Genomic DNA, 57671 nt, shown 5'->3' with positions numbered 1-57671 from the left:
GAGCCTTACGGGATGGAACGGGGTAACATCCCCTGAGATGACTGAGTCGATCCTATAGTGGGGTGATTCCGGGCATAGTGCCCGGCGGCTTGGCTTAGTCCTATGTGATCACTTCCTCCTGCGGGATGCCGATCAGTAGGCTGTAGTGATGACTCGTCGGTGCTCGTGCCTCTGGTGCCTTGCCCCTGCTGTGGCGGAGCGGATGTATGCGCCAGGCGAGGTCGTGCTGTCGTTAAGTGAGTCAGGGGGTGTGCGGTGAACGGCGCGACTCTGCCGTCGCGTATCGGTCCGTACCTCGTCGAGCGGCAGCTCGGCGCGGGTGGGATGGGGGAGGTATACCTCGCGTACTCCGTCGCGGGTGAGCCGGTCGCTGTGAAGGTGATCCGGCCTGACCGTACGGATCCGCACACGCGCGCCCGGTTCGAACGCGAGGCGACGATCGCGCGCACGATCTCGGGTACGGGCCGTGTGGCCCGTTTCATTGAGGCGGACCCCTTCGCCGAGCAGCCCTGGCTGGCCATGGACTACGTCCCCGGCCGGCCGCTCTCCGATGTCGTGCAGGACCAAGGTCCGCTGTCCACGCCACTCGTGGCGAGCCTTGGCGCGCTGCTGGCCGAAGGGCTTGCTGCGGTGCACGCCGCGGGTCTGGTACACCGCGACCTGAAGGCGCAGAACGTCATCCTCGGCGACTTCGGCCCGGTAATCATCGACTTCGGCCTCGGCGCTTTCGTCGGGGCATCCAAGGGGTCACTCACACAGGCTGGCTCCGTCATCGGCACGGTGCGCTGCATGCCGCCCGAGCAGGCCTTGGGCCAGGTGGACGTGACACAGGCCGCTGACGTGTACGGCCTGGGCACCATACTTTTGTACACGGCGACTGGGCACTACCCGTACGACGGCGTCCGATGGGAGGCGGTAGCCGCGCAGGTGGTCAACCCCGAGATCGGCCCCGATCTGTCCGGGCTGCCTGATGAACTGGCCCCTGTTGTGACGGCCATGCTGGCGCACAAGGCGGACGACCGCCCCTCCTTGGAGGAGGTGACCCGGCAATGTGCCGATCTCATGCGTCTGCTGGGTACGAGTCCGGCTCGTGCACGGCGCGCTCTGATTCAGGAGACGACGGCGAAGGATCATCCCACGATGGTGCAGCCGCAGCCTGATGCGCCGATGCTGGACCGGCTCGACTCACTTGAGAGGCTGCTGCGCAAAGAGTCGGCGTCCCCGGTGGAGAACATCCCTGTCCCGTCACCCGGCGGTGAATCCGGTCCGGGAACTCCAGTCGAGAGCGATGTCGCGAGCTCACTCCCGCCCGTGCTCGTGCCCGCGCCGGAGCCCGGGCCCAGGAGCGAAAGCCCAGCTGAGCCCGTACCGCAAAGGGGCCGTCCTCCCGCTTCCCGGCGGGTCGCGGAGGACTTGCGCGAGCGTTACGCGGTGAGGCTGGCGCTCGCCTGGTCGAAGCGCTGAATCGCTCTTCCACCCATGCGTCGGCGAGGCCGGTCCGGGGCGGTACAAAGGATCAGGGTCACCGACCCCGTATTCGTCGGCACCCGCCTCACCGGTCGGCCGCCTCGGACCCCGCACGAGCACACTGCACATCACGAGCACACAGCCCACAGAGGAGCACCACGTGACCACGGCGATGCAGCCCGAGGTTCCTGAGGGGCGCGACGCGGATGCGGCGCAATCGGAGTTCCCGGCCGGTGCCAAGCCGGTCTTCGCCCCCGGCGCCCAGGTGCGCATCCGCCACGAGCAGTGGCTCGTGAAGTCGGTCGCGGAGTCCCGTGACGGGCTCATGGTCGAGGTCAGCGGGGTTTCCTCGTTCGTCCGTGGCACGGACGCGGTGTTCTACTCCGGGCTGGACCAGATCGACGTACTCGACCCGCGCAAGACCCGGCTCGTGCCCGACGACACCTCCAAGCACGCCAAGGCCCGCCTCTACCTGGAGGCGGTCATCCGCAAGACCGCGCTGCCGCAGACCGAGCACGGCATCGCACTCGCCGATGCCTTCCTCATGGACCGGCAGGAGTATCAGTTGCGCCCCGCCGAGCTGGCGCTGTCCATGCGCAACCCGCAGCCCCGGCTGCTGATCGCCGACGTGGTCGGTCTGGGCAAGACGTTGGAAATCGGCATCACGCTCTCGGAGCTGATCCGGCGGGGGCGCGGCGAGCGCATCCTCGTGGTCACGCCCGCCCACGTGCTGGAGCAGTTCCAGCGCGAGCTGTGGACCCGCTTCTCCCTGCCACTGGTGCGCCTGGACTCCACCGGCATCCAGCGCATTCAGCAGGAAATCCCGGCAGGCCGGAACCCGTTCGCCCACTTCAAGCGTGTCATCGTCTCCGTCGACACTCTCAGGTCGGCGACGTACGCCCACCACTTGAAGAACATCAACTGGGACGCGGTGGTCATCGACGAGTCGCACAACCTCGTGAACAAGGGCACCCGTAACAACCGTCTCGCCCTCCGCCTCGCTGAGCAGACCGACGCGCTGATCCTGGCCTCCGCCACTCCGCACAACGGCAACGCCGAATCCTTCGCCGAGCTGATCAAAATGCTCGATCCGGCGGCGATCGCCGACGCTAAGGACTACAAGGTCGCCGACCTCGACCACCTCTATATCAGGCGTACCAAGACTGACCGAGAGGTGCGTGACGGTCTCAAGGACAAGCCCTGGGCCGAACGCGGTCCTTCCCTGCCGGTGCCGGTTCCGGCGACACGGAAGGAGGTCGCCGTCCTGGAGAAGCTCGCGAGCGACTGGACCCCGGGGGACCCCGACCGTTCGTCGGTATGTGCCGATCCGCTGGTCGGCTACAACTTCCTGAAGGCGTTCCTCTCCTCCCACGTCGCCCTGCGCAATTCCCTGGCCAACCGACGCACCTACCTGGACAACCCGAAGAGCGTCACGGCGAAGGGCAAGGCCAAGACCGCGCCGGACACCCCCGAGCGGCGCGCCGCTCTCGTCGCCGAGAGCAAGGCACTCGCGGAGCTGGAGGCGCTGGTCGCGGACTTCACCGACCAGGACTCCGCCAAGCTCGACGCACTCGTCCGCACGCTGAAGGACGACCTCGACGTCGGCCCGCACTCCGAGCGCCGCGTAGTGGTCTTCTCCGAGCGGGTCCACACCCTGGACTGGCTGGCCCAGGAGATCCCGGCCCGGCTCGGCTTCACGATGAAGAAGCTGGCCAAGCCCGACAAGACGCGTCCCTGGAAGGCGTACGACGGCGCCGTCGAGGTCATGCACGGCGACACCACCAACGAGCAGCAACAGCGGGAGATCGTCGACCGCTTCGGCCGGCGCGAGGAGCCGGTACGGCTGCTGTTCACCGGTGACATCGCCTCCGAGGGCGTCAATCTGCACCACCAGTGCCACGACCTCATCCACTACGACCTGCCCTGGTCCCTCATCCGCATCGAGCAGCGCAACGGACGCATTGACCGCTACGGGCAGGCCATCAGTCCCGAGTTCCGCGCGCTCACCCTCACCGCCGACGTGCCCTGGCGGCGCGACGAGGAGAGCGGCGAGATGCTCACGCTCGACGACCGGCTCGTCGGCACCCGTCTGCTGCGCCGCGAGGCTCGGGCACACGAGATCGAGACCGGCGAGGGCAGCGCCGATGCCGTCACCGGTCTCTACAACGACAAGAAGGAAGAGGACCGCCTCACCTACGACCTCATCAAGGGCGGCACCGTCGAGCGTTCCATCAAGCAGTCCCAACAGGAGTCCGGCGGGGTCCTCGCGGGGCTCCTCGCCGGCGCCAACGCCCGGCTCGCCGATCCGACGGCCGCTCCGGCTACCCTCGGCACGGCCCCGGTGCCCGAGGCCGACGTACCCCACGTGTTCGCCGACACCAAGGCGTACTTCCACGCCGCGGTGGACCTCATCTACCCGCAGGCCGAACGCGAGGCCCTCGACTGGCGGCCCGAGACGGCGGGTGGCCGTATCGAGTTCACTCCGCCCGACGACCTGCAGTACCGCTTCCGGGAGCTGCCGAAGTCGTACCTGGAGCAGGAGAAGATCCTCACTACACCCAAGTACGACGGCACGCTGCGCATCACGTTCGACAAGCAGTACGCCGCCGACCGCCTGGAAGCCGCCCGCAACGCCAAACAGGGCAAGACCGACCAGCCCACCTCCCAGTGGCCCAACGTCTCCTACGTCTCCGACATCCACCCCGTGCTCGACTGGGTGACGGACAAGGTCCTCGCCAAGCTCAAGTACGACGAGGCGTTCGTCCTCGCCTACCGACCAGACGCCGACAAGGCCAAACGGATCGACGCCGACCTGCCCGCGGCCCTCACCGGCCCGGTTTACCTCCTCCAAGGCGTCTACTCCAACGCGGCGGGCAAGCCGACGGTCGTGGAGTGGATGGCCGTCACCGGCCTCGCCGAGGCCGCTCCTCGCGTATGGCGCATGGACTCGGTGTTCCTCGCCGCCTGCGGCGTGGGCCCCGACATGCCCGGCCGCGCTCAGCCGGTCGAGCCCGATCTCCTCCAGGCACTCGTCCCCGCGGCCGTGGACGCGGCCGAGACCCACCTGCGCGAGCGCCGCGCCGATTACGACAAGCAGGTCGACTCGTACCTGGCCCCGTACGAGAACCGGGTGCAGGTCTGGGAGCAGGGCGCCCTGATCGCCGTCGGCAACCAGCAGCAGCGCCGCAAGGAGGTGTACGACACCGCCGCCCGCCGCCGCGCCCTCGTACGCCGCCTGCGGACCGACGGCGACCCGATGCTGCGGGTCCTCTGCGTCCTCGAACCCCTCCACCCCACCAGCGTGTCCGCCGCGCACACCGAGGAGTCCGCACGATGAGCTACACCTATGACTCCTTCGCCAACCGCGGCGAATACCTCTCCGGCCACTACTTCAGCGAGGAGCTGGAGAACACTCTCAAGAAGAGCAAGGCGGGCGACGAGGGCCTGTTCACCTTGTGGACCAGCCGCGAGACCGACCCCCACGACCCGCAGCCCACCCCGCGTGAACTCCTGCCCCGGCTCCGCGGTGAGTACATGGCCGTCGTGCGCCCCTTCCTGGCCTCCCCTGGGCAGCAGGAAGAACTCGGCAGCGCCTACGGCGACCTGACAGGCGAGTGGGCCAAGCGCATCACCGCCTGGCACACCGCCGTCCTCAAAGCCCTCGGCTACGGTGAGTGGTCCGATCCGATCACCGTGCACAACGCGGGCAAGGAGTACGAACTCCAGGTCGCTTGGCACGGAGACGGCATCCTCGCCATCGACTGCGGCTGGACCGCCAAACTGGACGACGCCCTCGACCCCGAGAAGGCCGGGCAGCTCCTCCACCCCCTCAAGACCGCCGACGGCCTCCTCGAAGTCGGCGAGAAGCTGGCAGGCTGGCTCTTCCAGAGCGAACTGCACGAGCCCGGCGGCGACGCGCCCCGCTTCGTCCTGCTGCTGTGCGGCGGCGTGCTCGTCCTCGCCGACAGCAACGCCTGGGCCGAAGGCCGCTACCTCGCCGCCAACCTGGACGCGGCCCTCGCCCGCAACGACACGGCGAAGGCCGGCGAACTCGCCCTTCTGGCCGCCCTCTTCTCCCACGACATGCTCGCACCCCGCCCGGACGGCAAGGGGCGACGCATCGACGACCTGCTGAAGGCGTCCCGTGACAACGCCGTCGGCGTCAACTCCGAGCTGCGCAAGGGGCTCCAGCACTCGGTCGAGATCATCGCCAACGAGGTACTCGCCCGCCTGCGCAAGGCGGAGGTCGAACCGCGGGAGATCGAGGACCTCAAGAAGGGCCCGTTCGCCAAGCAGCTCACCCGCGAATCGCTGCGCTACCTCTACCGCATCCTCTTCCTCCTGTACGCGGAAGCCCGACCCGAGCTGGGAATTCTGCCCGCCGACGACTCCACGTACGAGGCCGGCTACTCGATCGCCCGGCTGCGCGAGCTGGTGGCGCGCGAGCGAAAGCTGGTCGACGAGGACAGCCGAGGGGGCTTCCATCTCTACGCCTCCCTCGACGTCCTCTTCAACAAGGTCAACTACGGCCACCGCCCGCACGGCACCGAAGCAGACGACGACAAGCCCGCCGACGAGCGCAGCGAGCAGCGCGGCCTGCGCTTCGAGCCTCTCCGTAGCGAGCTGTTCGACCCGAAGGCGATCACCCTCATCGGTAGTCGCGTCCTGGACCCTCGATGGGACGAGGACGGGGACGAGCCTCCGCGGTGGCTGGACCTGCGGCTGCGCAACGAGGCGTTGCACCAGGTGCTGCGCCTGCTCACCATGAAGGAGGCTGGCCAGAAGGGCCGACAGGGCGGCTTCATTTCCTACCGCAACCTCGGCATCAACCAGCTCGGCGCCGTCTACGAGGGCCTCATGTCCTACAGCGGCCGCATCGACGAGGAGGAGGAGCTGGCCGAGGTCGCCAAGCCCGGCGCGAAGAAGGGCGGCAAGCAGTACGGCGACCCAGAGAAGGGCTCGTGGCTCATCCCTGCGGACCGGTTGAAGCACTACCGGGAGAACACGCACGTCGTGTACTCCGCCCAGGACGCCGAGCAGTACGGCCTGCGCGGCCCGAAGAAATACGCCCCGGGCACGTTCGTCTACCGCCTGGCCGGCCGCGACCGCGAGACATCCGCCTCGTACTACACCCCTGAGTCCCTCACCAAGGTCACCGTCGAGCTGGCGCTCAAGCATCGCCTCGACCAGGAGAAGGACGAGGACGGCAACACGGTACGGACCCGCGCGAGCGAGCTTCTGCGCTACACGATCTGCGAACCGGCCCTCGGCTCCGGCGCGTTCCTCAACGAGGCGATCAACCAGGTCGCCGAGGAGTATCTCAAGCGACGCCAGGAGGAGCTGGGCGTCAGCCTGAATACATCGAAGGCGCTCGATGCCAAGCAGAAGGTGAAGGCGTACATCGCCCTCCACAATGCGTACGGGATCGACCTGAACGAGACGGGTGTGGAGCTTGCGGAGGTATCGCTTTGGCTCAACACCATGCACCCCGGCATGCGTGCGCCGTGGTTCGGCCTGCACCTGCGGCGTGGCAACTCCCTTATCGGCGCGCGGCGTTGGGTGTATCAAGCCGACCGCATCAAGAAGGAGCGGACCATCGGCGCGCAGACGCCGACCAAGCTGCCGTTCCGGGCGACCGACGACGGCGCGGAGCAGCCGTTGCCGGAGGGGGCCGTGCACCAGTTCCTCCTGCCCACGCCCGGCTGGGGTGCGGTCGCGGGCGCGAACGGCGACGCGAAGAAGCTGGTCGATGACCTCGCCGGGCCGCAGGTGAAGCAGCTGAAGGCGTGGAAGAAGGGCGTTCAGACCAAGCCCAAGGCGACCGGCGGAAAGGGCAGCCAGCTCGCGCGGCTGCAGGCTGCGGCACGTCGGGTCGAGTTTCTGTGGAAGCTGGCCGCCAAGCGCATGGAACTGAGCGAGCGAGAGATCGCCCGCACCATCGCCGTGTGGGGGGCCGATCGCGAGGAGGACACTGAGGAGTACGCCTTCCTCCGCCGCGACAAGCAGAACCCGGACCAGGGCCTGCCAATGACCAAGGAACAGGTCTTCAATGACCTCTTCGAGGCGGAGGGCTCCCCGTACTGGCGACTCAAGCAGGTCATGGACGCGTGGTGCGCGCTGTGGTTCTGGCCGCTGGACAAGGTGGGGCTGCTGGACGGTACGGATGCGGAGTACGCGACGGCTCCGGTGGTGACCGCGCAGGCGGGTGCCGACCTGGACGCGCTGTTGTCGTCGGTGGCCGGGCGGGCTGTCGAGGTCGAAACGCCTGCGCCCGATCCCACGCCTTCGCCTCAACTCGTCGAGAACCGACTGCTGTTCGCCATGGACGGTGACCAGATGTCCCTGGGCGAGGCCGGGGACGACGGCGAGCTCGTGGAGAAGAAGCGGGTCAAGAAGAATCGCACCTCCTCCCCGTCCAAGAAGGCAGGTGGGCCGGTACGCCGCCGCGACATCATCCCGCTTGCGGACATGGACGACTGGATCGCCTTCCTGGAATCCATGGTGGGCACGGGATCGGTCCCGGAGAACACCCTTGCCACGACCGTCGACTCCCTCCAGCAGCTGAAGGCTCTCGAAGGCCTGATCCAGGCCGAGATGGGCATGGACGACGCCCGCAAGGCGGTCGAGACCCGTTACCCGTGGATGCGGGTCGTGCGCGATATTGCCGAGGAGCAGGGCTTCCTGCACTGGGAGCTGGACTTCGCCGGTGTCTTCACCGGTGAGGCGGGCTGCTTCGACCTACAGGTGGGTAACCCGCCGTGGGTACGGCCGGAGTGGAAGGAGAACCCGGTCCTCGCGGAGTACGAGCCGTGGTTCATGCTTACGGAGAAGCCGAAGGCGGAAGACAAAAAGGAACGCCGGGAGATTGAACTCGCGCGCGAGGAGGTGCAGCAGTACCTGCTGGGCGAGGTGACGAATACGGTGACGATGGCGAGCTACCTCTCGGCCTCGCCTGTCTACCCGCTGATCTCGGGAAGCCAGCCTGATCTGTACCGGGCGTTCATGTGCGAGGTGTGGGACCACGCCGGGCGCGGCGGGACGGCCGGGATGGTGCACCCCGACACCCACTTCGCGGGGGACAAGGAAGCCACGCTGCGGGCCGCGGCGTACCGGCGGTTGCGCGTGCACGGTGATTTTGTCAATGCGGGCAACCGCTTCTTCCCGCCGCCGGTGGGGCGATCCAGCCACTTCGGCGTGCACATCTATGGGGCCGAAGGGGAGATCTCTTTCGACTCGTTGTCGTGGCTCTTCACTGTCGACGCGCTTCGCTTGTCCGCCTCCGCCGAGAACTCAGGCGCCGATCCCGGCGTCAAGTACGACGGCGACTGGGACGAACGCCCCCACCCGAAGCGCGTCGTCCGCGTGACTCCCGACACCCTCAAGCGGTGGCGTCGGCTGGCAGGTGATGAAGGACCTCTGGAGCACACGCGTCTGGTCACGCCGGTAAGTACGGCGGAGGATCCGGCGATCGACGCACTGGGCACCTACGCCTTGCGTCTCGGCTCGCTGCATCCGGATATCTCCCCTGGATACCACGAAAGTGCATCCAAGAAGGTGCAGTTCGGCCCGGACAAGGATCAGCGGCTCATCGACTACAACACCGGGATCGACGGCCAGGAGGACTACCACGCACAGGCCTGGAGTGACGTCATCCTCAAAGGGCCGCAGATCGGCGTTGCCAACCCGATGTTCAAGCAGCCCAGCCAGGGCGGTGGCGAGGTACGCGGCCTCGACCCGAGGGCGCTCGCGGACGACGCTGTACCGGAGTCGGAGTACCGGTGCGTGGCTCCGCGTGATGTGTACTTGAGCGAGCAGGACAGGTGGCCCGACTGGGAGAGGTACGAGGCGCTGCTCGCGTCGCAGGCGGAGCGGGCGCAGGCCCGGACTCGGATCGCGGAGAAGCGCAAGGTGCAGCCGGAAGAGGTCGAGGACGAGCAGGTCGAGAAGTTCCTGATCGCCAAGGCGAGTTATCCGTACAGCGAGGACTATCGGGTTGCGTGGCGTGAGATGGTTGCGCCTGACACCGAGCGCGCGCTCTATGGAGCATTGATTCCACCTGGGACAACGCACATCCACGCAGTGCGTTCCGCACGACTTGCGGGCCCGCGCCTCACGGCTCTTGCCGCGGGTTACCTGGCCGCACTGCCGGTCGACTACCTGCTTCGGACCGCAGGCGTCGGGCACCTCGACGTGGCCCAGGCCAAGCGACTTCCGGCCCCTCAGGACGACCACCCCCTGGCCCCCGCCCTCCTCCTCCGCACCCTCCGCCTCAATACCCTGACCACCGCCTACGCTGCCCTCTGGGCAGAGCTCTACGACCCCAAGTGGCCCGGCTACGAGGCCTGGGCGATCAAGTGGCCCAATCTCAAGACCGAGCTGCACGACGTCACCCCCACCTGGCAGCGCGACACCCCACTCCGTACGGAGTACGCCCGCCGTGCCGCCCTCGTCGAGATCGACGCGCTCGTCGCCGTCTGGCTCGGTATCGACGCGGACACGCTCGTCGCCATGTACCGGGCCCGTTTCCCGATCATGCAGGACTTCGACCGGGTGACCTGGTTCGACGCCAACGAGCGGAAGATCGCCGGGGACCGGTACACCTACGGCTTCGACCAGACCAAGGACCACTGGACCCAGTTCGAGGCCTATCAGGAGGCCTGCCAGAAAGACCCGGAGACCGCCCCCGTCCCCGACGGCTATACCGCCCCCTTCTACAAGGCCGGCCGCGTGCGCGAAATGCGTGAAGCCCACGCCTACTTCCAGAAGCGCCTCGACGAGGCCGTAGTGAAGGGTCTGTGGGACCCGGAGAAGATGGAGGTCCCGACCTCGTGAGGCCGACCCTCGAAGCACAGGGACTCAAGGAGAGCCTGCTCCAGTACCTGTCCACGACGTACGGCCTTGCGGACGAGGGCGCCCGCAAGGCGCTGCACTCCTTCCTCGGGAACGAGACGACGGGCATGTTCCGCGGACCGTACCTGCGGCTGCGCACGCCTTTCACCCCGGCCGCCGACGGCTGGCAGCAGCACCTTGAATGGGTGCGTACCGACGACTGGACGCCGTACGCCCACCAGGCCCGCGCCTTCGCCCGGCTCACCTCGAAGGATGGCCACCCACCTCAGCCCACCCTCGTCACCACGGGCACGGGGTCCGGCAAGACGGAATCGTTCCTTTACCCCGTACTCGATCACTGCGCCCGCGAGCGCGCGGCCGGGAACAACGGGGTCAAGGCGGTCTTCCTCTACCCGATGAACGCCCTGGCCACCGACCAGGCGGCCCGCATCAACGGACTGCTCGCCGATTACGACGAGCTGAGCGGTGTACGGGCCGGTCTGTACATCGGGGACAAGGCGGCGACGCACTACGACCGGGTCTACACGCGCCGCCAGGACATGCAGCTGACTTCGCCGGACATCTTGATCACCAACTACAAGATGCTCGACCTGCTCCTGCAGCGGGCCGCCGACGCACCGCTGTGGGACGGCAGCGACATCCGGTACGTGGTCGTTGACGAGTTCCACACGTACGACGGCGCGCAGGGCACGGATGTCGCCATGCTGCTGCGTCGCCTCGCCATCGCCGTCGGTGCTGACCGGCCCGGCAAACCGCTCGGCACGATCACTCCCGTCGCCACTTCCGCGACCCTCGCCTCCGGCACGGACGCCGAGGGAGTGCGCCAACTTCTCTCCGTGGCCACCAATGTCTTCGGTGCCGAGTTCACCGAGGACTCTATCGTCGGCGAGGACCGGCTGACGGTCGACGAGTTCATGCTCGACGAGTCGATCCCGGACGCGACGTTCCTTCCCGGCCAGGCCACGCCCCCCGAGACGCTGACCGCTTTGCCGGACCCGGCCTCCGGTCCCGAAGCGCTCGCGGACCTCGCCGAGGCCGTCACCGGAAGCCGTACCACCGATCCGGTCGCCCTCGGTGCCGTGCTCAAGCGCAACCGTCTGACGTATGCGGTCCTGAACGCCTTCGACGGCACCGTGCGCACCTACGACGAGGTGCTCGACGTGATGCGCCGCAGCGGGGCGAAGAGCTGGGACGAGGCGATCACGACGCGGCCACAGATCGCCGCTCTGGCACTCGCCCGCTTCGTCGCCCTGCTGTCCGTGGCGCGCGACCCGGAGGCGCCGGCCGCGATCAGTCGCCCCCTCGTCCAGGTCGAGGTGCACCAGTGGGCGCGGTCCGTCACGCGCATGCTGCGTGGTGTGCTGCCCTGGCCGAAGGCCGAGTTCGCCTGGGACACGGCCGGGGCGCAGAGCCGGCTGCATACGACGCCGAACACGACCACCTCCCGCGACGCCAAGGTCTTTCTGCCCGCGGTGTACTGCCGCGAGTGCGGGCGCTCCGGCTGGTCGGTCCTCGCCCCCGAGTCGGACTCGGAGGAGCTGAACTTCGAGGCCCACAAGATCCGCCGGGCCACTGTCACCGCCAACAAGGCCAAGGTGCGGACTCTGGTGGCGGCCACTGACAACGAGGCGCGCGAGGGCAACGGCCGTACCGCGATGGACCCGGCCGCGCAGAAGTCGCTGACCACCGGTGGCGCGGGCGTGCTGATGGTGCTCGACGGTCTCTCCCGTCACCTGCGCCTGCCCGACCCCCAGGGTGACTACGACGACGAGGGCAACCCGCAGCCTTCCGGCCCCGATTCGGTTTTCGTCCTCGTCCAGCTCGGCGACACCGCGGAACGCGCCGCCAGGGACGACTGGTGCCCGGCCTGCGGTACCCACAACGCGATCCGCTTCCTCGGTACGGGCGCCGCCGCGCTCGCCGCCGCGTCCGTCACTCAGCTGTTCACCGGCGGGGAGATGGACAAGAAGCAGCGTGAGACGAAGACGCTGATGTTCAACGGCTCGGTGCAGGACGCCGCGCACCGGGCCGGTTTCGTCGCCTCCCGCTCGTACACCTTCTCTCTGAGGGCCCTGTTCACCAAGCACCTGAGCGAGCAGCGGCCCAGCGCCCTCAATGACCTCGTCGCCGACGTCGTCGCGGCCACGACCGACCGTGAGACCCTCGCCGCAGTCGTACCGCCGGATCTGCACGACGACACGGGTGTGGCGCGTCTGCTGTCGGGCGCGGGGCGGGGTGGGGACAGGAAGACCTGGGACCTGATCGGCGAACGGTTCGCGTTCGAGGCCGTCATGGAGTTCGGTCACCGCTCCCGCAACGGCCGTACCGTCGAACTGACCCGAACCGCGGCCGCCTGGGTGGACATCCCCGACGAGCGGGAGGCCGTGGCGCTCGTACGTGCCGCCCATGAGGAGGCCGCTCACCGCGGACTGACGCTCACCGAGCACGACGACGCCCGTTATCTGGCGTTCCTGCGCGGCCTGTTGGACCGGCTTCGTTCGCGAGGGGCGGTCGGGCACCGATGGCTGGAGAAGTTCCTCGACGAGGCGGGCACCAGCCGCTACTTCATCTGGGGCGGCCGCCCGCGCGGCATGAAGGCCTTCCCCAAGGGGGTCTCCGCACCGACCTTCCTACTCGCGCGGCCCAAGCAGGGCAGCGAGTTCGACTTCGCCGCCGGGCGCCTGTCCTGGTACCAGATCTGGGCGCAGCGCTGCCTCGACGTGACCCGCGAGCAGGCCGATGAGTTCTGGGTGCGGCTGCTGCCTCGGCTCACAGACGCCGGGCTGCTCTCAGCGCGCACCCCGCGCGACACGGCCGCCCGACTCTACGGTCTTCAACCGGGTGCCGTCCGCCTGCAGCTGGTTCCCGACGCTCAGGTCAACGAGTCGTATGTGCGCTGTCCGAAGTGCTTCTGGGAGCAGACCGTCCACCCCTCGCTGCTGGCGCAATATCACGGGCAGCCGTGCCAGGCTTACCGTTGCACGTCCGGACGGCTGGTCGCAGGTGACCGGTGGCTGGAGACCGTCGATCGGCACGACCGGGACCGCGACTACCGCGACGACTACTACCGCAGCCTGTACCGGCGAGCCGGCACTTATCAGGTCATCACCGCCGAGCACACCGGTCTGCTCTCCCGCGGCAAGCGGGAACGCGTCGAGGATGCCTTTCGCAACGGCAAGGGGTTCAACGATCCCAACGTGCTGTCCTGCACGCCTACCCTGGAGATGGGCATCGACATCGGCGACCTGTCCGCCGTCGTCCTCGGTGCCCTGCCGCGCCGGCCGGCCAACTACGCCCAGCAGGCGGGCCGGGCCGGGCGTCGGACGGGGAATGCCTTCCTGCTGACCATCCCCGATCGCTCCCGTCGTGACCTGTACTTCCTCGACCGGCCACGCGACATGATCGACGGGCGGATCGTGCCGCCGGGCTCGTATCTGTCGGCCATCGAGATCCTGCGCCGCCAGTACACCGCCCACCTCCTCGACCTCGCGGCGCGCGGTCGGCTGCTGCGCGAGGACGGCAAGCCGCTGGCTGCACTGTCCCGCCGGGTCGACGAACTCTTCGGCCCCTCCGGCTACCTCGCCGACTTCACCGAGGCTGCCCTGGCCCATGGCGAGGAGCTCGTCGCGGGTTTCCTCGCGCTCTTCCCGACCGGGGTGAGCGACACCGCCCAGGAGGAGCTGAAGAAGTACGCGGCACGCGGCATCCGCAGCGCGATCGAGAGGGCCGAACGGGAGTGGGAGCGCGAGAACCAGAAGCTGCGGACCCGTATCCGTACGATCCGCTCTGCGATCGACGAACTCAAGGAAGGCGACGACGAACAGGCGCGTACGAAGGCGGAGCTGGAGGCCGAGCTGGGCGCCATCTCCAAGCAGGGCGCCGCGCGTCAGCGCCAACCCGCCCAGACCGTGCTGTGCGACCTCGGCCTGCTGCCCAACTACGCCCTCATCGACGCCACGACCACTCTCGACGCCACCGTCTTCTGGCCGGAGGGCACCATGGACGAGGGACGCGTCCGCTACAAATCGAAGTCGTTCTCCTATGGGCGGCCTCGCGGCTTCGCCCTGTCCGAACTCGCCCCCGGCAACACCTTCTACGCCGAGGGCTACAAGCACCGGATCACCGGCATCGACATCGTCACCGGCCGGGACCGGGACTGGCGCCACTGGCGCTTCTGCCCTTCGTGCGGCTACGTCCGCACCGAGAACGCCCAGAACGACATCACGCCCTGCCCGCGCTGCGGGGAGGCGGGCATCGCCGACTCCGGCAGCCTGTGGCAGATCGTCCAGCCCAGTGTCGTTACGGCTCGCGACAAACGCGAGGACGCCAGAATCGGCGACGAAAGCGACGACCGCGATCGCCGCTTCTACACCGTCGTCGACATGGTCGACATCAACCCCGATCACTTCGCCAAGGGCAAGTCCTGGCGGCACACCAAAGAGATCTTCGGCGTCGACTACACCCGCCGGGCCGTCATCCGCCATATCAACGCCGGACCGCTCAGCATCGGTGCCCAGGAGAATGACCAGCTCGCCGGGCGGCCTGTGCGCATAGCCCCCTTCCATGTGTGCACCGCCTGCGGGGCCGCGAGCGCTGACGGCCGACCGGTCTTCGACGACGACCGCGACGCCGTCGACAACTCCGCCAACCGCCAGCGCGAACTCAAGCACCACACCCCCTGGTGCCCGCTGCGGCGAGGCAAGAAGGGCGTATCCCAGGAACCCGTCCTGCTCGCCCACGAGCTGGAGACCGAAGCGCTGCGCATCCTGCTGCCCGCCGCGACCGTCCTCGTCGAGGAGAAGGTCCACTCCTTCCAGGCGGCCCTGCGCCTGGGCGTGGACGACGCCTTCGGCGGCGACCCGCAGCACCTCGACACCACCCTCGCTACCATGCCGGACCGCGACACCGCGGAGAAGCGGCACTTCTTGGTCCTGTACGACCGGCTCCCGCACGGCACCGGCTACCTCGACCGGCTCACCGACCCCGCGGCCTTCCGGCAGGTGCTCGACGGCGCGCGCCGGCTGCTCGTGGAGTGCCCCTGCAACGGAGAGGGCGGGCAGGCCTGCGACCGCTGTCTGTACCGTTACGCCGACGAACAGAACATGGAGCGTGTCTCCCGCCAGGCGGCCCTGGAGATCCTCGACGAACTCCTGGGCACCGACACCGACGCCTGGGACACGAAGTCTGTCGGTAACACCGACCAGATCGGTCTCGACGGACAGGTCGAATCCGACCTGGAGGCACGCTTCCTCAAGGCCCTGCGTGGGTGGGCCGGACAGCGGGGTGACGCCGTCCTGGAAGAGAGCGGAGACAACAGCGCCTACCTGCGTCTCGACGAGGTCGGCACCGTGCACGGCTGGCGTCTGACCACCCAGCGCAACGAGGTTTTCACCCGTACGGACTTCACCTTCGAACGCATCGACGGCCCCAAACAGAAGATCACCGTCTACCTCGACGGACACCGCTACCACGCCACTCGCCGTCACAACCGGCTCGCCGGCGACGCGGACAAGCGCAACCGGCTCCGGGCCGAGGGACGCGTAGTCTTCCAACTGACCTGGGACGACCTGGACGCCTTCGAGCGGCAGACGAACACGGCGGAGTCCGCCGCGGGGCGGGAGGCGGCCGAGCCGGTGTGGCCGCCCTACCCGCGCAGTGCCCAGGACGTGGCCAAGCAGCTCTACGCCGATCGTGGCGGCGACGACCTCGCCGCCACCGCCTTCACCGACTCGATGACCATGCTCCTCGCGTATCTGCGCAGTCCGGACGACGCGGTCTGGGGTAGGCGGGCATCGGCTGTGGTTGGCGGACTTCTCGGGACCGACAAGGAGATCCTCGTCGGCAACGGCACCCCCGACCAGATCCGCCAGACGCTCAACCGCCTCCTCGACGCCTGGGGCCACACCGACGGCATCGACCCGGCCCCCGTCCAGGGCACGGGCACGCTCAATCTGTTCCGGACCTGCGACCAGTCCGGTCTCCCCGTCGCCTTCCTTGTCGATGGAGCCACCGGCCACTGGTCCGCCCTGGCCTGCCTCGACGACACTGCACGCGACCAGCTCGGCACGCCCGAACACAAGGCACGCTGGCGCTCCTGGCTCCAGTGGTCCAACGTTCTGCAGTTCCTCGCCCACGACGGTGGCGACGGCATTCAGCTGACCACCGCCACCGCAGCGGGGTTCGACATCTCGGTTCTCAAGGCCTTCGGCGGCCTCGGCGAACTTGAGTCCCTCGTCGTGCGGTACGGCACTGGCACACCCGCACCGCAGCCCACGCCCTTGGAGGTGTCCAACCACACTCCTCTCGAAGCGGCGCTGCGGGACCTGCTGTGGGACCGGGAGATCCTCGAATTCCTCGACGAGGACGAACCCGACACCCCCCTCACCCGCCTCGCGCACGCCTTGGCCAACGGTGGGAAGAAAGCCCCCGCTTACGGCTACGAGCTCGGCGAACGCGGCTGGCTCGCCGACTTCGCGTGGGACCACGGCGACCAGCGGATCGCCGTCATGGCCGAGCCGTACGACAAGGCGGACGAGGAGAGCGACAAGACTTGGCGCGCCTACCGGGACGCCGGATTCACCGTTCGCTCGGCCGACGACTGGCTCGCCGATCTCGACGCTCTCCTGACCGTGCTCCCCGACGCGATCGCCCGTCCCGACTCCGAAGAACAGAGTGCCGCACGATGACCGCACGCCTCAGCCTGTACCAGAAGGCCGAAAACGAGCTCTACAAGATGGACTCGTCGGTCAAGACGAAGTTCTATGACTTCTGTCACCAGTTCCGCCTTGACCCCAATCACCCCAGCCTCGACCTCAGGCCCCTCAAGGGCGACGGCCGGATCTCCCGCGCCAAGATCGACCGTTCGTACCGGGCACTTCTCGCCCGGGCGGGTGTCGGTGCCGATGGCATCCAGCAGTGGCTGATCGTTGCCGTCCGCCACCGCAAGGACGTCTACGAAGAACTCACCGTCGCCATCAACCGGATCACCGGCGAGATCGAGTTCGTCGACCTCGGCGTCGTCGGCCAGAGCGTCCTCCAGCGCGCGGGACTCCAGCTCACTCCGGCCCCGGATGAGCACACCGCACCGGCCGAACCCACGCCCGCACCCAACGTGGCGCGGCAACCGGCTGTCCCCGCCGAACCGCTCCTCGCCGGCTGCACCCCCGAGGACCTGCGTCGGCTCGGTATCGCCGAAGCCCTCATCGACCTCGCCCTCACCGTCACGACCGACGAGGAGCTCGACCAGCTCATCGCCGGCGCCCCGCGCCTGACCGCCGAGGTCCTCACCGGCCTCGGCTCCGGCATGTCCGCCGACGAGGTCGAACGCGAAATCACCCAGCCTGCCTCCACCGAGCTCGAACCGGGCTTCGAGAACGATATGGCGGCGGCCCTCACCCGTACCGCGGTCACCACGGTCGACGACGACATCCGCAACGTCCTGGCTGAGGGCGACTTCCGCGCCTGGAAGGTCTACCTCCACCCCACCCAGCGCAAGATCGTCGAACGGAACTACAGCGGCCCCGCCCGTGTCAGCGGCGGCCCCGGCACCGGCAAGACCATCGTCGCCCTGCACCGCGTCGCCCGCCTCGCCGCCGCCCTGCCGCCCGGCCACGGCAAGCCGATCCTGCTGACCACGTACACCAAGAACCTCACCGCCGACCTGCGCTCCCGGCTCACCTCGCTCATGGACCCGACACTGCTCGGCCGTATCGACATCAAGCACATCGACCAGCTCGCCCAGAGCGTCCTCAACGAGAACACCTCGCCCGGCTCGCAACGCAGCCTGATCACCGACGACCGGGCCCTGGACGTACTGCGCGAAGTCCTCTTCGAACACGACGAGCAGCGCTGGGACGCCGAGTTCCTCTTCGACGAATGGGAACAGATCATCCTCGGCCAGTCCCTCGCCACCCGCCAGGACTACTTCAAGGCCCGCCGCGCCGGCATGGGCCGAGCCCTCAACCGCCCCGAACGCGCCGCCATTTGGAAGCTGCTCGACCAGTTCACCCTGCGCCTCAACGGCCTGGGCCGGGAGACCTGGGCCCAGGCCGCCGAACGCGCGGCCCGCTACGAGATGGAGCGCGCTCGTAAGATCCAGATCCGCGCCGAGCGCAAGGAGGACATCGGCGGCGGCGACCTGGTCCACCTCGACGACAACAGCTCCGCGATGCGCTACGTGCGTCATCGCTATCAGCACATCGTCGTTGACGAGGCCCAGGACCTCAGCCCCGCCCACTGGAAGATGCTGCGCGCCATGGTCGCGCCCGGCGCGGGCGACCTGTTCATCGCCAGTGACACCCACCAGCGGATCTACGACCGGCAGGTCACCCTTTCTACCGTCGGCATCAACATCCGCGGACGCTCGGCGAAGCTGACGCTCAGCTACCGCACCACCCAGGAGATCCTCGACCAGGCCGCCAAGGTCGTCCGTGGGGCCACCTATGACGACCTCGACGACGGCACCGACACCCTCGAGGGCTACCACTCCCTGCTGCGTGGCCCGGTCCCCGAGTACGTTGCCTGCGCCGACTGGACCGATGAAATCACCCAGCTCGCCGAGGCCCTTGAGCAGTGGCGCGCGGACATCACCCAGCCCGCCGAGGACGGCACCGTACGCGACCCGAGCGGCACCATGGCCGTCTGCGTCGCCGACGGCGAGATGGCCGGCCGCGTCGCCGCAGACCTGGAGATGAAGCACGGCATCACCACGGCGACCCTCACCAAGGACGGCCCACAGGGCGGCGGCGAGGTTCACATCGGCACGATGCACCGCTTCAAGGGGCTCGAATACCAGAAGCTCGCGGTCGTCGGCGCGAGCGATGGCATCCTCCCGCGCGCCACCCTCATCGAGAAGTACGCGACGACAGACCCCAACCGCTACGAACGCGAACTCAAGAAGAGCCGCAATCAGCTCTTCGTCGCCACCACGCGAGCCCGCGACGCGTTGCGCATCTCTTGGCACGGCAAACCTAGCCCGTTCCTACCCTCGTAGGCCGGGACCGGCTCAGTGCCGCTGCGATGCAGGGTGAGGACGGCTTGGATGAGGTTCGATCGTCAGGTCCCCCTGCCCCTTCCTTCCAGCCCTGCCGCAGTAAATCCGGCATCTACTGCGGTAGGGTCGACGGCTGTTCTCCGCAGGGGGCACGCGGCGAGACCTGGCCGTCCTGCTCTGTGCGCCTCCGCCCATCGCAGCCTTTGCGGTCGTGCTCACGCGGCTGTCGCCGCACTCTTCGCGCGAGTTTGTTGGAGCAGGTCCAGCACTTGGTCCATCACACCCTCGGGGTCCTGGGTGCGGTCGATCTCACTGAGGACGATCTCCCAGATTTCCCGTGCACCAGCCGCTTCCGCCTCGTAGTAGGCGTCGCGGACGCCGTCGCGTATCGGGTCCTCGGTGAAGGTGGCGAAGATGCCGAGGAACTGGCGCACCATGAGCCCGCTGATCTGCCGCGGGTCGTACACGATGTGGTGGCCATCGCTGTCGAGTCGGTGACTGAAGTACTCATCCGGGCCGAGCGGGGCCTGTTCGACGTGGAGGTGCTGGTTGCCCAGCTCGTCGAGCAGTGGTCCGAAGTAGTCGCACATGCGGGCGCGGAAGGCGTCGAAGCCAGCGCGCGTGGTCAACGTCGTCATACCGTCACTCCCGCCTGACCGATGAGCACGTTGCGCATCGCCGTCTCCACGGCCATTTTCGGGGACCAGCAGGCGATGATGCGGACGATGGCCCAGTCTGCGAACTTCTCCACGGCCGGGGAACACGAGCCGAGTTCCCGCATCATGGTGCGGAATGCCTCCACCATGGCGATGGCACGTTCAGTGGTGGTCGTGGTATTCATGCCGCCACCTCCGGTGGGTTGAGGTACGCGGTGCGGAGGTTGACGAGCTGTACGTGGGCCTCGCGCAGGGAGTTGACCTGCTGCTGCAGGCGGCTGATGACCATCTCCAGCGTGTCCGGGTCGAGGTACTCGATGTAGTGGTCGTCGATGGCCTCAATGGCGACGAAAGGCAGCCGTTCCGCTGGCCGTCCCGAGAAGGGATGGGACTGGATCTGCCAGCTGAGGAAGCGGAAGTCCTCCGGGCTGCCCGTGTCGCACAGCGGGCCGAAGAGGGGCAGCTCGCTGGCTGGGCCGGGGATGTGGCAGTAGATGTCGTGCGGGTGCTGGGTGTCGCTGTCCGCCTCGTGGTCGATCGTGCAGCCGGGCATGCAGGTCGCGGTCACCTTCTCACCGGTGACGGCGCTGGTGAAGGTGAATGTGCGCCGGACAGCGGACGATGCCTTGGCGGGCTCGCTGTTGGAGAGGGATGCGGGGACGGACTGGAGCCGGGCGGCCTGGCCGACGCTCCCGAGGGGCTGGGTGGCGTGGTCCTCGGGGCCGCCGTCGTCGGGCGTCGTTGGTACGGGCTTCTTCATGCTCTGTCTCCTCCATCGAGGGAGTCGGGTGTGGCACTGCGTCCGGGCTTGAACCCAGCGGCTTGGGGCCTCCTCTTCGGTAGTACGCGCATTGCCGAGTGGGAGCGACAGCGCTGTCCCGTTCGAGGGGTTCCGGTCCCGGAATCGGCTTGCTTTGTGGTAGGTGGCGCGTAAAATACGGCTGCTCTCCCACTGACGGAGTGCCGTCCGGAGAGACCTCCTCCGCCTGCCCCAGGCAGTCACCATGGTTGACGACAGGCCCGCCACCAGCTACCACCCGTCGGAGGCTTGGGTCCTCACCGCAGCCGAGGGAGCGGAATGGCTTAAGGGTGCGTTCGTCCGGCTTGGCAAGAGGTCGATGATGTTCGGCCGCGGCTCGCCGAGCACCGCGACGGCCAGTTGGCGGTCCAGCATCGGCGGCCAGCAAGGCGATATCGTCGAGGCCAGCGCCATCGCCCGTATTTCCAGCTTCAACCGCTCCCCACGCATCACCAAGCGCATCGCCGACCTTCGAACGGCTCTAACGCCCTGGCAGCGCAACCGGGCCGTCCGCAAGCTCGACGACCTCCTGGCCCACTACCGGCTGACCGGCAGCTCCAGCACGAACAAGTCGTAGGCCGAGTAATAGTCGCCGTCATCCCCGGGAATCCGGCCGACCAGCTGCCACCCCCGCCGGTGTACACCTTCTGCGCCGGAGCGTCCGGGCCCGTCGCGAACGTTGCCCGCTCCTCGCTCCGAGCGCCGAGCACCGCGTCATGCAGCGCCCGGCCCACGCCCTTCCCCTGCCACGCCCGCCGCACCTCGATCTCCGACAGCACCCGCGTCCGCGACCTCGACTCCTCCAGGAATTCCGCCGAGGGCTCCGGCTCGACCCCTCCCCACCAGTGCGTATCCCCGGCCGCCAGGGTGTAGCCGAACACGAACCCGACGAGCCGACCCTCAGCCCGCGCAACCACCAGGGTGAATCCAGACCGCGTGAACTGCTTCTCCGCCCGTTGGCGGAATGCGGCCGTCTTCTCCTCGCCCGGCTACGCCCCGTACGCGTCACATAGCTCCTCCAACAGCGCAGAGGCTTCCTCACCGTCGTGGTGCGTCAAGGACACGGTGTTCATCGTCATGCCGTTAAGGCTCAGACGGTCTTCCCGGGGCGCGGCAGACAGGCCGTGCTGCGCACCAGTGCGCCACTGCTCCTGTGTCTTTACCTCGCCGCGCAGACTGTCAACTCGACGTAGCGTCGCTCACTGATTCTGATGAACTTCAATGGGGCCGGATGCGCCGTCACGGCGCAGTTGTTGCAGGTCAGGACCAGATACGGCGTGTCGTGGCTCCGTGGGGCAGTGTCGGTCTGCTGGCATCATCCAGTCATCGCAGAGAGCTCTGTCGTGGTCACTTAATGATGTGAGATGGAGAGCTGGATGACCCTGTCGTCTGACGTTTTGCAGTATCACCGCCGGGTGCTGGTCAGTGCGGCGGTCCGTGCGGGGTATGCGCACACCTGCCGCTATGAGGAGCCGGCCGCCCGCCGGGAGATCGCCCGCATGACAGGGGTCGTCATGTCCGTGTGCGGCCCGGGCCGGGGACCGAATACGCCGACGACGCTCATCGAGGCGTTGCACCGTCCCCTCTCCCAGATCGCTCCCGGCCTCTTCGCCGACAGCGGGATGGGCTCACTGACGGTTCTCGACGGCGGTGAGCTCAGCGACGACGTGTACGCCGAAGGCTGCGAGGACATTGTCGAGTTGCTCAGCGGGGGTGTGGATCCGGCGCGCCGCTGGCTGCCCACGTGGGCGTGGATGCACGGAGAGCTGGTGGAGCGTGAGGCGTTCCAGCAGATCAATGAGGGGGCCAGCGAGGAGGAGTACACCGCTCACCGGTACTTCGTGGTCAAGCAGCCCGCGGGCGGTGAGCGGCAGTTGGCGGAGCTGTTCAGCCAGGCCGTCGGCATGCGTAAGTCCGTGCGCTACGTGCCGATCCCGGCGGATCAGGTGTTCCGGGGGAAATTCTGGTGGCCGTGCCCGGTGTGTCAGTGGCCGATGCATGTCGACGGCTCGGAGGTGCGCTGCCGCTTTCCCCTGCACAACGCGGCGTACTTCGTGCGCGCCCACTCCGCGAAGGGGCGTCCGCTGCTGCAGCGGCGGGACGGCGGCGTGCCGCGGCAGCCGGCGGCCCGGCCCTTTCACCGGGAGGGCCTGATGCGCAGCATGTGCGTGGAGACCGCGGTGTGGCGACACATCGTCATCTCCGGGGTGTCCGAGATCTACCTCTTCGAGCGGCTGGAGGCGCTCAAGGACCAGGGTGTCGAGGTCGAACTGTGGCCGGGCAAGGACCGTTACGACCTGCTGGTCCGAGTCCCCGCGACAGGCTGGGAGCTGCGGATCGATGTGAAGGACTACGGGTGCGCAGTGTCGCTGGCCGACCGGTTGCGCAGGAAGCCACCGGCGGCTCGCACCATCGTCATTCCCGACTACCGGGGCGAGGCGCAGCGTGACGAGCTGGTCGAACTACTGCCGAATCTGACGGTCTTGCTGGTGAGCGAGGTCCTCAAGGAGGCCAAGGCTGAAGCCCGGAAGGCCGGTCGGCGATGACCTTGCACCTGGCGGAGAAGGACAGTGAGCTGGACCGGCGGATTCTGCCAAAGGTCATTGCCTGTGCGTGTGCGCTCGCGCAACTGCACTTTCCGATGCAAGCGGCGGACGGCAGCGCCGGCACCGACCTTCGGCGTGTGTCCTATCTGCTCACGGGCCAGTACGACGCGTGGGCCGAATACCCGCAGCTGTCCGGGGAAGAGCATCGGCGGATCAGTCGCATGCTGCGCCAGCGCCCCAACCGGCTGAGCAACGAGGAGTCGCTGCATACGGACGCGGAACGGTTCCTGGCTACGGGGGCGCTCTGTGAGTATGTCCTGCAGGCGGGCGGCGTGCTCGCCGCCCGCCACGGCATGCTGCCCCAGGAGCTGGCCGACGTGTTGCTGGAGGAGATCGACCGGCTGCGCGCCGAGAACTCCCGGGCGCTGCCAGACGCCGAGCCCGGAGACTACGTGACCACCTTGCGGGTACCGGTCGCCGGTCACGATTCCACGTGGGCCGTCCAGGCCCACTACACGCTTCAGGATCGGCATGCGGCGCCGGAGGTTGAGCCAGTTGCGGTGCGCACCGCGCCGACGGCCGGGCAGTTGACCCTCAAGGTGAAGGAGTTCCTCGCCCTCAACAGGGATCTGGACCAGCAAGCCGGTGAGACCTTCCGTACCAAGTCCCTCGAGCCGCTGTTTGCTCAGCTGCGTACCGGCGACGACGTCGAGCTTGGCGACCTGCTGCGTGTTGAGGCAGGGAATCTGCAGGTGCTCCAAGCCCCGACAGGGTTCGGCAAGAGCGTGCTCATGCGCAGCCTGGGCTCCTGGGCCCAGATGGAGGGTGTCACGCTGGGCTTGGCCGTTCCCACCACGATGGCGGCTCTGAAGATGGCCTACGGCATCGAGAAGGATCTGCGCTCGCGCGGAGTCGCGCATCCCGAGCAGCTGGTCGTGCCGCTGATGTCACCGAACAGCATGATGGCTGCCCTGGATCAGGTTGCCGCGGAGTCGAGGGACCGGTCCTTCATCAAGTGGGCGGAGGAACGGCTCGGTTACGGCTGCGCCCTGCCGTCGCTGGCCACGGTCGACGACGAAGTCGATGCGTGGGTACCCGGTCATGAGGCGTGCATGTCCCTGGTCCCGTATCGGCCCGTCGGCGCCCCCGCATCAGGAAGAGGCTCGAAGACACGGCGGCACGGGACCTGCGCATGCCCGTTCCGTGCGGTGTGTGGGAAGTTCCGGCTGGCCCGGCAGGCCTGCACCGCGCAGATCATCGTCACCACACACGCAAATTTCTACCAGGGACATCTGCACATCCCGGTCCAAGTGGACTCCGGCGCTGTTGTCGAGCGGATGACGGTGGAGGAACTGATCCTGCGACGGTGCCAGTTCACCGCCCTCGACGAAGTGGACGCCTTCCAGTCCTTCGTCCTGGGTCGGGCCGGGAGGGGACTCACCCTGGCCTGGGGCAACCGTCAGGACCAGCGCCCGCTGCTGAGGCTCGACGGGGAGTTCATTCAGGCCTTCGGACGGGTACGTCCGGCCCTGGACGAGAGCATGCGCAACACTTTGATGAGGACCCGCTGGCTCGCCGAAACCTACACCAGCCACCTCGCCCATGGCGCCCTTGGTCCCAGCGATCGCAATGACACGAAGAAGAGTCGCCGCTCTCCTAAGGAGTCAGGGCGCCCGGCGCAGGAGCGGCGGTGGATCCTTCCACAGCGCTGGGACGGGTGGATCAGCACCCAGCTGCGTGCCCTGCTCGCCAACGACGACCAGCAGGTGACCGGGCAAGAGCGCGGCTTCTCCCCGGAAGCGGCGGAGCGTGGCCTGTTCGCCGCCATGTACGAGCGCAAGATCAAGATGATGGCGTTGCCCGAGCATCTGCATCCGCTTGCCGAGCTGTTGCGGGATGTCATCGACCCGGACGCGGATGCCGGATCCCTGTCCCACGTGCGCAAGCAGTTGGAGCAGCTGCTGGCCCCGTGGGTGCCCAATCAGCAGGTGCGGGCGGACGTGCTGGACCGGATGCTGCGCCGGGCTTTCCTCGAACCGCTGCGGCTGCTGCTGTACCGCTTCGTCCACAACGCGCAGCAGCTCAAGCTGGCCGGGGTGGAGACGGCACGAGACATCGCCGATGTGCTCGGGCCCTTCAGCGCTTGGCGGGCCATCCCGCACGGTCCGCAGGGGCGGCTGATGTTCGCCTTCACCGAGGACGTCAGGACCGGGGTGCCGGAGGACACCCGGCTGAGCGTGGCGGCCTTCGGTGGGGACCCGCACACCTACGTCACCACCCTCGGACAGATCACCGCCTTGGCCCACAGCGGCCATAAGCGCGTCGTGCTGGGCCTGTCCGCCACCGCGTATGCGCCCGGTGCGCACCGCCACCATGTGCATACCGTCCCCACCTGGTGGGTGCCCGACGATGTCGATCACGGGGTGAGTATCGAAGCCGAACTCTTCCCCGGCCTGGGCAATGAGATGTTGCGTGTCTCTGGCATCACGGGCAAGGACCGGATCGAGGCCACACACCTTCTGGGCCGTCGCATGTGGCCCCGGCTGAGAGGCGAGCTCCAAGACCTCGGACGCCTGAGCAAGCACCGTGTCCAGGACTCCATCCTGCTCGTCACCACCTCCTACGACAGTTGCCAGCATCTGCGCGACGGCCTGCTGGCCGCCGGAGCCGAACCCGGGCTCATCGCGGTCGCCGTCCGGCCCCGTCCGGACGACCAACCAGCCTCCCCCCACGACGAGACCGGCGAACCGCTGTGGCATGAGATCCCCGGCGACCAGCTGGAATCGTTCACCCGGCTGCCCAAGGCCCGGATCCTGATCGCTCCACTGGGCCGGGCCGAACGCGGACTGAACATCCTCGCGCCGCAGTCCAACAAGTCGGCGATCGGCTCCATCTGGCTTGCCATCCGCCCCGTCCCGCTGGTCGACGAACCCGATGAACTCCTCGCCCACGTCGGCGCCCGGGCCCTGGACGAGAAGGAGACCAGCAGCGAACCCTGGACGGAGCTTGAGCGACGCCGCACGGTTGCCGGCCACTACTTCGAAAAGCTGGTCACCAGCGAACGCTACTTCCGCTCCCTGCCGCCCCGGGCCAAGAGAGCCATCGCCGCCGAACTCATCATCAGCCTCATTCAACTCGTCGGCCGCGCCCGACGCGGAGGCACACCAGGCCGCATCAAACTCGTCGATGCCGCCTTCCTGGACACAGGCGGCAACTCCGACCTGCCCCACCTCATCCGCGAGCTGCGCGAGCAGTGGGCCAAGAGCGACGAACTGCCCCGCATGCACCGCTACTACGGCACCACCCTGAACGCCTTCTTCCGCTTCGCCGACCGCCACGCTCGGGAGACCGCCCGATGATCAGCACCCTGGCCTTCCTTTTCCCGCACACCGCGTTCGGGAAGATTACGCTCTACCCCCTGAACCGCGAGTTCGGTCAGGCCTGGGGCAGCCTGCCCAGCTACGGCGACGCGAAGAACGGCAAGCCCCGTCGCCCCCCGTATGCCGGACTGGCCTCCGCGCTCAGCGCGGTGTCGGGCCAGCCCGTCGTCCTCATGCCGCACACCTACGAACCCGTCGACGACGAATTAGCCCAGCCCGCAGTCGCCGTCACCACCCGACCCTTCGACGCCTGGACCCTGTCCACCGCGGTTCGCGAATGGGAGCGGTGCGTACGCAAGGGCGAGGACGCCAACACACTCGCGCCCCTGCTGGCCGCCGCCGACGTCGAGCACCCCGATCTGGCCTCCTTCGTGCGCGGCGCCGCAGACGGAACCCCGCATGCCCCAGGCTGGTTCTACCGCGTCGCGGCTTGGAACTTCGCCCAGCGCTTGGCCCGTACCTCCTTGCCCGTCCCCAATGGCCCCCGCATGCGCCGTATCCGTTGGCGCATGGACACTCAGGGCAGCCTCATCAGCTGGGACGACGTCACCAAGCGGACGACGCTGAAGCCCAAGCGCACCGGCTACGCCCTCCACAAACTCGACTTCCGTGTCGTCACTCAGCCAGGCGAGCCCCTGTTCGCCCTCCATGTGCTGCCCACGTTCAGCCGCCTGGCCACCCACTGGGCCAGCACTCGCACCGTCTTCATCGAGCACGGCACGCACAAGAACACACTGCTCCGGATGCCGATCGGCCACACCAAGAGCAGCGACGGCCAATGGGTGCCCTACGCCCGCAACTACGCCGCCGAGGTCCTCGAAGCCTGCGGCATGGACTTCACCGCCTGGCCCACCAATGACGATCTCGCCGCGCTCCAGGGCCAGATGCGCGCCCTCGTTCCCGCCCCTGTGCCCCACGTCCTCGGCAAGGGCGTCGGCACCCGCTTCAACAAGATCCTCGCCGATCACATCAACGAGACAATCAAACGCCCCAAGATCACCCAAGTCAGTTTCGAACCCACCCCCGTCGAACTCACCCGCCCCACCAAGGGCGCCGTAAGCCGCGCCGAGCTCGACCACGCCCTCGCCGCCACTGGCAGCGATACCGTGCGCATTATCGCCTTCTACAACGACGGCACCACCCGCAAAAGGATGACCGAAGCCCTCGCTCCCTACACGAACACCCCCGACCGGCCGCTCGACTGCGGCGACTACGGCGACCACCGCCTCAGCGAACGGCTCATCGTCCGGTTCCACCGTCTGAGGGCCCTCGACCGCGCGGACCGGGTTGACTGGGATGATGAGCTCGACTTCCTCGACCAACTCGAGGATGGCACCCTCAACGGCGCCTGGGTTGAGACCATCTGGAATCCCAAGCCCACCAAACGCGAACGCGAAGCGGGCCAGCACCGCCACGATCACAAACGCGAGTTGCGCCGAGCACTGTATGAGCGTGGCATCGTCTCCCAGTTCCTGGCCCGCCAGAGCGCGCCCGAACCCGACGACGCGGCAGAGACAGATCCCGACGTCGAGACCGAAGCACCCAAGGACTACAAGGCGATCAACGCCCTGCGCGATCTGCTGTTCCGGCTCGGCTGCGTGGACGACCGTCTGCGTCACGCCACTGACCTCGCCGACGAACCCATCTTGGTCGGCATTCACCTACGCCAGCAGCGCATCAGCAATCGCCGTCCCGGCGCAGCTGACCGCACGCAGATGGTCGAAGTCCTCACCGCACTGCACACCAGCAACGACCCCGACTGCCCCTGGCACATGGACTCCTACGACCACAGCACCCACGACTGGCGGCCCCAAGCAGCAGCAGAAGCGGCCTTCGGCCGGCACGCCATCGGTCGCGAGGGGCACGCCCGACACGAAGAGGGCGCTCTGCTGGCCCGCCAGCACATCGAATCCGCCCTGAAGATTCTCCCCTCAGACCGTCCCTTGATCATCTTCGTCGACACGGAAGCCTGCCGCACCATCTGGCCGGGCCTGCAAAACGTGCGGTTCGGCAAGGGGCCTCTGCCGGGCGATGACCTGCGCACGCCGACACGGTCCGTCGCCGTGGTCGCCCTCAACACCTCCTACGGCGAAGTACCCACCCCGGTGGAGAACACCGCCAGCCCTCGCAAGAACCCCAAGCGCCCGCCCAAGCCCCAAGACCGCCTCTACCAGCGCACCACCAGCACCGGCCACACCAGCTGGTACATCGCCCAGGCCTCCCGTACCTACGACGGCTTCGGCAATGCCGGCAGCATCGGCGGCGTCCACACCCGCTTCACCCTCCCCACGGACGACTGGGCCCTTCAGCGCAAGGACTGGCACAGCTTCACCGCCACCCAGATCGCCGTACCTCACGCAGGAGGGCGCGAACCGCAGAAAATCGCCGCACTCGCTGCCCAGCTGTGCCACCAATCCCTGGCCTGGGACGCGCGCACCCGACACCCTGTCCCCCTTCATGTCGCCGGCGCTATGGACCGCGCTCATCCCGAATACCGTGGCCCCAGCATCGAGCCCACCCACACGCCCGAAGCCGACGAGACACAGGGCGGCGAGTAGAGGATCACAGGGCAAGCGGCTCCGTGCACCGTCCCGGCCGGGTGTGGAACGTTCGAGGATATCTGGGACGCAAGTCGGATGCGGTGTCCGCCTGCACATTGTCTCGGCCACCCGTCAGGCTGTCTCCGAAGGCGCCGCTTCCTGCATGAGCGGATGGTCTCCAAGCCTCGTCCTCATCACCCTGGAAAGCCCATACGATGCAGATGACTCCACTGTGGCCGTGCCCTCGCAGGGGCGACAGTGGTGCCGAAGATCCTGCCATGAGCATTGCCTTCTTGGTGCCGACGTGCAGTCGCCCTGGAATGTATTCCATAAACCTGCAACCGTGGTTGGTCAGCGCATGAGGCTGAACACCACGGCCGCGGCGAGCCCGCCTACGAACGCGCCGACGACCGTCTGAGCGGGCGTGTGGTCGCGGAGGGCGACGCGGGACCAGCCGATGAGGGCGACCGCGAGGAACAGTGGTGTCATCTGCAGGCCGTAGGCGATCGTCATCACGACGGCTACACCCGAGGCGACGGCGGTGTGGACGGATACCTTCCACCACACGGTCACCGCGATGGTCAGGGCGAGGCCGGCGAGCATGGCGAGGACGAGGGCCAGGACTTCGCGTGGTCCGTCGAGCGTGACCAGAAGACCGATACCGGTGAGCACGGACACCATCGTGGCCAGGAGTGGGATCGCCCGCTGGTGGCGGTGGCGGATGTGCTTGTCGGTCCAGCTTCCGCGCTTCACGCCGAACAGGATGATCGTGAACGGAATGCCACCGCAGAAGAGGGCGGCTAGCAGCCCCCAGCCGAGTCCCGTGAGACTGCCGGTGCTGTGCCAGCCGATGATCAGCAGGATGGCGATGACGAGGTTCGCCGGGGCCAGGGTGTCGGTGATGACACGGGCGGTGCGTGAGGAAGTCATGCGGTCGTCTCCGGCGTTTGGGCGGAAGTGCACTTGGCGGTGAAGTCGCGGGCGAGGTCGGAGTCGTAGGCGGCGGCGAGTGCTTTGAGCGCGGGTATCTCGCTGGCCAGGTCGCGGCCGCCGCTGGCTGGTGGGTGGTGTTCACCGGGGGTGGGCTTACCACGGAGCCTGGGATCCTTGACGGCGGCGAGCCAGCACGCTTCGGCTGCGATCTCCGCGTACGCACCGGTGAGACCGCGCGTTGCGACGTGGGAGGTGGCTTGGTCGCGCAGCGTGCTGGGGGTGCGGTTGCGCAGATCGAGGATGGCGTCGCGGATTTCGATGTTGCGGCGGTACAGGCGTTGGTGGGTGTGCCGGAGAGTGAGGCGTTCGGCTGCCATGCCACGCGGTGGATCGAGGCGGACGGAGGGCACGGACTCGGTGAGGCTGCGCCACAGTGGGTAGAGCCGCAGCAGATCGCGGTAGTCGCGCCACCACCGGAGCAGTCGCGGCAGCGCGGGCAGCGTGCTGCCGAACATGATGAAGATCAAGGCGCTGCCGAGTAGCAGGCTGCTGATTCCTTGCTCCGTGCCAGGTGAGATGGGCGTGTATCCCAGGTAGTGAAGGACCACCATGGCGATGCGGTGCACGGCGTAGGTCATCCCGATGGTGGTGCCGATGCCGGTGAACCGCAGGCCTTGTCCGAGGAGGCCGGCATCGGGCTGGCGGCCCCAGCGCCAGCACAGGCCTGTGGCGCTGACCAGAGCCATGCCGAGCATCGCCGTCCACAGCACTCCGTACGCGGCGATGCGGCCGTCGGCGGCGTACTCGGTGAGCAAGTCGGTGGCTTCGTGTTGCTGTGGAGTGGCGAAGAACAGCGCACTGATGATGAAGCCCGCGGCGACCGGTACTGCGATGTGCGGCCGACGCGCCTTCAGCCTGGCTGCGCTCTGCTCCGACATCGTGTGGACGAAGACCAGCACCGCGTGTATGGCCCCGAGGCCGCTCAGGTGCTTGATCAGGGCGGCGAAGTTGGGGATGTGGACAAGGGCATCCACGGACGAGGCGACCTTCACTGGTCTGATCGTCATGACCACGCTGAGGAAGAAGAAAGCAGCCCACAGAGCTCGCTTGTTGCGATCGCGCCATGCTGCCGGGGCACGGCATGCGGTGACCAGCCACAGCAATACGGCGGGAACGGTGTCGATCATCCGTCAGTCGCTGTACGAGTCGCCGAGTGCGTTGCCCAGGCGTCGCAGGACCTGGTGGTGCATGGGCCTGCGACGGGGTGAGGAGAGTTCTGCTTTGCCAGCGATCAAACCAGCCAGCCGCTCGGCATCCCGCTCATCCTCGGTTGCGTAACTCGCCCGGTTCAGAAGGCTGATCACCGTCGCTGGGTCGATGCCCGAGAACAGGGAGCTGACCCCCGGCTGCGTCCCGTCGGTGATCGTGCCGTGTCCCAGGAGCATGTGGCTGATCTCGTGCAGGATGATGTGGTCCCGGTGCAGGGGAGTGGTCGCCGCCTCGTGGAAGACGTGGTCCGCCACGTCTGTCGCGATCCACATGCCGCACGGAGCATCGGTTCCCGAGATCCCTGGGACGCTGTGGAGATAAAGGGCGCGCCCTCGCTGTTCTGCGATCTTGTCGCAGAGTACCTGGATCTCGAAGGGCTCCGGGATGTCGATCGAGGCAAGCAATTCTTCGAAGTCCGGGCGGGCCTTACGGCGATCGCCCGGCTGCTCGCGTCGGTTACGCAAGGACAACTCGGCTCCGCTGTGTGCTGTACGTGTCCTGCCTTGTCTTGGGGCAGCATCCGGAATGATGGAATCCGGTTGACACGATACGTCAGCAGTGTGGGCGGTTATCCCCGCTGTCGAAGTAGATGATCATGATCATGACTTATGCCTGAATCGGCGTCATTTGATCTCGCCGAAAAAAGGTGCAAAAAGCACCGATGTGGCGCAGATCCTGTACTGGTGAGGCGAGGGGCGGCGCTGACATGAGGTCCGTCACGTCCTGGGTGCAAGCGCCTGGGTGGTTGCTGATCGTGATCAGTCGGTGGGCGGCGTTTCGCCGTCCTTGAGGCCCTCGAGGGCTCGGGCACGTTCGATGAATCCCTGGATGAGGTCGAGGGTTTCCCCGGACAGGCCGTTGGCTCTCAGTGCGACCTCGCGTACCCGGTTGTCGCGCATGGAGGCCAGCATGGATAGTTCGGCGGCGATCCGCTTGGAGCTCTCGTCGTCAAAGAAGTACGCCGGCGAGACGCCGAAGAACCCGGCCAATGCCTCCAGGTGTCTCATGGTCGGGTTGTTCTTGCCGCCCGTGCGCAGCTGCCAGATGTAACTGGCGGAGATGGTGGGCCCGCCGGACTTCTTGATGGCGGAGGCGACCTCTTCGTGGCTGTAGGGGCCCCGGTTCTTGGGGTGAACCGTCTTGAAGAGGTGGTCGATCTTCTGGTCGAGGGTGAGCGGCTCCTCCGGTGTTTCTTCGCTCATCCTCGGTCACCTTCTCGTGGGCTACGTGTCGGCTGGATCATCAACTGGCGAAAAGGATACACGCGCCCTCGGACTGGAGCCATTTTCGTCAGTTGGCACCGGCCGTCTCTGTGAGTCTATGGTCTTCTTGTCGGTGTCCACTGACGAAAATGACCGACTTCAGGTTGCCTAGTCCGAGGAACCGCAGCATCCGGAGGCCGAACGCGAGTGGATCTTCCAGCGATGCGTCCATATGTTGCTGGTCCGCCGCAAGGCGAGGCGCACCGGGAAGGGCCGAAGAGAAGGAGGCCGATGCCATAGGCGCCGCTGCGTTCACTGGACCAACAGAGCCCAAGAGGAGAACCGACGCCTGGGAGTTAGCCGCTCCCAGACGCCGGGCCCGCCTCCCAATAGGGATGCGGATTCATCATCAAGCGGTTCGGCCGGACCCTTTCCACGAGACGGCAGACCGCTCACTCCGAACGAAGGATAGTCGCATGCCCGCGCGCGACAGCGGACGACCAAGCTTCACCGAGGACGGTGGTCGACACCGTCGCCTGGCTGCCGTGGTCCCCGGCACCGCCAGGTTCCACGCCACCCCCCATCGCCCCGCCGCACCCCGGCTCCACCCCGCGGCACCCGTGGCGGCTGCCCGCCGCGATACGTACGGCTTCGACCTGATCCCCGGCCCTCGCCTTCGCGGCTCCGTCATGGCGATCGCAGAGCGGGGGTGCTGACGTGGCGAGGATCCGCACCATCAAGCCCGAGGCATTCGCCTCGGAGTCGCTCGCCGAGGTGAGCGTGCACGCGGAGCGGACGTTCTTCGGACTGCTGACTCAGGCCGACGACCGCGGCCGTTTCCGTGACCAGCCCGCAGTGATCGCCGGATTGCTGTGGTCCCTGCGCCCCGAGCACGGCCCGGTCGGTGTCGAGGGCGACTTGACCCAGCTGGCTGGCGCCGGGTTGATCTGCCGCTACGAAGGCCAGGACGGTAAGCGCTACCTGCACATTCTCACCTTCGCCAAGCACCAGAAGATCAACCGGCCGAGCGGCATCCGTCATCCCGGCTGCCCGGTTCACGACGCCGAGCAGCCCTCTACGGAGGATGCGGCGCAGACTCGGGGGGCCCTCCATGAGTCGTCACAGAAGGACCGCGGAGGACTCACTGCGGGCTCAGTGAGTCCTCACGAAGCAGCGCATGAGGGCGCCGTGAACGACGAAACAGCAGGTCAGCTCACATTCAGTGAGCCCTCAGTGAGTCCTCACGGAGGAAACGGTGAGCCCTCCGTGAGCCCTCACCATCCGGATCTAGGACCTAGGAACGTGGATCTAGGATCTCCCCCTTCGGGGGGCGCAAGCGCCCCCGCCCCGGAGTCCGTCTCCACCCAGCAGCTCATCGGCGAGTACGCCGCCTCCTGTGCGCACCGGCCGCCGAACGGGGTGCTCGGGCACCTCGGCCGCGAGGTCGCCAAGCTGCTGAAGGAGGGCATTGACCCCGAGCACATCCGCGCCGGGCTGGCCCGCCACCGGGCCAAGGGGCTGCACCCGAGCACCCTGCCGAGCCTGGTGCACGAGGCGATGAACGCCACCTCCGCCCCCACGGGCGGCTTGGTGCGGCCGGAATCCGCGAATACCGTGCGCGGTCACCGGGCCTGGGCCAACCCCGCCGACCCTGCCACCGCCTACGCCGAGGAGCTGTGATGCGCGATCACGATGCCCAGCCCGTCGGCGGCATCGCCCGCCGCCTGACCGGCATCCTCAAGGCCCGAGGCATCGACCCGAACACCCCGGTCACCGACGGGGCCGAGCCCAGCCCCGCGCTGGAAGCGGCCCAGGCCCGCATCCCCGCCCGCTACCAGGACGCCGTCGCAGACCACCCGGCCGTCGCCGCCTGGGTGGACGAGGTCGCCGCCGCCGGGCGCCGAGGACCACAAGGCGCCCCGGGCATCGCGCAGGGCCGGTCGTTGCTGATCGTCGGCACCACCGGCACCGGCAAGACCCACCAGGCGTACGGCGCGGTCCGCTCGCTGCTTGCCGCCGGGGTCCGCCTGCGGTGGAAGGCGACCACCGCCGCCGACCTGTACGCCGAACTCCGACCCCGCCAGGGCAGCGACGGCGAGCGCGAACTGCAGGACCTGGCTCGCTGCCCGCTGCTGATCATCGACGACCTCGGCGCCGCGAAGAGCAGCGAGTGGACGGAGGAGATCACGATGCGGCTGGTCGATCGCCGCTACACCGCCATGCTCCCGACGCTGGTGACCACCAACCTCGGCATGGTCGACCTGCGCAATCACATCGGTGACCGCGTCGCCTCCCGACTGACCGAGATGACCGACAAGGTCATCCTCGACGGCCCGGACCGCAGAAGGGCCCTCGCCGCCGAGCGTCGCCGCCTCACCGTCGCCTGACCGCGCGACTTCCTTCACCGACTCCCTTCACGCACCACACCCCGGGCCCGCGCCTGCCCGAATTCGCCCCGGGGCCGATCGGAGAACGACTTCATGCACGACAACCAGACCGCCGAGCCGCGCACCCTCGGCGACCACACCTGGCACAACCAGGCCGCCTGCCTGCCCACCGCAGCCCACCCGGTCGACCCGGAGATCTTCTTCCCGGAGCCGGATGAGATGGACCGCATCCGCGCCGCCAAGGCCCTCTGCGCCCAGTGCCCGGTCCTCCAGACCTGCCTGGACGCCGCTTTGGAGGCCGGAGACCGCGAGGGCATCCGGGGCGGGATGACCGAGGAGGAGCGCGAACCGCTGCACCGCAACCTGCCTCGCCGCCTCGACTACGTCCGCGTCAACGCCACCCTCGCCGGGCGCGACATCCATCTCACCGACGCCGAACGCCGCGCGGTCACCCGCTCTGCCTACCAGGCCGGTATCCCTGCCGCCCGACTCGCCCGGCTACTCAAGGTCACCGAAGAGCACGCGGAAAAGCGCTACCGGCAGGCCCGCCGCGAGATCCGCAACCGCGCAGTCGACAGCAACGCCGACCAGGCCCTGGGAGCCGCCCGGACCAGCCGCGACGACCTCGGGACGGCCGCGTGACCCACACCGAACCGCTCCCCGCGCGCATCACCGGCTGGGACCGCGCCGCCATCATCGCCCTCGGCGCCGCAGGATGTGCCTTGTCCTATGACGCCTTGCAGCAGATGGCCGTGGCCATCCACATCCGGGGGCCACTGACGTGGATCTTTCCGCTGGTGATCGACGGGTTCATCGGCTACGGGGTGCGCGCCCTACTGGTGATGCGCACCGCCTCGCTCGCCGCCCGCTGCTACGTGTGGCTGCTCTTCGGCACCGCCACGGCGGCCAGTATCTGGGCCAACGCCCTGCACGCCGTCCGCCTCAATGACCAGACCGGCGGTGGCGGGCTACGGCTCGGGGACGTCACGGTCGGCGTGCTGTCCACCCTCGCCCCGCTCGCTCTGGCCGGAGCCGTCCACCTCTACATCCTCATCGCCCGCCGTGCTGCCGCCCAGTCCGGTCACCCCGCCACCCAGGAGACCTCGGTCATGGCAGGTGTCCGGACGGAGCGCGTCACTGCAGGAACCCCGGACACCTCGATCGGTGGGGACACCGCCTGGCCGGTCACCGGTCACCGGTCACCCGCGCTGTCCGCCGGTGTCCCCGACCGTCGTGCAGCCATCCGCCCGGGACCGGACACCCCCGGCCCGGACGCCCCGAGCGACGAGCCGGTCACCGAGTCTGAAGCCACCCCGGAGCACGAGAGCCGAGGCACTGACCTGGGCGGAGAGCCGGGCGCCAGATCCAGCCACCCGACCCCGGCCACTCCGGCGCCCGGCCCGGACGAGGAGCCTGGAGCGGCGGAATCGGCCACCGCCGGTGAGGCGGACGAACTGCTGCCGATCGCCCGCCGCGCGGTCACCGACGCCGGGAAGCTGACCCGCAAGGTCGTCGCTGACGCCATCCGGGGACAGGGCCGCCCGCTGTCCAACCACCGGCTGACCGAACTGATGCAGCAGCTCCGTGCCGAGGCGGACAAGCGGACGCTCCGTCCCACCGGCTGACCGCGCGAAGCCGCCCGGCGGACACCCCGCCCGGCCACCCCGGAGACCGATCCCGCGGTCACTCCGGACACCGCCAGCGGGGTGTCCGCTGCCGGTCACTTCACCCATCTCCAGCCACTTCTGCCCGCGCAGAGGAGATCCCGCCGTGCGTACCACGCCACCCACCAATGACGAGATCGACGCCTGGCTCACCGTCCTGTCCGCTCAGGGCCACCTACACCGTGCGCAGTCCGGCCCGGACGAGAGCTGGACGGTGTGGCGAACACCGTCCAGCACGCCCCACACGCTGCACCACCCCGTCCTCGCCCTCGACTACATCGCCGAACTACTCCGCGCCGTTCGGAGGAACGGTTCGACGGTTCAGACCGTGAGACACCGACGCTGAGACTCCCCACCCCCGCCCGCCGTGAAGGAGACATCACCATGCCCACCACCGCCCGGCACACCGCCCCGAAGCTCTGCGCCATTGATGCGCAGCGCGTGGAACACGCTCTGCGCCTCCTAGCACGGCAATGGACCAGCTGGATCATCCATACGCTGCCTCAACAACTAACTCCCCTGCGCGGATGCGACATCGCCAGGGCGCTGCCATTCATCACCAACGTGTACAAGCCGCTCAACGAGATGCACATCGCGGGGCTGGTCACCCGCACCGGTGACCACACGGACATCTCATACCAACTCACGGCCCGTGGCCATGCCGTCATGCCGGTGCACTTGGCTCTGGAAGAGTGGTCGCTCGCGCACTTCACGCTCGATACCACGGTTGCTGCCGCACGTATTGAGGACGCCGCGCAGCGTCTGCGCCTGCGCCAGTCCACCGCCGCGGTCTGTGCTCTCGACGCAATGGAGCCCGCCGGTCCACGCGACATCGCTGGCGAACTGCACGTAGGAACTGCTCACGTGCAAAGGAGGTTGGCCCGGCTGCAGAGCGATGGTGTCGTCACTCGGACGGGGACCCACCACGGTGCCGGGTACATGCTGACCGACGCCGGTCGGGCGCTGGGCCCCGTGTACGCCGCTGTCGAGGACTGGAGTCGACTCGTCCTCCGGGGTCAGGACGGCGCACGGTGACGATGCCCCCGCCACGCTCCTTGGATACCGCCCACCTGGTCCGCCCGGACGACCAGTCGGCACGAGGCCGAGCAAGCTATACCTTGCGAAACTCCCTGGCCGGACAAGCCGCCGAGGGAGTTTCGCAAGGGCATGCCCCCGTCCCAGGAGAGGCGGGGGAGGTCCGGCACCAGGGGGTGCCGGACCAGGCTGCGACCGGGGGCGGATCGCAGCCGAAGGGGAACGCGCCGCTGAGCGAGACGCGCATGCGCCCGCGCCTACGCCAGTCCCAGCAGCGCGACTGCGTGCGCAGCATCCGCCTGACCACCGACGAACTCGCCGACGTGCAACGTGCCGCCACCACGATGGGCATGCGGGTCGCTGGCTTCCTCGCCGACGCCGCGGTCGCCGTGGCCCGCGCCCAGAACGGTCCGCACACGTGGCTGATGGACCAGCGCACCGTCGTCGAGGAGCTGATGCGCGGGTCCGCCCAGCTCGCCCGGGTCGGCAACAACCTCAACCAGGTCGCCAAGGCGCTCAACAGCGGCGGTGATGCCCCGTACGCCGAGGACGCCATCGCTCGTGTGCTGCGGGCAGCCGCCCGCGTCGAAGCCGCCGCCACCGAGATCGCGAAGCGCTGAAGCCGTGGTCCCCGACATCTCCCTCGGCGGCCGTACCTACGGCCTGCTCGCCTACCTCTACGGTCCCGGCCGCCGTGACGAGCACGTCGACGCGCACCTGGTCGCTTCCTGGCAGCTGGAGCTGGCACCTGACCCCGGCCGCGATCCGGAGGCGACGCTCAAGCAGTTGCAGGAGCGGCTCGATCTGCCGGTGCAGGCGGTGCCGGAGCATCGCCGGCCGAAGCGGCATGTATGGCATTGCCCCGTCCGCACCGATCCGGGCGACCGGCACCTGAGCGACGCCGAGTGGGCAGAAGTCGCACGCCGGGTCGTCCACGCCACCGGCATTGCCGAAGAAGGCGACGACCAAGCCTGCCGCTGGATCGCCGTGCGCCACGCCGACGACCACATCCACATCGTCGCCACCCTCAAACGCCAGGACGGACGCTCCCCACGCCGCCACAACGACTACAACCGCGCCCAGGCCGAATGCCGAGCCATCGAAGCCGACTTCGGCCTCAAGCAACTGAATCCCGGGGACGGCACCGCTGCGAGGCGTCCCACCAGCGCCGAGCGCGCCAAGGCCGAACGCGCAGGCCGCACCGCCACCTCCCGCGAACTCCTGCACGACCACGTCCGCCAGGCCGTGGCCGGAGCCGAGGACGAAACCGAGTTCTTCCGCCGTCTCACCGACGCCGGAGTGCGCATCGACCGGCGCCTCGCGCCCTCCGGCGACGTGCTCGGATACAAGGTGGCCCTTCCCGGCGACCGCAACCGCGCAGGCGAGCCGATCTGGTTCCCCGGCTCCCGCCTCGCCCCCGACCTCTCGCTCCCGAAGATCCGCCAACGCCTCGGCCCCGCGGAAGAAGACGAAGACGAGCCAACCGTCAGCCGACCTCGTCAGGGTGGGTCCCCGGCACGGGCTCGCCGCGAAGCCACCGGCATCGTGGACCGCACCAACTTCGTCCTCACCGACGACGATGAAGCTGAGGCTGCCGCGCGCCTCTCCGGAGTTGGTGAGGTCCTCGACGCGCTCGCCCAGACCTCTCCGGCCTCCACCCGGCAGCAGGTGACCGAAGCAGCCCGCGCCTTCGAACGCGCCACCCGATGGCACACCCGCGCCGAACGCGCCGACGACCGCGCCGTCCGCTCCGCCGCGCGCGGCATCATCCGAGCCGGCAACGCCCTGGGACGAGGAGAAGACGGCGGCGCGACCGCCATGCTCCTGTCCACCCTGGTCCTGGCCACCGTCGCCGCCGCCCGCTGGCACGCCGCCCGCCAGCACGCCCAGCAAGCCGCCGCCGCCCGGCAAGCCGCCGACCAACTCCGGACGGCCTACCGCACCGCCGCGACCGCGCCGATGCGGGCGATGCGTGCCCAGGGGCACCGCCTGCCCGAGCGCGTGCGGACCCGCCACTCCGGCACCGTCGAAGCCGCCCTTCCCGACCAGGCCGACCGCCTTCGCCGCGAGCGCGGCTGGGACGCCCTGGTCGCCACCCTCGACCAGGCCGAGCGCGCCGGGCACGACCCCCGCACCCTGCTGCAGCAGGCTGTCGAATGGCGTGAGCTGGACACTGCCGACCGCGTCACCGACGTCCTGGTCTGGCGGCTACGCCACCTCGGTCGTCTCCCGGCGGACGTACCGCGAGCCCGTACCGGCACACGCACCACCAAGCAGCAGCACCAGCCAGCACGGCCACACACCACCGCGCCGACGCGGAACCCGACCTCGCCCGATCACCGGCCGAGGCGCTGAAGACACCGCACAAAGTGCTGGACGATGCAGACCTTGCCTGTTAGGGCTGGTCAGAGGAGAACAAGGAGCCGATACACATGCCCACCAAAGACCTCCAGCAGCCCAGAGCCATCCGGCCGGAGACGCTGTCCGGCGACGACCCCCTCCTGCGACTGCAAGCAGAGAGCGAACCGGACGACTCCATCCGGATACGGACCACCCTCCGCTCCGATCCGATCACCATCACCGGCATCACCGTGATGTGTCCCCAGTGTGGCGCCCGCCGGGACTGGTTGGTCATCTGCGACGTACCCGGCCGCATCTTCCTCCGCTGCCGCTGCGCCCACCAGTGGCACGAGCCCGAGCTGACCCGCGCCGACTTCAACGCCATGGTCAGCGAAGGCGGCCAGAAGTACCCGAGCCTCGAAGCCGTCGCACGAGACACTGGGCACGACGGCACGCTGGCCGGTACCTATCTTCCTCATGACCTCAACGCTGGCGCGTGTGGGTAATGCCCAGGGGCGAGTTACCAGGGCCGGAACACCAATCACATGGGCGGCGGCGCGAACGTCACGTCAGCGATACGGTTCGCCAGGAACTACCACGGGGAGACGAGGCGACTCGGCAGCAGGCGGTGGATCTGCTGTGACACTGGCCCGTGTCGATCCTGACAAGCGCCCCGAGGCGATCGCCGTCATCGAAGCGTTGGAGGCCACTTCCGTCTACGACGACGAGGGCTGCCCCGGCGGGGCAGCCCTCGTCGTCGTAGACGGCGTCAGCGTGAGTCGAGCAGCATGTTGGCGAGGCGGAGAGCGTCCTTCGCCAGGGACATCGCCGCATGAAGGCCAAGGACTTCATGCAGGGTGGGGTGGACGACGCGGGTCCATTTGCCGCAGAGAGACGGCCACCGGGCCAGCGTCACTTCACCGTTGGCAAGGCCGAGACGAGCTGACACCTCCGTCGTGGCATTGGGCTTCGGAGACCAACTCAGCAACACATAGCCGTCGGGTACAGCGGTTCCGTGCCGCAGCCAGGACACCGGGATCGGCGCGTTCGCGTCGGCGGGAGCATGCCTCACGAGGGCGCCCCGCGCCCATGCGGGCATGGGGCGCGAGACGCTCTCGGCCAGGGAGGGATGGTCCTCCGCCCCTGGGATTGCTTCCGGCGGGTGAGGGCGCCAGAGCGCGGCGCTCACAGGTCCTCCTTTGTCGCATACGAGTTGACGGTGTGGCCGAGGGCCCGTGACGCGGCGGGACGAGTGGCGTCACGGGCCCTCGGGGAAGATTCACGACCAGGCCAGCTCGGTGCGGACAGCCAAGGGGAGGTATCCCTCCTGGCCGTTCTCCGCGATGTAGACCACGGTGCTGGGTCCGTCGGCCACGGTGACGACCTGGCTGATGCGGTGGGCGAAGGGCCAGTCGGGGTTGATGGCGAGGAAGACCGGCTGGTCGTAGTCGAGGGTCTGCAACTGGTGGATCAGTTGCCCGACCGTGAGCGTGCGGGACATGAGTACCTCCGTGATTGCTGAGGCGTGGGGGACATGAGTACCTCCGTGATTGCTGAGGCGTGGGGCGGGGCAGCGGCTGGGGCCTCCAAGGACGTCAAGGCGCGGGTTGGGGGCGTCAGATGCACTCGCACCAGCGGCCCTGGTACGCGATGAGCGCGGCGAGGAATCCGGCGACGGCATGCGCGGGGACGTCATCACCGAAGGTGGTGCTCCACGCACGACGACCGTCGGGGCCGTGGACGCTGATGTGCCACAACTCGCCGAAAGCGGCCTCCGGGCTCTCGGGCAGGAACTCGACGAACACCCGCCGGTCGGGACTGGCGCAATAGACGTTGGCCTTGGAGTCGTCGACCGTGTCCCAGCCGCAGTTGTGCAGCAGTCGGAGAACGGGGTCCGCGCAGGTGCATTCGAGCAGCCACTCGCGCTCGGCGGAGGCAGGGTGAGCCAGTGTAGGAGCGTTGGACGTCATGAGGATTCCCTTCGTTGACCTGCGGTTTTTCGAGGTGTCCGTACGTTGACTTGGAATCGGGCCGTCATTCCAGTCCGTGGGGCGGGTTTGTGTCTGCCGCAGGCGAACTTGGCGGGTGGAAGGACGGATGGACTCCTCGTACGGGAATGATTCGGTCGCCCCGGGGGCTGAGTCCGGGGCGACCGATGACGAAGGGGGCAGACGTGGATGTGGACGAGCAGCGCCGGTTCGACGAGAGCGTTGACGACGCCGAGGCCGCCTCTGTGGGACGGGCTCGTGCAGCGGCCGGGGGCCGGATCGAGCTGACGGTTGAGGAGTTGGCCGAGGCTCTCGGCCGCCCCCAGCCGCCCGCCTCCTCGGCGCCAGGTGCGTCCGGACCGTGAGCGGTCGGGAGTGAGCTGCCCCCTGCCACGTCGGTGACCGTCGCCTCGGAGCACACCGGCGCCCGCCCCTGGTCAGGGGAGGCCGGGGCGGGCGCGGTTGCGGGCGGGGGTTCTGTCGCGGGGCATGTGGGTCACTGGGTGCGGGAGGGGTGGGAGAGGGCGGTGATGTAGGCCGGTACTCGCGGATGTGACTCGGGAGGGTGCGAGAACAGCCCCGTCGTAGCTGGAGCGGCAGGCGAGCGCTGGCGGGCGGCGTGCGCCCGGTTCGCCTCGGCACAGGGCTGGTTGGATTGCACCGTGACTTCCGTTGCCTGGCTGCGGCGGCCGAAGTCGTGCAGCTCGGCGTGCACCGGGCCCAGCCCTTGTGCGGCGGAGGTGAGGTCGTAGGCGAAGTGCTCATCGGGGCCGAGGCGGGTAACGAGACCGTCGTGGAGGAGCTGCTGGGTGCGGTAGTGGAAGGACCCGGTCGCCAGTCCGGTGGCCTCGCGCAGAGTGCCCGGTCGCAGCGGGCCGCGCTGTTCCAGCGCAGTGAGTACTTGAAGGGCGCCCTTTCCGCGTAGCCGTGACAGCGCGTCCTCGACCCGGTCGGCCCGCGTCCATGTCGTGGAGTCCACCTCGAAGTGCCGCGCGTGCTAGGACGCGAGAGCGCGGCGGACGGCACGACTGTCCTGACCCAGGCGTGAGGCCGTGTAGCGGCCACGCTCGGGCTTGGTGAGCAGGCCGCTGGAGTGCATGCGCAGCAGGACTTGGTGGAGGGTGGGCGTGTTCAGCCACGGCATGGCGGTGGCCAGCTGCTGCGTCCGCAGCGGTCCGCGTTCATGGAGGGTTTCAAGCGTCCAGGAGGTCCACAGCGGCGCGAGTACGCCGACGGCGTGGCGTACCGGCTCCATGTTGGTGGGGTGGTGCTGCATGTGTTTCTCCGGGAAGTGGTCAGCGCCGCGGACGGGAAGCCGTTTGCGCGGGATTGCCGGTTCGGGGCGGGGAGGCGTGCGTGACGCCCGGCTGCGGCCGGGGGTGTGTGGTGCGGATACGGGCGGCGTGGGCTCGCGCCGCACTGGGCTGTCCGTGCGTGGCCCGGTGCACGGCGGCGGTGACCGCCGCCTGCTTCACATCCAGCGGAGTAGGAGCGCCGGACCGCGATTGCGTCTTCGCCTCCACTGGTTCGAGCCGGACGAGGTGCTCGACGTCCCGGTGGATCATGTGCCGCTCGCGTACGACGGGGGCGGGATCGCTCATGGCGACAGCGGTGGCAGCGATGAGGTGGGAGGGGGTGCCGGAGGTGAATGTCGCCTCCGCGCGGGTGCTGCTGCCCGGCCGCCCCGCCCACAACAGCACTTCCTCGTCATGGCTGCCGTAGCTTTGGGTGTCGATGAACGCCCCGGCCTTCCGGTCGGGAGCGAGGAGTTCCACCGTGCCGGGATCGGCCGTCCTCAGCCTCTCCCAGTTGGCGTCGAGCAGGGGCTGGACGCTGTCGGCCCAGTACATCGACGGCGATGTGAGGAAGGTGTCGCTGTCGGGAGCCCAGTCGCGGGCGAGTGCTGAGGTGAGGCCCGCGACGATCTCAGGCGGGAAGGTGTCGTTGAAGGTTGCCTCCCACCGGGGCGGGGAGACGGGATCCTCGGCAGCGGTGATCTTCCACAGGTCGAAGTCGTCACCGAACCAGCCGATCTTGATCCGGTGGTCCGGGGAGGTAACCAGCAACTGGCATGGGCCCTCGTCGAGGGAGTGGTGCGGCCAGTGGCCGACCGGCTCGAACCCGGGGTCGCCGCAATAGCTGGATCCGGCGAGGTAGCGCGGGGTGACCCGGTACTCGCGCCAGCGGGCGTCGTCCGGCTCGTCAGACATGAGAAACGTTCCTCCACAGGGTGTGCATCAGCGCACGCGCCGGTAACGCGGCTGCGGTGCGGCGGTCTCGGGCACCGGTGAGCCCGATGCGGGCTGGAAGTGTCCGGGGTGGACGGAGCGGGCCCGCGCGGCGTGGGCCCGGCGGGCGTGTGGATCAGTGCCCGTGTGCTGGCGTTCGCGCTCCAGCCGACGCGCTGCCGCGCGGTAGGCGGCGTGGTCCTGCCGCTCGCCCACGGCCAGCAGGTAGATCTCCCGCTTGTGCTGGGAGGAGTTGGGGGCGTCGCGGTACTGGATGACCATCCGCCAGCGGGTCTCGGGATCGACGTAGACCTTGTGGCAGCCAGCCAACTCCCGTTGCAGCGCGGCACCTCGTTCGTTGCCGTGCACCAGGTGCTGCAGCTCCAGCAGCGCCAGGTCCCGGATTTTCTCCGGGACGTCGCGCAGGTCGGCGAGGGCCTCGGGGTGGGCGGCGAAGGCATACCTGGCGCTCACGAACGCCCTCCCCTCGACCGGGCTACACGTGTGCCGGGCGGCTGTGGCTCCCTTGGTCGGGCCGGGCTCGCGCCCACGGTGGTGCTGGTGGTGGTCTGGGTGCGCGCGGCGGCGGCTCGGCGCCCGAGCGTGCTGGGCGGCTCGGGCACCGACGGCAGTGGCCCGTCGATGCGGTAGCTCGGGGCCTTCATGCCGCCTGCCCGTACGCAGCGGGGTCGGGGGCGGACAGCAGACGGTGGTTGGGCCGGGCCGGGCTGGTGGTGCACGCGCTGAACGGTCCGTCCGGCGCGCGCAGTTGCAGCAGTGTGGGGTCGAGGTGGTCGCGGTGCCACAGGGCTGGACCGGCGAGCCCGGCTTCGGTGTCCGTGAACTGCTGCCAGGCCAGCCACAGCGCGTGCAGGCGGGCGACGGACTCGGGATGCTCGGTCCACCTCGGGCACCAAGGGCGGGTGGAGGTGATCTCGCGTCCGTAGACCGGCAGCAGCAGGTCGTCCACCCAGACCTTCAGCGCCGCCAACTCCTTGGCGTACGCCGTGCCAGCCAGTGCCAGGATGAAGACGGAACCAGCCTCGGCCTCGCCGTCCCCGCCGCCTGACCCACTGGCGGTTGCCCGGCCGGGCTCTTCCTCCTCGCCGTCCTGTGGGGACGGCCGCTCGTCGGTGAGCCGGGCGAGGGTCTCGCCCTGTTTGCGGGTCTCGGCGACCAGACCGCTGACCATGGAGACGAGGTCGTCCAAGTCGTGGTCCGGTATCCGTACCGGCTCGTTCTCGTCGGCGGACTCCGACATCGAAACCCCTTCGCGTATCGGGTGTTGGGGCATCGATGATCCGGAGAAAAGAGAGTTTGGCCCGGCCGGGAACCGGGTGTAGAAGGGCGGCTCAACCGCCTGAGCAGTGGCGGCAGGTGGCCGTGGGCGGTGCGAGAGTCCGCAGTGCCTGGATGGCCTGGTGCGGTACGACGCCGTTGCCCAGCGCCGTGAGTTGGGCGGGCCGTCCCAGTCCGGGAGTGGCGGTTACCCAGCCGTCGTCAAGGCCTTGCATCCACTCCACGAACCGCGGGCTGAGACGGCCCGCGTCGTCGGTCGGCGCCGGTGCCGGACGGGTGAGCCTCTCCCACCGGGCGATGGCGTCGCCGTACCGTCCCCATTCCCTGGGGCCCTCTTGGTCAGCGTCGAGGCGTCGAACAGGGTGGGAGGGGGCGTCGCCCGAACGCGGGCGGTGGTGGCCCGGCTGTTCAGTTGAGCGGCTGCCGAGGGAAGTGTCAGGTCGCCGTTGCCGTGGCGCTGGCGTGGTGAGCCCTTGATTCCGTCGGATGCCTTCGGAGTCGGCAGCAGCCACTCGATCTCGTCCGCGAGGTTCGGGCCGTGGCCGCCCGCCTTGCGTTTGGAGGGGTGCTGGCTGCCGCCGTTCGAGGCGATGTTGCTGGTGGGAGTCTTCAGCAGCGGCGTCTCGGCGCCAGGCGGTGAGGAAGAGGCGTTCCCTTCGGTGCGGGGCGCCGACGTCGCTGGCGCGTAGCACGCACCAGCGCGCATCACGCCCGAGGTCGGCCAGGGACCCGAGTACGGCACCGAGTGCGCGCACAGCAGGCTGGTCTGCGGGGTCTCCCACACACCACGGGCACAGTTCCAGGTCGCCAGCGGTAGCGGCGGGGGAGGTGAGGATGCCTCGTACGTTTTCGATCACCACTAGGCAGGGGTCGAGGGCGTCGATGGCACGCACCACGTGGTGCCACAGGCCCGAGCGGTTTCCTTCCAGCAGGCCGGAGCGACGTCCGGCTACCGAGAGGTCTTTGACAGGGGAAGCCCGCGGTCAGGACGCAGACCTTCGGCACGTCAGCCCAGTTGACGGTGGTGATGTCGCCGAGATTGGGCGTTCCGGGCCAGTGGCGGGCGAGGATGCGGGAGGCGCCGGGGTCGCACTCGGCGTGCCAAGCGAGGGTGCCTCCCAGAGCGCTCTGGACGCCCAGGTCGAGGCCGCCGTAGCCGGAGCACAGACTCCCGATCAGCCGATCGCTCTCGCCCGCCGCCAGGTCATTGCGCACGCTCAGCTCCCCGGGAGGCGCGGGTGTTCTTGTACGGGCGCGGCCGTGTGGGTGTCACCGTGTTCGCCCCGGTCCCTGTGTGGGGGCGGAGCGTGGTGGTGCTGAAGGCGCTGCCGGTGCGTGGGAGCGGTCGGTGACCCGCTGTGTCGTACGGCTGCGGGCAGCCCTGGTCCGGGGCGGGGTGCCGTCGAGGTGCTCGGCGACCGTCCGCAGACGCTTGGCACCCTCGGCGAGGCTGTCGCGGGCCCAGTCGAGGCGGTCCTGGATGGCGGCGAATCCATGTTCTCGCGCGTCGCGCAGATCCGGACTGTCCGGTCGGTCTTGGTAACGACGCTGAAAGCCCAGTAGGGCATAGGCGTTGCTGTAGCTGGCCACCGCATCCCCTGCCTGCTGCGCCGCGTCCGTGTAGGCACCTATGACCTGGTCGAGGACGGCTCGGGGCCTGGACTCGACGGACCGGAAGAGGACTTCGTCGGACAGGTCCCGCACCAGGCCGGTGAGGTCTGCCAGTTGCTTGGAGGCTCGTGCCAGATCGGGTTGATCAGCGGGAGAGGACGGCACGGTGATGCCCGCGCGGAGCTGTTCGGTCCTCTCGGCCATGAGCAGGAGCCAGGACTGCTCGGCTTCGGCGCGCGCGTTTGCGCCTGTCACGGGGAACTCCTTCGGGATCGGTGGACACGGACGGTGGGTGCGGGGGTGGCCATACTGGAGGGCGCCTTGTTTTCGGCGTGGGGTGCGGGGCTGCGGGCGCGAGCGGCGGCGGCACGGGCCGGAGGGGGTACGCCCAATGGCGTCGTCGTGGCCTCCTCCGGCTCGCGGCCGGTATCGGCGGCGGCCCGGCGGTGGCGTACCTCGTCGAGCGGGGTGAGGGCGTGCAAGGCGTGGCTGATGAGCTGGCCGGGCGCGCGGGTCTCGTCGTCGGCCAGGTCGCGGACGTGCCGAGCGGAGGTGGCGGCTGTGCGCAGGAGGGAGGAGTCGAGGACCTGCTCGCCGAAGTAGCCGACCGAGCCCGCGACGGGAATCTCACAGATGCGGCGAACGCGCTCGGCATCCAGCGAGCCGTCAGCGAGGGCGCCTCGGCGCTGGCACTCCCACAGCACCGTCAGCGCGTCCACGGGCTCGCCCCGGTGCTGCAGCGCCCCGAGCGCGCGATAGACCTGCCGGTGCCCGGAGTCGGCGAAGTCCTCGGGGCGGAGCCAGCCGACGATCTGGGACAGCTGGTCGGGATGGGCGATCAGCGCTCCGAGGAGGAACTCCTCGTCGGCCAGCACCCGCTCCTCGACCTGCCCCGGAACCTGGGCCGCTACTCCCCCGGGGGCCATGCGGGGTTGCGCGGGGCGAGGCTCGGTGCCCCAGCGTCGTGCGAGGTCGCCGAGCACGTCGTTCAGGACCCGGGCGTGGTGCACGGTCTCGGCGACGCCGCTGCCGCGGAGTGCGTCGGCGCGAGCGGCCTGGTGCAGGCGGATGGCGTGCTGGGTGACACTGCGGTGAATGGCGCCCTCCAGCACCATCCGTCCGTAGACCGGCGCGTGCGCCGAGCGCGGACAGGCGGCGACCAGCGAGTGGACGAACGCGGTGGTGATACCGCGCGTGCCCGTACTCGCTTCCCGGTGTATGTCGTTCAGCCAGACCAGAGGGGCCGACCCGTCGGGCGGAGCCTTCGTCGCCGGGTGGCCACCATCGCGGAGGGTGAGCATCGCGGCGTAGAGCGCGGAGTGCGCGGGCCGGTAGAAGTGCTCGGGGCGAAGCCAGCCGGACAGGCGGCCGAGCTGGCGCGGCTCCAGCAGCACCGCGCCCAGGACCGCCTGCTCGGCCTGGAGTAGCGGCGTCACCCCAGCCCCTGGTCGGGTTCACCACGCATGAGCTGGGCGACGGCACGGTTCGCGGCGTCCATGTCGGCCGCGAGGAGATCCAGCTCATGTGTCAGCGCGGGGTCGTCGGCGGGGATGGTGCCGCCGGGGGCGGTCAGCCACCATCGCTCGCCACGGCGGACGGCGGGGGTGTCGGCCAGTCGCTCGGAAGGTTGGACGGTGGCCCAGGAGGGGCCGGGGCAGTTCATCAGGTACCTCGACGGGAGGAGAGGGGCGGGCATAAGGGCGTGGTGGCGAGGCCCGGTCGTCTCGTCGCGGTGCGGTGGGAGCGTGCGGAGGTCATGCGGTCGGTCCGTACTGATCGCGGCCGGACGGAGCCTTGGCCAGAGCACGCTCGGTGATGGCGGCGGTCGCCTGCTTCGAGGCGGCACCGAGGCGGTCGGCGTCCGGCTCGCGGTACCAGGGCTTGAGGTCCAGCAGGGCCGGGCGGACACCGGTGGCCAGTAGCAGCGCGCTTCCCTTGGGCAGAGCCCGGATCGCGTCGGGCGGGAGCACGCGCTGTTGCCGCATGCTGACCGAGGAGGACTTCCCGGATTCGCTGGTGGAGACCGAGAGGGTCTGCACGTCGTGGTCGCCCGCCAGGCGGGAGAGCTTGTCGGCGAAGTCCGCGTCGTCGATACCGGAGCCGATCAGCTTGATCGTCGCCGCCGACCAGAGGGCGTCCATGCCGGTCTCGCCCCACACGCGCTGGCCCTGCCGGTAGGACTGCAGGATCGTGATCGGGATGACCCCACGGCTGCCGAGGTGGGAGTACAGGTCCGGCAAGTCCTGGATCTTGCACACGTTCGCGGCCTCATCCAGGATCGCCAGCAGCGGCGGGTCGAGGCGACCGCCATCGCGCTCGGCCCGGATGACGGCCGCGCGCATCACCGCGTCGGCAGCCGCAGCGATGATCGCCGAGGCGCTGCCGCCGCCGTCCTTGGAGAGCAGATAGAGCGTGTCGGTACTGCTGGAGAACTCCTCCGGCTTGAACTCCCGCAGCTTCGAGCCGCCTTGCGGCGGAGTGACCCAGGCCGAGATGCGCGGGTCCAGCAGGCAGCTCGCGTACTGCCGCGCGTTCTCGAAGATCCCGTCGCGGGTCTCCACGGCTCCGGCGACGGTGCCCTGCAACTGGGCGGCGACGGCATCCAGACCGGCATCGGTGAGCAGATCGATCGGGGTGCGGTCGGCCGGGGAGGCGAGCCACGCGGTCACCTCGGTGACCGGACGCCCGCCCCGCGCGGCTGCCAGGAAGAGAGCGGTGAGGGTGTTCGCGGCGGCGGTGGACCAGAAGTCCCCCGCGCTGGACTCGTCGACCGACGCGGTGACGAAGTGCTGTGCCAGACGCCGGGCTCCGGTCAGGTCGTGGGCGTCGGAGAGGATGTCCCACCACATCGTCTGCTCGGCGTGCGCGATCTGCTGGGGATCCAGCGTCCACACGGTCCCCACCTCGGCCCGCTCATCGAGCGTCGCGGTGTAGGCGTCGTTCGCCGCCTTGTTGGACGTGAGCAGCACCGCGCCGGGGGCGCGGAGGATCGCGGGGATCGCGAGGCCGGAGGTCTTGCCCGACCGGGGCGCCATGATGGCGAGGAGAACGTCCTCCCAGGAGGAGCGCACCTCCGCCGAGCCGGGCTTCAGCGAGCCGAGCAGCACCCCGCGATCATTTGGGGCGATGTCCTTGGGGTTCGTGGCCTTCAGGCTGGGGCGCAGCCCGGTGGCCTTCGCGGCGGCCTTCTTCGGCAGCAGATCACCCAGGTCTCGGTGGTCGGCCAGGCCCTGCCGGTTGGTGCGGAAGCGCAGCCACAGCTTGACGCCGAGCACAGCGGCCGTGAGCAGGAGGACGGCAGGGATGGCGTAGCAGCCGGTGAGCAGCGCGGGCCGGGAGAGGTGCGGCCACAGGTCCTCGGGGTGGAAGAGGGCCTGGATCGGTTCGAGCGGCGCCCACGGGCCGGAACCGACAGCGGCGTTGGTGAGGTTGCCGAACAGCCAGGCCAGTGAGCCGCCGCCGATACCGAGGGCGGCGAGGCCGAGCAGGAGATAGAGCAGGACGTCCGTACCGGTGGTGGTCGAGGGCGTCCTGGTACGCGCATCAGACAAGACGAGATCCAGGAACGTGCGGGAGTGGTGAGGGGCGCGCGGACGGTGGGGGCGGTTCTGCGGGCAGACATGGACGGGCTCCTAGCGGTGGTGGCGGGCTTGCGGAGTGTGCTTGGGATGTACCTGCGCGGCGGGTGGGCCGGGTAGGTCGGGGGCCGGGCTCGCGTCACCGGGGCGGCGTTGCGGGGCGCTGGCGTAGTAGTGGGCGACCTGGGTCTGCCAACGGGGCGCAGGGGGCGGGTCGAGATCCCGCATCTGGTCGCCTGCGTCGTGCAACTCGTCGCTGAGCGAGGTGAGCGTGGCGACGGCGTCTTCGAACTTGTAGGCCAGCTCCCAGCCTTCGTCGGTCTCGGATTCCTTCACCTTTTCCACAGCGGCCTCGAAGAACTGGCCGAGCCGTGCAAGCACACCGTCGGCCTCGTCCAGCACGTGCTCTGCCGTCTCGGCGGCCTCTCGGTACGTCGTGGCTGCGTTGAACTGGTCGGTCAGCGCGAGGATCTGGTGCCCGTAGGTGCGCTTGCCCTCCGGGTCGGTGGGCGTGCGCGGGGCATCGGGGGCGGGTGACACGGGACTCTCCGGGGCTAGAAGTGGGGGTTCTCGCTGGGCCGGTCGGCCTCGCCGGCGGCCTCCAGCAGCTCGGGCAGGTCCGCGGGTTCGGAGTCCCGGTTGTCGATCCACCACCCCGCCCGGGTCAGCAGTCGTACACCCTCCTCGATGGCCTCCCACTCACCCTCATCCGTCTCGCCTTCCAGGACGAGCGCGCTGTAGGCGGCGGACACGAGCTGGTGGCGGCAACGCGCGGCCCAGCCGACCGCGCGCTCGCTCCCATCCAGCGGCGGCATCCGGTACTGCTCGGCCCACTTCTCAGCCTCGGCCGCCTCCTCGGCGCGCTTGTTCGCCAGCCACTCGGCCGTGGACTCCGAGTCCTGGCCCCGGGAAGCACGCCAGCACTCGGAGCAGTCACGAGAGGTGAGCCAGCGCGCGTAGCCAGCACGCCGGTCGGCGGCGCGGTCGGACAGATCGGCCTGCGTGGTGTGACCGCAGGCGTGGTCGATGGGCCAGATCTTCTTCACGGGCATGGAGCAGGCTCCTTTCAGCGGGTGTGGCGGTTGGCGGGTGGCGACTGGTCCGGAGGAGCCGGCTGCGGGAGAACCGGCTTCGAAGCTGCTCCCGGGCGTCGGGGCGAGGAAGATGTTGCGGCGCGGGAGCGGGCGGTGTGGTGCACCGCCTTCTGCTGTTCGAGGTGGGTACTTCGGAGCGGGGCGGTGAGTTCTTGGACGCCCCCTGGCTCATGTCCTCCAGCTCCATCACCGCGCTCATGACCTCGTCGTGGAGGGCAGTGACCAGGTACTTGACGTGGTGCAGGCGCAGGGCCATATCCCGGCCCTCGTCGGAGTCGAGGCGGTTGCACCAAGCGGTGGCGGTGTCGACGAGACTGTCCAGCTCTCCGACCGCGCCGATGCCCTCGTCCATCGCATCCCGGATGACTTCGGCGACCTCGGCCGGGTCGCTAGGAACACGTGCCTCCTCGGACAGCGCGATCGGGTACCGAACGGGAACGGGGCCGAGCCCGTCACCGTCCGGCGGCACCACGGCGCGCGGGTCGGCGGCGACCGACAGCCCCGCGTCCTGGAACTCGCGCGTGGCGGCAGCCACGTTCTTGACCGCCGCGTTGTGCGGAATCTCGGGCGGCAGCAGATACACATCCAGCCCGGCTTTGTACTCGAAGTGGTGCTTGCGCAGGACCTCATCGAGGAAGAGCCGGTCATCGGCGACGGCAGCGGCGATACCGAATTCGGGGATGGAACCGAAGGCGACATCGGGCTCAAGATGCAAAGACACAGGAACGTTTCTCCTAGCGGTGGTGTGCGAGCTGCCGGGCCGCCGCCGGTGCGGGCCGGTGCGCGCTCTCTACGCGGGGACCGGGTTGCGGAACCGCGGTTGCTGTACGGGCGGGCGAGACGGCGCTCGCGGCCTGGGACCGTCGTTGCTGGGCTGCAGTCGCCACGAGGGTCGTCTCCAACGGCGGGCTGCCGGGCAGCGGGTGCCGCTCACCGGGTTGGAGGTCGTAGGCGGCGTCCGCGCTGACGTTCTGGTGCGCGGCCCGCAGCGACTGCACCGCGAGCTGGGTGCGGCGGACCGGATCGTGGTGCGGCTCGGTCAGGGCGTAGAGGCGGCTGTCGGGGACCGGTTCAAAGCCGACTCGGCGGAGGAGGTGGTCGGTGACGTGGTGATCGTGGGAGAGGGCGGCCACGACGCCGTCCTTCGGGTGGCGGCCGATGGTGATGTGCGGGGCTTCCGGCACAAGCGCACCTCGCGGGTTGGGGCGGTCGGTGCGACGAGGATCTGTGTGAAAGCGGGGTTTGGCGGTGCCGGAGATTTCCGCTAGCGCGTCCGGTACGTCCTCTCCGGAGCGTGCGGCGCGGGCCTCGACGGACGAGTGGTGTCCGGTGCCGGACTGGAGGTGGCTGTAGTGGTGGAGCGGGCACGAGCGGCCTCGGCCTGAGCGGCCCGGGCACGACCGGCGGCCGGGGTGGAGCTGGTTGCTTGGTCGATCTCGACCAGGACGTCGGCGTTGTCGGCCCAGATGACCGCATAATGCCGCCGAGCACTCCTAGTTGGCGACTGCGGCACCTACCTGCCATGCGCACGAGGTAGGTGACGTAGGTCACGGGTCGGTGTATGGGGGAGAGCTAAGAACGTGGGGTGGGCCGGGAGTAGATGTCAGTGAGCGCGCTGCCCGTCCCGTCGAGCATGAAGGACCTCTCACAGATGACCGACAACCTCTCCGAGATCATCGGGATCGCCCTGGGGTCCCTGCAGTTGGTGGCGTTCGGATGGGGGCGCGCTGCGGCAGCCCGTGCGAGGCGTCGCTGGGGAGCCAGGGATGGGGAGGCGCCCGTGAAGGCGACTTCCATACCGGGAATGCCCCCGATGATGCCCCCGCCGCCTGGTTCGGTGGTCCACTACCGGTGGGCCGACGGGAGCAGCGCAACGGTTTGGATGCCCGGTGCCGAGGGCGCGAGGTGGTCGTAGTGCAGCTAGGGCCCGACGGGTCGGTCCCTCTCGATCCGAGAGATCCGCTTGGGCTGAAGCGGGAGGATGGTCGTGAGCGTTACGAGCGGTGTCATCGGCTGTTGTTCGGCCACTTGGCTCGGTACGACCTCCCGTACGTCGATCGGGACGCGATCGCCAACGAGGCCATCAAAGCAGTGTTCCTCCGTTTCAGTCGGCCGACGCAGAGATGTGCCGAGTTCGATCCGGCCAGGGACCCCATGGCCTACCTGACGACGACTGCGGACAACCTCGCCAAGACCTTGCTGAAGAAGGTGGCGGAACGCCCGGTGCTCACAGCTGACGGTGTTGTCCCCGACCGGGCTGCCCTCGACACCGAACCCCCGGAGGAGGGAGATCCGGCGCTGTGGGAGAGCCCGGACGACGAGCTGCTGGAGGCGGTCCGCCATGCCATGCGGAATCTGCCTCCGCGGCAGGCCCAGGTGGTGGACATGACGTTGGGCGGGCGCAAGCCCGAAGAGATCGCGGAGCAGTTGGGTATCTCCCGGAACGCTGTGGACGGCAGCCTGCACCAGGCTCGCGGCACCGTGCGTGGAGTGCCTGAGGTCAGGTCCCGTATCCGGCATGGCCACCTGCAGCAAGGTGATCATGGGTGAGGCATTGAAGCGGAACTTGGAAGGGGCGGAACAGGCCGTCGATCGAGAGCAGAGGGAGAGCATGGACGCGTACGACGAGCTGCTGGGCGCGCTCGATGGGCCAGCGGATCACTGGGACCGCCCCGACGGTGACTGGGGAGCGGTCGACGCTGGGGACCGAGCAGCGCGGACGGAAGCGCGGCAGGTTGCCAACAGTGGGTACCTTCTGGGTACCGAGGCTCTACGTCGTGGTGATGTGGAGCGGGCCATCGACTGGTTCTCCGTGGGGGCCGACGAGCAGCACCCGGGCGCCCCCTTTCGGTGGGGGGCCGCTGAGTCACGGCGTGCCGGAATCTACTACACGACCGGTAACGGCAAGAGCGTGAACATGAACGTGTTCCATCTGGTGATGCAGGCTGGAGCCTGGGGTCATGGCGATGCACAGCGTCTTGTCAGCAGGGTCCGCGCACGCGGGGATGAACCTGCGGTCATCCCTGACGGTGGTGCTCGCAACGTGTGCTCCCCGCACAAGCGGGGATGGTCCCCGCCCCCGTACAGGGCGAGTTGGGGCGGTTCCTCCTCCCCACGCACGTGGGGACGGCCCTCGGAGCACATCGCGGATCTCCAGGACCTTGGTCTGCTCCCCGCACACGCGGGGGTGGAACCCCGATCAACACCCGCGAGTTTTCCCCTGCCGACTTCCCGCGTGCATGGGGACACGCCCCTGCACTCCGGTTCGAACATTGCCCGGACCATGTTGTGGCCTGCCCTGGACGTCGACATCCTGGACCAGCTGACTCTGGTCCCGGACGAGGAGCCCTACCGGCCCCAGGACCCAGAGTTCTACCCGGAAGTACGGAGGGCGTTCGAGGCGTGCTTTGACCGCGCCGACGATCGCGGTGCCTCTGGGGCCGCAGGTGAGGCAGCGCGAGCGCCTGTGGAGAACGCAGCTGCCCCCCACCCTTCCGTCGCCCCGCATCCCGGCACCACTGGGGCGGATGCGATCGCGCGGAAGGCCGGTTACGTGCAGCTCGCGGGCCTTCCCGGGCAGGCGGCCCCGTGGGCATCCGTGTTGGTTGCCTCTGGCATTGGGCTACCGATCTTCCTTGAGTCGTTGGGGATGCAGGAGCGGGCCAGCACCTGTGAAGCCGACCGCGTCAGGGAGGACACTGCCGTCTCATGGAAGCGCTATGTGAAGGAGGCACAGCGTTCCGGCATCGTGACGCAAGCGCTTTGCGATCGGACTTTGGGGAGTGCCTTCCTCGTTGACGCTCTCGTGAGCCTTCTGCAACGCAGTGGTCGAATCGCTCGCCAAGGTGCTCTGCGGGACCTAGTGGCTGAACCAGCCTGCCGTGCGCTGCAAGAGGCGGTCCAAACCGTAACTTGGCTCACCCCAGCAAGGGCTGCGCAGGCCTCCGTAGAAGGCAGCAGGAACGTGCGCAGTCATTTCGACTCGTTCACTACCCGCTTCACCAGTGTTCAGGGATTCAGGCCCATTGAGCTCGAAGTCCACCCGTCTCTGTCTGTGAACACCGCTGTGCCAACAGACATAGATACTCTCCTCGCTTCCAGCCGGTACCCGGGCCCCGAGAAGGTCCCCGGGCAGGGACCTAGCACACCAGCCGACCTCTATGCGTTGGGCTGCGTGATGCACGAACTACTATTGAGAGAGGAGATGTTCAGGGCCAACCGCTCCGCTTCTGGGCCTCGGTACGAGGTGGCCGGGATGAATTCCCGGCGGCGCATTCCGTCCACTGGGCGACCGGATCTAGAGGAGTTGCTGATGCGACTCCTTGATGAAGCTCTCCGGGGGCGTTCGGCCATCACACAGACGTGCGCTCAGTTGGGCGAACTGCTCGGGACAGGCGGAGCCAGCGATACCACGCTAGGGATTCGACTAGCGAAGTACGTCCCGGGGGCGAACGACACGATGCTGGGAAACCAACACCGAACTTTGGCGCAGCTATTTGAGACTGCGAACACTTCCTGCGCCCAGGTGTCTGCATGATCTGTGGAGCCGTAGCCCACCGCTTGAGGGCAGGTCATCGTCATGTCTCTACTCCCGCGGGTTCGATTCCCGCGGGCACGTTGTCGTTACCTGCAGGTGGAGGTCGGCGGGGGTTCACTCGACGGGATGACGGATCCGTCGTTTCGTCGGGTACGCGTTGGCGATGGCGTCCGCCGGCTGACCGATGGCTACATCGGGAGTAGCCGGACGGTAGTGATTGACTTCGCGCGAACCCTGTCGGGCCCGCTGTGGACGGCCACCTGTGCGGCTGAACCTTGCACTTTGCAGCTTTACCTTGCATACGAGGTTGCGTAGGGCAGTTGGACCCTTCCTGCGGCTGTTGTGGTCCAGCAGCAGGCTTCCGTCAGTGATTTCAGCATCGGGTGTGTCTGTAGGTCGGGTGCGACGCTATAAATCACGGCACCTCCCGGGTCACCTTCGGTACTCTGCTCCCTTCGCCTGCGGGCGGAGTCACAGGGGGGAACGGCTCATCCATGACTTCACGACCGACCGGCCTATTTCCTGTCGCTGACACCGCGCGTCACGCCAAGGGGCGTCAAAAGATGCACGGCCTCGCCCTGTACATCTCGCACGTCTGGGAAGCGGCCGCCACCACCTCAACTGCGCTCTGCCACTTGCATGGTATGGACGTGGACACTGAGCGAGTCGCCCTGGAGATTGCGCCCGCGCTGGCGGCCATCCGGACCCTCGACCTAGAGGTGATCTGCAACAGTCAGAGCCCCGCTGACCAGGACCGATACCGAAGTCTTCTCGCATCTGATCCGCAGGGGCAGGTCGTCCGAGGGCTTCTGCTGCTGCGCAACGCGGACATCCACCTGCCTGCCACCGTCGATGTCAAGACGGACCGCATTACCGGGGGTGTGAACCACGTCCGGGTGTTTCCCTCCTGGCAGCCGTACGACCAGCTCCCCGGCGCCATCCGTACCAGCACCGGAACTCGCCCCGGCGCCCACAACGCTTACAGGACCGCAGTCGGCGGTCATCTGGTGGTCGACACGCTCCTGGACGCCTTCGCGTTTTTCCACCGCTGTGACCCCACCTTGGCCCGCTACGTCCCGGGCACCGAGGAGCTGGAGTACTTCCCTCTGAAGCAGTACATCAGCCACGACTACGACCGGCGTCACCCTGACCAACCCAGCCGTCCTCAGGTCGAGGCCGAGGTGCGCAGACGGACCCAGCAGACCCCGCCGCTCGGCAAGGGACGGGTCATCGTGCATAGCTTCAGCAGCGACGGGGCGACTATCTACTGCGGCGC

46 protein-coding genes and 2 pseudogenes (1 of these 48 only partly in view) are annotated in these 57671 nt (G+C 68.5%); 22 read left to right on the top strand and 26 right to left on the bottom strand.

Features of this window, described 5'->3' with window-relative positions; genetic code table 11:
* Positions 1 to 255 precede the first annotated feature (255 nt).
* From J2Z30_RS02980 to J2Z30_RS02960, 5 genes are all read left to right on the top strand, one after another.
* Positions 256 to 1464, top strand: a complete 1209-nt coding sequence (locus tag J2Z30_RS02980) for a serine/threonine-protein kinase (protein ID WP_044576274.1) — start codon at positions 256 to 258, stop codon at positions 1462 to 1464.
* 163 nt (positions 1465 to 1627) lie between these two features.
* Positions 1628 to 4804, top strand: a complete 3177-nt coding sequence (locus J2Z30_RS02975; protein WP_044576277.1) for a DEAD/DEAH box helicase — start codon at positions 1628 to 1630, stop codon at positions 4802 to 4804.
* Positions 4801 to 10299, top strand: a complete 5499-nt coding sequence (locus J2Z30_RS02970) for a DNA methyltransferase family protein (RefSeq protein ID WP_044576280.1) — start codon at positions 4801 to 4803, stop codon at positions 10297 to 10299. Before J2Z30_RS02975 ends, J2Z30_RS02970 begins: the two co-directional genes overlap by 4 nt.
* Positions 10296 to 17003, top strand: coding sequence for a DEAD/DEAH box helicase (locus tag J2Z30_RS02965; protein ID WP_044576284.1), 6708 nt, complete (start codon positions 10296 to 10298; stop codon positions 17001 to 17003). The genes J2Z30_RS02970 and J2Z30_RS02965 overlap by 4 nt, the downstream gene beginning before the upstream one ends.
* On the top strand, positions 17000 to 19309 hold the full coding sequence (locus J2Z30_RS02960; RefSeq protein WP_044576287.1) for a UvrD-helicase domain-containing protein: 2310 nt from the start codon (positions 17000 to 17002) through the stop codon (positions 19307 to 19309). Before J2Z30_RS02965 ends, J2Z30_RS02960 begins: the two co-directional genes overlap by 4 nt.
* A 215-nt stretch (positions 19310 to 19524) precedes the next feature.
* Here the strand turns inward: J2Z30_RS02960 and J2Z30_RS02955 are convergent, their stop codons facing one another.
* Genes J2Z30_RS02955 through J2Z30_RS02945 form a run of 3 tightly spaced genes read right to left on the bottom strand, consistent with a single transcriptional unit; the run spans position 19525 to position 20725 of the window.
* On the bottom strand, positions 19525 to 19947 hold the full coding sequence (locus J2Z30_RS02955) for a hypothetical protein (protein ID WP_044576290.1): 423 nt from the start codon (positions 19945 to 19947) through the stop codon (positions 19525 to 19527).
* Positions 19944 to 20150 carry a hypothetical protein gene (locus J2Z30_RS02950; RefSeq protein ID WP_044576293.1) on the bottom strand — a complete coding sequence of 69 codons (207 nt, stop codon included), beginning with the start codon at positions 20148 to 20150 and terminating at the stop codon, positions 19944 to 19946. The genes J2Z30_RS02955 and J2Z30_RS02950 overlap by 4 nt, the downstream gene beginning before the upstream one ends.
* Entirely contained in the window at positions 20147 to 20725 is a 579-nt protein-coding gene (locus J2Z30_RS02945; RefSeq protein WP_044576296.1) for a DUF6907 domain-containing protein, read from the bottom strand. Before J2Z30_RS02945 ends, J2Z30_RS02950 begins: the two co-directional genes overlap by 4 nt.
* A gap of 244 nt (positions 20726 to 20969) precedes the next feature.
* Here J2Z30_RS02945 and J2Z30_RS49290 point away from each other — a divergent pair, with 244 nt between their 5' ends.
* Positions 20970 to 21341, top strand: coding sequence for a hypothetical protein (locus tag J2Z30_RS49290; RefSeq protein ID WP_044576298.1), 372 nt, complete (start codon positions 20970 to 20972; stop codon positions 21339 to 21341).
* A gap of 73 nt (positions 21342 to 21414) precedes the next feature.
* On the opposite strand, the pseudogene J2Z30_RS51625 reads toward J2Z30_RS49290, so the two are convergent.
* Positions 21415 to 21711: pseudogene (locus tag J2Z30_RS51625) on the bottom strand (GNAT family N-acetyltransferase); the annotation flags it as partial.
* Positions 21712 to 22140: 429 nt separating this feature from the next.
* Between J2Z30_RS51625 and J2Z30_RS02935 the strand changes: the two are divergent.
* From J2Z30_RS02935 to J2Z30_RS02925, 3 genes are read left to right on the top strand one after another with little or no spacing between them, the layout of a single operon-like run.
* Positions 22141 to 23310, top strand: coding sequence for a restriction endonuclease-related protein (locus J2Z30_RS02935; protein WP_209468524.1), 1170 nt, complete (start codon positions 22141 to 22143; stop codon positions 23308 to 23310).
* On the top strand, positions 23307 to 26669 hold the full coding sequence (locus J2Z30_RS02930; RefSeq protein ID WP_052701619.1) for a hypothetical protein: 3363 nt from the start codon (positions 23307 to 23309) through the stop codon (positions 26667 to 26669). The genes J2Z30_RS02935 and J2Z30_RS02930 overlap by 4 nt, the downstream gene beginning before the upstream one ends.
* Entirely contained in the window at positions 26666 to 29248 is a 2583-nt protein-coding gene (locus tag J2Z30_RS02925; protein ID WP_209468523.1) for an RNaseH domain-containing protein, read from the top strand. Before J2Z30_RS02930 ends, J2Z30_RS02925 begins: the two co-directional genes overlap by 4 nt.
* 333 nt (positions 29249 to 29581) lie before the next feature.
* Here the strand turns inward: J2Z30_RS02925 and J2Z30_RS02920 are convergent, their stop codons facing one another.
* The 4 genes from J2Z30_RS02920 to J2Z30_RS02905 form a co-directional block, all read right to left on the bottom strand.
* Entirely contained in the window at positions 29582 to 30160 is a 579-nt protein-coding gene (locus J2Z30_RS02920; protein ID WP_044576301.1) for a phosphatase PAP2 family protein, read from the bottom strand.
* On the bottom strand, positions 30157 to 31350 hold the full coding sequence (locus J2Z30_RS02915) for an MAB_1171c family putative transporter (protein ID WP_044576304.1): 1194 nt from the start codon (positions 31348 to 31350) through the stop codon (positions 30157 to 30159). The genes J2Z30_RS02920 and J2Z30_RS02915 overlap by 4 nt, the downstream gene beginning before the upstream one ends.
* 3 nt (positions 31351 to 31353) lie before the next feature.
* Positions 31354 to 31902, bottom strand: coding sequence for a hypothetical protein (locus J2Z30_RS02910; protein WP_209468522.1), 549 nt, complete (start codon positions 31900 to 31902; stop codon positions 31354 to 31356).
* Between the two features lie 288 nt (positions 31903 to 32190).
* Positions 32191 to 32634 carry a helix-turn-helix domain-containing protein gene (locus J2Z30_RS02905; protein WP_044576310.1) on the bottom strand — a complete coding sequence of 148 codons (444 nt, stop codon included), beginning with the start codon at positions 32632 to 32634 and terminating at the stop codon, positions 32191 to 32193.
* Between the two features lie 717 nt (positions 32635 to 33351).
* Here J2Z30_RS02905 and J2Z30_RS02900 point away from each other — a divergent pair.
* From J2Z30_RS02900 to J2Z30_RS02860, 9 genes are all read left to right on the top strand, one after another.
* The gene (locus tag J2Z30_RS02900) at positions 33352 to 34314 is read left to right on the top strand and encodes a hypothetical protein (RefSeq protein WP_044576313.1); all 963 of its coding nucleotides are present in this window, start codon (positions 33352 to 33354) and stop codon (positions 34312 to 34314) included.
* Complete coding sequence (locus J2Z30_RS02895; RefSeq protein ID WP_044576316.1) at positions 34314 to 35021, top strand: ATP-binding protein; 708 nt, start codon at positions 34314 to 34316, stop codon at positions 35019 to 35021. Before J2Z30_RS02900 ends, J2Z30_RS02895 begins: the two co-directional genes overlap by 1 nt.
* A gap of 93 nt (positions 35022 to 35114) precedes the next feature.
* Complete coding sequence (locus tag J2Z30_RS02890) at positions 35115 to 35663, top strand: WhiB family transcriptional regulator (RefSeq protein WP_044576319.1); 549 nt, start codon at positions 35115 to 35117, stop codon at positions 35661 to 35663.
* Positions 35660 to 36646 (top strand): DUF2637 domain-containing protein, encoded by a 987-nt coding sequence (locus J2Z30_RS02885; RefSeq protein ID WP_044576321.1) that lies wholly within the window; start codon positions 35660 to 35662, stop codon positions 36644 to 36646. Before J2Z30_RS02890 ends, J2Z30_RS02885 begins: the two co-directional genes overlap by 4 nt.
* A 145-nt stretch (positions 36647 to 36791) precedes the next feature.
* Complete coding sequence (locus tag J2Z30_RS02880) at positions 36792 to 37031, top strand: hypothetical protein (protein WP_044576324.1); 240 nt, start codon at positions 36792 to 36794, stop codon at positions 37029 to 37031.
* 38 nt (positions 37032 to 37069) lie between these two features.
* Positions 37070 to 37720: a winged helix-turn-helix transcriptional regulator gene (locus J2Z30_RS02875; RefSeq protein WP_052701621.1), complete on the top strand. Its 651-nt coding sequence runs from the start codon at positions 37070 to 37072 to the stop codon at positions 37718 to 37720.
* 284 nt (positions 37721 to 38004) lie between these two features.
* Positions 38005 to 38340: a plasmid mobilization relaxosome protein MobC gene (gene mobC / locus J2Z30_RS02870; RefSeq protein WP_308279661.1), complete on the top strand. Its 336-nt coding sequence runs from the start codon at positions 38005 to 38007 to the stop codon at positions 38338 to 38340.
* A gap of 4 nt (positions 38341 to 38344) precedes the next feature.
* Positions 38345 to 40075, top strand: coding sequence for a relaxase/mobilization nuclease domain-containing protein (locus J2Z30_RS02865; protein ID WP_044576328.1), 1731 nt, complete (start codon positions 38345 to 38347; stop codon positions 40073 to 40075).
* A gap of 77 nt (positions 40076 to 40152) precedes the next feature.
* Positions 40153 to 40566, top strand: coding sequence for a hypothetical protein (locus tag J2Z30_RS02860; protein ID WP_044576330.1), 414 nt, complete (start codon positions 40153 to 40155; stop codon positions 40564 to 40566).
* A 263-nt stretch (positions 40567 to 40829) separates the two neighbouring features.
* Here J2Z30_RS02860 and J2Z30_RS02855 read toward each other — a convergent pair whose 3' ends face one another.
* The 3 genes from J2Z30_RS02855 to J2Z30_RS02845 form a co-directional block, all read right to left on the bottom strand.
* The gene (locus J2Z30_RS02855) at positions 40830 to 41249 is read right to left on the bottom strand and encodes an immunoglobulin domain-containing protein (protein WP_308279660.1); all 420 of its coding nucleotides are present in this window, start codon (positions 41247 to 41249) and stop codon (positions 40830 to 40832) included.
* Positions 41250 to 41339: 90 nt separating this feature from the next.
* Positions 41340 to 41561: a hypothetical protein gene (locus tag J2Z30_RS02850; protein WP_044576332.1), complete on the bottom strand. Its 222-nt coding sequence runs from the start codon at positions 41559 to 41561 to the stop codon at positions 41340 to 41342.
* Positions 41562 to 41676: 115 nt separating this feature from the next.
* Positions 41677 to 42030, bottom strand: a complete 354-nt coding sequence (locus J2Z30_RS02845; protein ID WP_044576335.1) for an SPDY domain-containing protein — start codon at positions 42028 to 42030, stop codon at positions 41677 to 41679.
* 185 nt (positions 42031 to 42215) lie between these two features.
* Between J2Z30_RS02845 and J2Z30_RS02840 the strand changes: the two genes are divergently transcribed.
* On the top strand, positions 42216 to 42413 hold the full coding sequence (locus tag J2Z30_RS02840; RefSeq protein WP_044576337.1) for a hypothetical protein: 198 nt from the start codon (positions 42216 to 42218) through the stop codon (positions 42411 to 42413).
* Positions 42414 to 42544: 131 nt separating this feature from the next.
* Here the strand turns inward: J2Z30_RS02840 and J2Z30_RS49285 are convergent, their stop codons facing one another.
* Genes J2Z30_RS49285 through J2Z30_RS02825 form a run of 4 tightly spaced genes read right to left on the bottom strand, consistent with a single transcriptional unit; the run spans position 42545 to position 44750 of the window.
* Complete coding sequence (locus tag J2Z30_RS49285) at positions 42545 to 43027, bottom strand: hypothetical protein (RefSeq protein WP_245387440.1); 483 nt, start codon at positions 43025 to 43027, stop codon at positions 42545 to 42547.
* An 18-nt stretch (positions 43028 to 43045) separates the two neighbouring features.
* Positions 43046 to 43324, bottom strand: a complete 279-nt coding sequence (locus tag J2Z30_RS49280) for a hypothetical protein (protein ID WP_245387439.1) — start codon at positions 43322 to 43324, stop codon at positions 43046 to 43048.
* A gap of 19 nt (positions 43325 to 43343) precedes the next feature.
* On the bottom strand, positions 43344 to 44258 hold the full coding sequence (locus J2Z30_RS02830; RefSeq protein ID WP_044576339.1) for an SPDY domain-containing protein: 915 nt from the start codon (positions 44256 to 44258) through the stop codon (positions 43344 to 43346).
* Between the two features lie 27 nt (positions 44259 to 44285).
* Positions 44286 to 44750, bottom strand: a complete 465-nt coding sequence (locus tag J2Z30_RS02825) for a hypothetical protein (protein ID WP_044576340.1) — start codon at positions 44748 to 44750, stop codon at positions 44286 to 44288.
* Between the two features lie 30 nt (positions 44751 to 44780).
* Here J2Z30_RS02825 and J2Z30_RS02820 point away from each other — a divergent pair, with 30 nt between their 5' ends.
* Positions 44781 to 44927 (top strand): hypothetical protein, encoded by a 147-nt coding sequence (locus tag J2Z30_RS02820; RefSeq protein ID WP_209468520.1) that lies wholly within the window; start codon positions 44781 to 44783, stop codon positions 44925 to 44927.
* Positions 44928 to 44937: 10 nt separating this feature from the next.
* On the opposite strand, the gene J2Z30_RS02815 is transcribed toward J2Z30_RS02820, so the two are convergent.
* The 11 genes and pseudogenes from J2Z30_RS02815 to J2Z30_RS02770 all read right to left on the bottom strand — a co-directional run bounded on the left by J2Z30_RS02815 (position 44938) and on the right by J2Z30_RS02770 (position 53042).
* The gene (locus tag J2Z30_RS02815; RefSeq protein ID WP_044576342.1) at positions 44938 to 45537 is read right to left on the bottom strand and encodes a DUF4913 domain-containing protein; all 600 of its coding nucleotides are present in this window, start codon (positions 45535 to 45537) and stop codon (positions 44938 to 44940) included.
* 91 nt (positions 45538 to 45628) lie between these two features.
* Positions 45629 to 46504 carry a DNA cytosine methyltransferase gene (locus J2Z30_RS02810; RefSeq protein ID WP_281062636.1) on the bottom strand — a complete coding sequence of 292 codons (876 nt, stop codon included), beginning with the start codon at positions 46502 to 46504 and terminating at the stop codon, positions 45629 to 45631.
* Between the two features lie 103 nt (positions 46505 to 46607).
* Positions 46608 to 46790 (bottom strand): annotated as a pseudogene (locus tag J2Z30_RS51260) (hypothetical protein); the annotation flags it as partial.
* 54 nt (positions 46791 to 46844) lie between these two features.
* Positions 46845 to 47441: a hypothetical protein gene (locus J2Z30_RS02805; protein WP_052701622.1), complete on the bottom strand. Its 597-nt coding sequence runs from the start codon at positions 47439 to 47441 to the stop codon at positions 46845 to 46847.
* Positions 47438 to 48622, bottom strand: coding sequence for a DnaB-like helicase N-terminal domain-containing protein (locus J2Z30_RS02800; RefSeq protein ID WP_044576344.1), 1185 nt, complete (start codon positions 48620 to 48622; stop codon positions 47438 to 47440). Before J2Z30_RS02800 ends, J2Z30_RS02805 begins: the two co-directional genes overlap by 4 nt.
* Positions 48619 to 48849 carry a hypothetical protein gene (locus tag J2Z30_RS02795; RefSeq protein WP_044576346.1) on the bottom strand — a complete coding sequence of 77 codons (231 nt, stop codon included), beginning with the start codon at positions 48847 to 48849 and terminating at the stop codon, positions 48619 to 48621. The genes J2Z30_RS02800 and J2Z30_RS02795 overlap by 4 nt, the downstream gene beginning before the upstream one ends.
* A 91-nt stretch (positions 48850 to 48940) precedes the next feature.
* Positions 48941 to 50737 carry a type IV secretory system conjugative DNA transfer family protein gene (locus J2Z30_RS02790; protein WP_044576348.1) on the bottom strand — a complete coding sequence of 599 codons (1797 nt, stop codon included), beginning with the start codon at positions 50735 to 50737 and terminating at the stop codon, positions 48941 to 48943.
* Between the two features lie 81 nt (positions 50738 to 50818).
* Entirely contained in the window at positions 50819 to 51304 is a 486-nt protein-coding gene (locus tag J2Z30_RS02785; protein WP_052701623.1) for a hypothetical protein, read from the bottom strand.
* A 14-nt stretch (positions 51305 to 51318) separates the two neighbouring features.
* Positions 51319 to 51816, bottom strand: coding sequence for a hypothetical protein (locus tag J2Z30_RS02780; RefSeq protein WP_044576351.1), 498 nt, complete (start codon positions 51814 to 51816; stop codon positions 51319 to 51321).
* Positions 51698 to 52579 (bottom strand): hypothetical protein, encoded by an 882-nt coding sequence (locus J2Z30_RS02775; protein ID WP_209468519.1) that lies wholly within the window; start codon positions 52577 to 52579, stop codon positions 51698 to 51700. The genes J2Z30_RS02780 and J2Z30_RS02775 overlap by 119 nt, the downstream gene beginning before the upstream one ends.
* A 13-nt stretch (positions 52580 to 52592) precedes the next feature.
* On the bottom strand, positions 52593 to 53042 hold the full coding sequence (locus J2Z30_RS02770; RefSeq protein ID WP_044576353.1) for a hypothetical protein: 450 nt from the start codon (positions 53040 to 53042) through the stop codon (positions 52593 to 52595).
* Positions 53043 to 53574: 532 nt separating this feature from the next.
* Here J2Z30_RS02770 and J2Z30_RS02765 point away from each other — a divergent pair.
* Positions 53575 to 54408, top strand: coding sequence for an RNA polymerase sigma factor (locus tag J2Z30_RS02765; protein ID WP_078956927.1), 834 nt, complete (start codon positions 53575 to 53577; stop codon positions 54406 to 54408).
* A 2637-nt stretch (positions 54409 to 57045) separates the two neighbouring features.
* On the top strand, positions 57046 to 57671 hold the 5' portion of the coding sequence (locus tag J2Z30_RS02760; protein ID WP_209468517.1) for a hypothetical protein. The gene runs 286 nt beyond the window's last position; only the first 626 of its 912 coding nucleotides appear in the window; the start codon lies at positions 57046 to 57048; the stop codon falls past the right edge of the window.

This window comes from Streptomyces iranensis (assembly GCF_017874715.1).
GTDB classification, from domain to species: domain Bacteria; phylum Actinomycetota; class Actinomycetes; order Streptomycetales; family Streptomycetaceae; genus Streptomyces; species Streptomyces iranensis.
The sequence above is the reverse complement of the archived record's forward strand: the minus strand, read 5'-3'. Positions and strand labels throughout refer to the sequence as shown.

Bases quoted from the DNA above. Each gene is read 5' to 3' on its own strand.
- J2Z30_RS02970 (WP_044576280.1), top strand. From the start codon at position 4,801: ATGAGCTACACCTATGACTCCTTCGCCAACCGCGGCGAATACCTCTCC.
- J2Z30_RS02960 (WP_044576287.1), top strand. From the start codon at position 17,000: ATGACCGCACGCCTCAGCCTGTACCAGAAGGCCGAAAACGAGCTCTAC.
- J2Z30_RS02955 (WP_044576290.1), bottom strand. From the start codon at position 19,947: ATGACGACGTTGACCACGCGCGCTGGCTTCGACGCCTTCCGCGCCCGC.
- J2Z30_RS02950 (WP_044576293.1), bottom strand. From the start codon at position 20,150: ATGAATACCACGACCACCACTGAACGTGCCATCGCCATGGTGGAGGCA.
- J2Z30_RS02945 (WP_044576296.1), bottom strand. From the start codon at position 20,725: ATGAAGAAGCCCGTACCAACGACGCCCGACGACGGCGGCCCCGAGGAC.
- J2Z30_RS49290 (WP_044576298.1), top strand. From the start codon at position 20,970: ATGGTTGACGACAGGCCCGCCACCAGCTACCACCCGTCGGAGGCTTGG.
- J2Z30_RS02935 (WP_209468524.1), top strand. From the start codon at position 22,141: ATGACCCTGTCGTCTGACGTTTTGCAGTATCACCGCCGGGTGCTGGTC.
- J2Z30_RS02930 (WP_052701619.1), top strand. From the start codon at position 23,307: ATGACCTTGCACCTGGCGGAGAAGGACAGTGAGCTGGACCGGCGGATT.
- J2Z30_RS02925 (WP_209468523.1), top strand. From the start codon at position 26,666: ATGATCAGCACCCTGGCCTTCCTTTTCCCGCACACCGCGTTCGGGAAG.
- J2Z30_RS02920 (WP_044576301.1), bottom strand. From the start codon at position 30,160: ATGACTTCCTCACGCACCGCCCGTGTCATCACCGACACCCTGGCCCCG.
- J2Z30_RS02915 (WP_044576304.1), bottom strand. From the start codon at position 31,350: ATGATCGACACCGTTCCCGCCGTATTGCTGTGGCTGGTCACCGCATGC.
- J2Z30_RS02905 (WP_044576310.1), bottom strand. From the start codon at position 32,634: ATGAGCGAAGAAACACCGGAGGAGCCGCTCACCCTCGACCAGAAGATC.
- J2Z30_RS02895 (WP_044576316.1), top strand. From the start codon at position 34,314: ATGCGCGATCACGATGCCCAGCCCGTCGGCGGCATCGCCCGCCGCCTG.
- J2Z30_RS02890 (WP_044576319.1), top strand. From the start codon at position 35,115: ATGCACGACAACCAGACCGCCGAGCCGCGCACCCTCGGCGACCACACC.
- J2Z30_RS02875 (WP_052701621.1), top strand. From the start codon at position 37,070: ATGCCCACCACCGCCCGGCACACCGCCCCGAAGCTCTGCGCCATTGAT.
- J2Z30_RS02860 (WP_044576330.1), top strand. From the start codon at position 40,153: ATGCCCACCAAAGACCTCCAGCAGCCCAGAGCCATCCGGCCGGAGACG.
- J2Z30_RS02850 (WP_044576332.1), bottom strand. From the start codon at position 41,561: ATGTCCCGCACGCTCACGGTCGGGCAACTGATCCACCAGTTGCAGACC.
- J2Z30_RS02845 (WP_044576335.1), bottom strand. From the start codon at position 42,030: ATGACGTCCAACGCTCCTACACTGGCTCACCCTGCCTCCGCCGAGCGC.
- J2Z30_RS02840 (WP_044576337.1), top strand. From the start codon at position 42,216: ATGACGAAGGGGGCAGACGTGGATGTGGACGAGCAGCGCCGGTTCGAC.
- J2Z30_RS49280 (WP_245387439.1), bottom strand. From the start codon at position 43,324: ATGCAGCACCACCCCACCAACATGGAGCCGGTACGCCACGCCGTCGGC.
- J2Z30_RS02830 (WP_044576339.1), bottom strand. From the start codon at position 44,258: ATGTCTGACGAGCCGGACGACGCCCGCTGGCGCGAGTACCGGGTCACC.
- J2Z30_RS02815 (WP_044576342.1), bottom strand. From the start codon at position 45,537: ATGTCGGAGTCCGCCGACGAGAACGAGCCGGTACGGATACCGGACCAC.
- J2Z30_RS02795 (WP_044576346.1), bottom strand. From the start codon at position 48,849: ATGAACTGCCCCGGCCCCTCCTGGGCCACCGTCCAACCTTCCGAGCGA.
- J2Z30_RS02780 (WP_044576351.1), bottom strand. From the start codon at position 51,816: ATGCCCGTGAAGAAGATCTGGCCCATCGACCACGCCTGCGGTCACACC.
- J2Z30_RS02765 (WP_078956927.1), top strand. From the start codon at position 53,575: ATGGGGGCGCGCTGCGGCAGCCCGTGCGAGGCGTCGCTGGGGAGCCAG.